Annotated in this window: 43 protein-coding genes, 3 tRNA genes and 9 pseudogenes (1 of these 55 cut by a window edge); 18 read left to right on the top strand and 37 right to left on the bottom strand. The window is 42.4% G+C overall.

Translation table 11 applies throughout. The features are described 5' to 3' along the window. Positions 1 to 123: the final stretch of a DMT family transporter gene (locus GKR74_RS05905; protein WP_154602893.1), read on the top strand. It extends 798 nt beyond the left edge of the window; the window shows 123 of its 921 coding nt (coding positions 799–921); the start codon falls outside the window, past its left edge; the stop codon is at positions 121 to 123. A gap of 175 nt (positions 124 to 298) precedes the next feature. Here GKR74_RS05905 and GKR74_RS05910 read toward each other — a convergent pair whose 3' ends face one another. Both GKR74_RS05910 and tctD read right to left on the bottom strand, forming a co-directional pair. Continuing rightward, positions 299 to 1,735: a sensor histidine kinase gene (locus tag GKR74_RS05910; protein WP_154602894.1), complete on the bottom strand. Its 1,437-nt coding sequence runs from the start codon at positions 1,733 to 1,735 to the stop codon at positions 299 to 301. Further along, positions 1,726 to 2,400, bottom strand: a pseudogene (tctD, locus tag GKR74_RS05915) (transcriptional regulator TctD). The gene GKR74_RS05910 and the pseudogene tctD overlap by 10 nt, the downstream one beginning before the upstream one ends. 342 nt (positions 2,401 to 2,742) lie before the next feature. On the opposite strand from tctD, the gene GKR74_RS05920 reads away from it, so the two are divergent. The 3 genes from GKR74_RS05920 to GKR74_RS05930 are packed head-to-tail and all read left to right on the top strand — an operon-like array spanning position 2,743 to position 5,678. Next, positions 2,743 to 3,717: a Bug family tripartite tricarboxylate transporter substrate binding protein gene (locus GKR74_RS05920; RefSeq protein WP_154602896.1), complete on the top strand. Its 975-nt coding sequence runs from the start codon at positions 2,743 to 2,745 to the stop codon at positions 3,715 to 3,717. A 10-nt stretch (positions 3,718 to 3,727) separates the two neighbouring features. After that, the gene (locus GKR74_RS05925) at positions 3,728 to 4,159 is read left to right on the top strand and encodes a tripartite tricarboxylate transporter TctB family protein (RefSeq protein WP_154602897.1); all 432 of its coding nucleotides are present in this window, start codon (positions 3,728 to 3,730) and stop codon (positions 4,157 to 4,159) included. Between the two features lie 10 nt (positions 4,160 to 4,169). After that, a complete protein-coding gene (locus tag GKR74_RS05930; RefSeq protein ID WP_154602898.1) occupies positions 4,170 to 5,678 on the top strand; it encodes a tripartite tricarboxylate transporter permease in 1,509 nt (502 codons plus the stop codon). 102 nt (positions 5,679 to 5,780) lie between these two features. Here GKR74_RS05930 and GKR74_RS05935 read toward each other — a convergent pair whose 3' ends face one another. Beyond that, complete coding sequence (locus tag GKR74_RS05935) at positions 5,781 to 6,251, bottom strand: DMT family transporter (protein ID WP_154602899.1); 471 nt, start codon at positions 6,249 to 6,251, stop codon at positions 5,781 to 5,783. Between the two features lie 102 nt (positions 6,252 to 6,353). Here GKR74_RS05935 and GKR74_RS05940 point away from each other — a divergent pair, with 102 nt between their 5' ends. Then, entirely contained in the window at positions 6,354 to 7,280 is a 927-nt protein-coding gene (locus tag GKR74_RS05940) for a LysR substrate-binding domain-containing protein (protein ID WP_154602900.1), read from the top strand. Between the two features lie 84 nt (positions 7,281 to 7,364). On the opposite strand, the gene GKR74_RS05945 is transcribed toward GKR74_RS05940, so the two are convergent. The 3 genes from GKR74_RS05945 to fabB form a co-directional block, all read right to left on the bottom strand. Continuing rightward, positions 7,365 to 7,688, bottom strand: a complete 324-nt coding sequence (locus GKR74_RS05945; RefSeq protein ID WP_154602901.1) for a hypothetical protein — start codon at positions 7,686 to 7,688, stop codon at positions 7,365 to 7,367. A gap of 176 nt (positions 7,689 to 7,864) precedes the next feature. Continuing rightward, a complete protein-coding gene (locus tag GKR74_RS05950) occupies positions 7,865 to 8,122 on the bottom strand; it encodes a hypothetical protein (protein ID WP_154602902.1) in 258 nt (85 codons plus the stop codon). A 162-nt stretch (positions 8,123 to 8,284) separates the two neighbouring features. Next, positions 8,285 to 9,496 (bottom strand): beta-ketoacyl-ACP synthase I, encoded by a 1,212-nt coding sequence (gene fabB, locus GKR74_RS05955; protein WP_154602903.1) that lies wholly within the window; start codon positions 9,494 to 9,496, stop codon positions 8,285 to 8,287. A 201-nt stretch (positions 9,497 to 9,697) separates the two neighbouring features. Here fabB and mnmC point away from each other — a divergent pair, with 201 nt between their 5' ends. Beyond that, positions 9,698 to 11,728 carry a bifunctional tRNA (5-methylaminomethyl-2-thiouridine)(34)-methyltransferase MnmD/FAD-dependent 5-carboxymethylaminomethyl-2-thiouridine(34) oxidoreductase MnmC gene (gene mnmC / locus GKR74_RS05960; protein WP_336431304.1) on the top strand — a complete coding sequence of 677 codons (2,031 nt, stop codon included), beginning with the start codon at positions 9,698 to 9,700 and terminating at the stop codon, positions 11,726 to 11,728. 227 nt (positions 11,729 to 11,955) lie between these two features. On the opposite strand, the gene GKR74_RS05965 is transcribed toward mnmC, so the two are convergent. From GKR74_RS05965 to hutI, 11 genes are all read right to left on the bottom strand, one after another. Continuing rightward, the gene (locus tag GKR74_RS05965) at positions 11,956 to 12,489 is read right to left on the bottom strand and encodes a GNAT family N-acetyltransferase (RefSeq protein ID WP_154602905.1); all 534 of its coding nucleotides are present in this window, start codon (positions 12,487 to 12,489) and stop codon (positions 11,956 to 11,958) included. Positions 12,490 to 12,493: 4 nt separating this feature from the next. Further along, positions 12,494 to 12,766 (bottom strand): YfcL family protein, encoded by a 273-nt coding sequence (locus tag GKR74_RS05970; protein ID WP_154602906.1) that lies wholly within the window; start codon positions 12,764 to 12,766, stop codon positions 12,494 to 12,496. 30 nt (positions 12,767 to 12,796) lie between these two features. Further along, complete coding sequence (locus GKR74_RS05975) at positions 12,797 to 13,345, bottom strand: elongation factor P hydroxylase (RefSeq protein WP_154602907.1); 549 nt, start codon at positions 13,343 to 13,345, stop codon at positions 12,797 to 12,799. A 17-nt stretch (positions 13,346 to 13,362) separates the two neighbouring features. Next, positions 13,363 to 14,166: a TSUP family transporter gene (locus tag GKR74_RS05980; RefSeq protein ID WP_154602908.1), complete on the bottom strand. Its 804-nt coding sequence runs from the start codon at positions 14,164 to 14,166 to the stop codon at positions 13,363 to 13,365. Between the two features lie 176 nt (positions 14,167 to 14,342). After that, positions 14,343 to 15,431 (bottom strand): chorismate synthase, encoded by a 1,089-nt coding sequence (aroC, locus tag GKR74_RS05985; protein WP_108478568.1) that lies wholly within the window; start codon positions 15,429 to 15,431, stop codon positions 14,343 to 14,345. 116 nt (positions 15,432 to 15,547) lie between these two features. Beyond that, the gene (gene prmB / locus GKR74_RS05990) at positions 15,548 to 16,480 is read right to left on the bottom strand and encodes a 50S ribosomal protein L3 N(5)-glutamine methyltransferase (protein WP_154602909.1); all 933 of its coding nucleotides are present in this window, start codon (positions 16,478 to 16,480) and stop codon (positions 15,548 to 15,550) included. Positions 16,481 to 16,673: 193 nt separating this feature from the next. Further along, positions 16,674 to 18,062, bottom strand: coding sequence for an amino acid permease (locus GKR74_RS05995; RefSeq protein ID WP_154602910.1), 1,389 nt, complete (start codon positions 18,060 to 18,062; stop codon positions 16,674 to 16,676). A gap of 100 nt (positions 18,063 to 18,162) precedes the next feature. Continuing rightward, positions 18,163 to 19,695 carry a histidine ammonia-lyase gene (gene hutH / locus GKR74_RS06000; RefSeq protein WP_154602911.1) on the bottom strand — a complete coding sequence of 511 codons (1,533 nt, stop codon included), beginning with the start codon at positions 19,693 to 19,695 and terminating at the stop codon, positions 18,163 to 18,165. A 12-nt stretch (positions 19,696 to 19,707) separates the two neighbouring features. Further along, positions 19,708 to 21,387, bottom strand: a complete 1,680-nt coding sequence (hutU, locus tag GKR74_RS06005) for a urocanate hydratase (protein WP_336431305.1) — start codon at positions 21,385 to 21,387, stop codon at positions 19,708 to 19,710. A gap of 327 nt (positions 21,388 to 21,714) precedes the next feature. Next, positions 21,715 to 22,485, bottom strand: coding sequence for a histidine utilization repressor (gene hutC, locus GKR74_RS06010; protein ID WP_230089125.1), 771 nt, complete (start codon positions 22,483 to 22,485; stop codon positions 21,715 to 21,717). A gap of 256 nt (positions 22,486 to 22,741) precedes the next feature. After that, entirely contained in the window at positions 22,742 to 23,977 is a 1,236-nt protein-coding gene (gene hutI, locus GKR74_RS06015) for an imidazolonepropionase (RefSeq protein ID WP_154602912.1), read from the bottom strand. Positions 23,978 to 24,243: 266 nt separating this feature from the next. Between hutI and smrB the strand changes: the two genes are divergently transcribed. Then, positions 24,244 to 24,789: an endonuclease SmrB gene (smrB, locus tag GKR74_RS06020; protein WP_036949350.1), complete on the top strand. Its 546-nt coding sequence runs from the start codon at positions 24,244 to 24,246 to the stop codon at positions 24,787 to 24,789. A 42-nt stretch (positions 24,790 to 24,831) separates the two neighbouring features. Here the strand turns inward: smrB and sixA are convergent, their stop codons facing one another. The 4 genes from sixA to GKR74_RS06040 all read right to left on the bottom strand — a co-directional run bounded on the left by sixA (position 24,832) and on the right by GKR74_RS06040 (position 29,642). Then, positions 24,832 to 25,317, bottom strand: a complete 486-nt coding sequence (gene sixA, locus GKR74_RS06025; protein ID WP_154602913.1) for a phosphohistidine phosphatase SixA — start codon at positions 25,315 to 25,317, stop codon at positions 24,832 to 24,834. Between the two features lie 231 nt (positions 25,318 to 25,548). Continuing rightward, a complete protein-coding gene (fadJ, locus tag GKR74_RS06030; RefSeq protein ID WP_154602914.1) occupies positions 25,549 to 27,762 on the bottom strand; it encodes a fatty acid oxidation complex subunit alpha FadJ in 2,214 nt (737 codons plus the stop codon). Beyond that, positions 27,762 to 29,081 carry an acetyl-CoA C-acyltransferase FadI gene (gene fadI / locus GKR74_RS06035; RefSeq protein WP_154602915.1) on the bottom strand — a complete coding sequence of 440 codons (1,320 nt, stop codon included), beginning with the start codon at positions 29,079 to 29,081 and terminating at the stop codon, positions 27,762 to 27,764. Before fadI ends, fadJ begins: the two co-directional genes overlap by 1 nt. Before the next feature lie 264 nt (positions 29,082 to 29,345). Beyond that, positions 29,346 to 29,642 (bottom strand): YfcZ/YiiS family protein, encoded by a 297-nt coding sequence (locus GKR74_RS06040; protein ID WP_132495504.1) that lies wholly within the window; start codon positions 29,640 to 29,642, stop codon positions 29,346 to 29,348. Positions 29,643 to 29,994: 352 nt separating this feature from the next. On the opposite strand from GKR74_RS06040, the gene fadL reads away from it, so the two are divergent. After that, the gene (gene fadL, locus GKR74_RS06045) at positions 29,995 to 31,278 is read left to right on the top strand and encodes a long-chain fatty acid transporter FadL (protein ID WP_154602916.1); all 1,284 of its coding nucleotides are present in this window, start codon (positions 29,995 to 29,997) and stop codon (positions 31,276 to 31,278) included. A 527-nt stretch (positions 31,279 to 31,805) separates the two neighbouring features. On the opposite strand, the gene mlaA is transcribed toward fadL, so the two are convergent. Then, on the bottom strand, positions 31,806 to 32,555 hold the full coding sequence (gene mlaA / locus GKR74_RS06050; protein WP_154602941.1) for a phospholipid-binding lipoprotein MlaA: 750 nt from the start codon (positions 32,553 to 32,555) through the stop codon (positions 31,806 to 31,808). Between the two features lie 392 nt (positions 32,556 to 32,947). Between mlaA and GKR74_RS06055 the strand changes: the two genes are divergently transcribed. Further along, positions 32,948 to 33,022 (top strand) — tRNA-Arg (locus GKR74_RS06055). A 165-nt stretch (positions 33,023 to 33,187) separates the two neighbouring features. Next, positions 33,188 to 34,345 (top strand): annotated as a pseudogene (locus GKR74_RS06060) (tyrosine-type recombinase/integrase); the annotation flags it as partial. Here the strand turns inward: GKR74_RS06060 and GKR74_RS06065 are convergent. Beyond that, entirely contained in the window at positions 34,330 to 35,697 is a 1,368-nt protein-coding gene (locus tag GKR74_RS06065; RefSeq protein WP_154602918.1) for a hypothetical protein, read from the bottom strand. The pseudogene GKR74_RS06060 and the gene GKR74_RS06065 overlap by 16 nt on opposite strands. A gap of 106 nt (positions 35,698 to 35,803) precedes the next feature. On the opposite strand from GKR74_RS06065, the pseudogene GKR74_RS06070 reads away from it, so the two are divergent. Then, positions 35,804 to 36,364 (top strand): annotated as a pseudogene (locus tag GKR74_RS06070) (baseplate complex protein); the annotation flags it as partial. A 506-nt stretch (positions 36,365 to 36,870) separates the two neighbouring features. On the opposite strand, the pseudogene GKR74_RS06075 reads toward GKR74_RS06070, so the two are convergent. The 8 genes and pseudogenes from GKR74_RS06075 to GKR74_RS06110 all read right to left on the bottom strand — a co-directional run bounded on the left by GKR74_RS06075 (position 36,871) and on the right by GKR74_RS06110 (position 43,569). Further along, positions 36,871 to 37,125 (bottom strand): annotated as a pseudogene (locus GKR74_RS06075) (ogr/Delta-like zinc finger family protein). Between the two features lie 285 nt (positions 37,126 to 37,410). After that, positions 37,411 to 40,131, bottom strand: a complete 2,721-nt coding sequence (locus GKR74_RS06080) for a DUF927 domain-containing protein (protein ID WP_154602920.1) — start codon at positions 40,129 to 40,131, stop codon at positions 37,411 to 37,413. Continuing rightward, entirely contained in the window at positions 40,131 to 40,358 is a 228-nt protein-coding gene (locus tag GKR74_RS06085; RefSeq protein WP_154602921.1) for a hypothetical protein, read from the bottom strand. The genes GKR74_RS06080 and GKR74_RS06085 overlap by 1 nt, the downstream gene beginning before the upstream one ends. A gap of 2 nt (positions 40,359 to 40,360) precedes the next feature. Continuing rightward, complete coding sequence (locus GKR74_RS06090; protein WP_154602922.1) at positions 40,361 to 40,873, bottom strand: host cell division inhibitor Icd-like protein; 513 nt, start codon at positions 40,871 to 40,873, stop codon at positions 40,361 to 40,363. Between the two features lie 69 nt (positions 40,874 to 40,942). Continuing rightward, entirely contained in the window at positions 40,943 to 41,476 is a 534-nt protein-coding gene (locus GKR74_RS06095; RefSeq protein ID WP_154602923.1) for a GPO family capsid scaffolding protein, read from the bottom strand. Continuing rightward, positions 41,449 to 42,492, bottom strand: a pseudogene (locus tag GKR74_RS06100) (P2 family phage major capsid protein). Before GKR74_RS06100 ends, GKR74_RS06095 begins: the two are co-directional and overlap by 28 nt. A gap of 22 nt (positions 42,493 to 42,514) precedes the next feature. Then, positions 42,515 to 43,384 (bottom strand): hypothetical protein, encoded by an 870-nt coding sequence (locus tag GKR74_RS06105; protein WP_230089126.1) that lies wholly within the window; start codon positions 43,382 to 43,384, stop codon positions 42,515 to 42,517. Then, positions 43,282 to 43,569, bottom strand: a pseudogene (locus GKR74_RS06110) (helix-turn-helix transcriptional regulator). The gene GKR74_RS06105 and the pseudogene GKR74_RS06110 overlap by 103 nt, the downstream one beginning before the upstream one ends. Positions 43,570 to 44,100: 531 nt before the next feature. Here GKR74_RS06110 and GKR74_RS06115 point away from each other — a divergent pair. Beyond that, positions 44,101 to 44,472, top strand: coding sequence for a hypothetical protein (locus GKR74_RS06115; RefSeq protein ID WP_154602926.1), 372 nt, complete (start codon positions 44,101 to 44,103; stop codon positions 44,470 to 44,472). A 26-nt stretch (positions 44,473 to 44,498) separates the two neighbouring features. Here GKR74_RS06115 and GKR74_RS06120 read toward each other — a convergent pair whose 3' ends face one another. Further along, the gene (locus GKR74_RS06120) at positions 44,499 to 44,915 is read right to left on the bottom strand and encodes a GNAT family N-acetyltransferase (protein ID WP_154602927.1); all 417 of its coding nucleotides are present in this window, start codon (positions 44,913 to 44,915) and stop codon (positions 44,499 to 44,501) included. Between the two features lie 209 nt (positions 44,916 to 45,124). Here GKR74_RS06120 and GKR74_RS06125 point away from each other — a divergent pair, with 209 nt between their 5' ends. Beyond that, complete coding sequence (locus tag GKR74_RS06125; RefSeq protein WP_154602928.1) at positions 45,125 to 46,360, top strand: SLC13 family permease; 1,236 nt, start codon at positions 45,125 to 45,127, stop codon at positions 46,358 to 46,360. A 40-nt stretch (positions 46,361 to 46,400) separates the two neighbouring features. Here GKR74_RS06125 and GKR74_RS06130 read toward each other — a convergent pair. Beyond that, positions 46,401 to 47,147 (bottom strand): annotated as a pseudogene (locus GKR74_RS06130) (cyclase family protein). A 158-nt stretch (positions 47,148 to 47,305) separates the two neighbouring features. Then, positions 47,306 to 48,148 (bottom strand): MetQ/NlpA family ABC transporter substrate-binding protein, encoded by an 843-nt coding sequence (locus GKR74_RS06135; RefSeq protein ID WP_154602930.1) that lies wholly within the window; start codon positions 48,146 to 48,148, stop codon positions 47,306 to 47,308. 231 nt (positions 48,149 to 48,379) lie between these two features. On the opposite strand from GKR74_RS06135, the gene GKR74_RS06140 reads away from it, so the two are divergent. The 5 genes and pseudogenes from GKR74_RS06140 (at position 48,380) to GKR74_RS06160 (ending at position 54,758) form a co-directional block, all read left to right on the top strand. Then, entirely contained in the window at positions 48,380 to 49,513 is a 1,134-nt protein-coding gene (locus tag GKR74_RS06140) for a CMD domain-containing protein (protein ID WP_154602931.1), read from the top strand. 4 nt (positions 49,514 to 49,517) lie between these two features. Next, a complete protein-coding gene (locus GKR74_RS06145) occupies positions 49,518 to 50,978 on the top strand; it encodes an FAD/NAD(P)-binding protein (protein ID WP_154602932.1) in 1,461 nt (486 codons plus the stop codon). Between the two features lie 3 nt (positions 50,979 to 50,981). Further along, positions 50,982 to 51,983: pseudogene (locus tag GKR74_RS06150) on the top strand (methionine ABC transporter ATP-binding protein); the annotation flags it as partial. Between the two features lie 8 nt (positions 51,984 to 51,991). Next, on the top strand, positions 51,992 to 52,660 hold the full coding sequence (locus tag GKR74_RS06155) for a methionine ABC transporter permease (protein ID WP_154602934.1): 669 nt from the start codon (positions 51,992 to 51,994) through the stop codon (positions 52,658 to 52,660). Between the two features lie 370 nt (positions 52,661 to 53,030). After that, positions 53,031 to 54,758 (top strand): potassium/proton antiporter, encoded by a 1,728-nt coding sequence (locus GKR74_RS06160; RefSeq protein ID WP_154602935.1) that lies wholly within the window; start codon positions 53,031 to 53,033, stop codon positions 54,756 to 54,758. A gap of 238 nt (positions 54,759 to 54,996) precedes the next feature. Here GKR74_RS06160 and GKR74_RS06165 read toward each other — a convergent pair. From GKR74_RS06165 to GKR74_RS06175, 3 genes and pseudogenes are all read right to left on the bottom strand, one after another. Next, positions 54,997 to 55,296, bottom strand: a pseudogene (locus GKR74_RS06165) (helix-turn-helix domain-containing protein). A gap of 1,393 nt (positions 55,297 to 56,689) precedes the next feature. Then, positions 56,690 to 56,765, bottom strand: a tRNA-Val gene (locus GKR74_RS06170). 144 nt (positions 56,766 to 56,909) lie between these two features. Then, a tRNA-Lys gene (locus GKR74_RS06175) sits at positions 56,910 to 56,985 on the bottom strand. Positions 56,986 to 57,086 lie beyond the last annotated feature (101 nt).

A 57,086-nucleotide genomic window follows, 5' to 3' on the forward strand; every position in this document is an offset into this window, starting at 1 on the left:
TACCACTTAATTGGGGGCGGTATCGTGTTACTCGGTGTGATGTTAGCTCAACAGCTACGCACCCCGCTCACTCAAGTATTTTCCCGCAAGAAAAAAGCGTTAGAAGAAGATACTTGCCAGTAAGCCACATTAATAGCTAATAGCTCGGTTGATTAAAAGCCCCATAAATCTACTTCAAGGTTATGGGGCTTTGTTTTATATCCAATTGATTTCGCCTCTAAACTTACAGCACCTAAAAAGGGGCATAAATTGGATAATGACCGTTTTTAGGTGCAACTAGATAATAACAAAGTACCCACTAAGCTTTCTTCGGTGCCCGACTCGCTTTCAAGGTGATCCGCACCAACAACCCGCCGAGATGTTCACTCTTTAGCAACTGCAATTCTGAGCCGTGATAACTGGCGATATCTTTTACAAGCGCCAAGCCCAGCCCTGAACCTTCCAGTCCTTTGGCATTATTCAAGCGCCTAAAGGCTTTTAATGAACGGTGAATATATTTATTTTCGATACCCGGCCCTGAGTCTTCAACTTCCAGTTTAATCATGGAATTGCGACTTTCATCTGCCACGATTCGCACCGTAACAATCCCCTGTTCAGGGGTATATTTAATCGCATTATCAATCAGGTTCGCACACATTTCCGCCAGCAAAATAGCATCCCCTTTGACCCAGCAATGCTCTAATCCTTCATAGCCTAAATCAATCTGTTTACTCTCGGATTGTCCCAAACGGGTAAAACAGACTTGCTGAACAATTTCCACCAAATTAACCGCACGATAAAGTCTGATCGCCTCTTTTTCGTGCTCTTTTAAACGCGCAAGCTGCAATAAGCGGTCAGTTAATACGATAGTGTTATCCAAGGTTTTATTAATCGCCTGCAAACTTTGTTGCTTCTGTTGCTCATCATCGCTATTAAGTGCCACTGAAACTTGCGTTTTTAATACGGCTAGCGGGGTTTTTAGTTGATGGGAAGCATCCGCACTGAAACGTTCTTGACGCTTTAACATCCGTTTTAACCGCTCCACATAGCGGTTCAAGGCATCTACAAGCGGCGAAAGTTCCGACCATGGCAACACATTCGGGATTGGTGTGAGGTCATTCGCAGCGCGACCGAGCATTAAATTAGAGAGTTTTTTCAGTGGCGTTAATAGCTTACGCAACAGTAAATACGCCAATATCAGCGTCACGACCACCACGGTACCTTGGCTCATCAGCGCAGAGATCAGCAGTTGATTGGCGAAATCTTGCCGAGCATACACCGTTTCAGCAACGCGGATCTCCACCATGCCCTGGATACCACCTTCGTTAATCGGCTGGAAAAAGGTCGCCACACGAATGGGCAGCCCCATGTATTCCGCATCATAAAAGTAGACTAAAGCAGTGTAATGTTGAGAGCGCATCCAATAAGGCGGGATTGGCGGTAGGTCATCATAACCAGAAATGGTTTCCCCGTGAGGGGCGATGACTTGGTAAAACAGACGGTCATTATTATTCAGCTCAAAGCTATCGAGCACCACATAAGGAACGTTCACAGAAAGATGTTCATCCACCACCTGTAAGCGTTCCGCCACGGTTCTCGCCGACGCCAGTAATGTTCGGTCATAAGCGAGGTTTGCCGCGTTTTTAGCGCTATAATAGTGGGTATAAACGGAGAAACTTCCCAACAAAATGAGGGGGATACCGAAAAAAAGCAGCAACTGATGAAAGAGAGAGCGTGGATGAGAGACTAATTTCATACACTACACTGCTCTAATCGGTATCCCAATCCGCGTAAAGTATTGATATTGATATCTGAACCTGTGAGTTTTTTACGAACCCGATGCACATACAGTTCAATACTTTGTAAATTGGCTTCATCCGACAGCGAGAATACCTGCTCAAATAATTGTGTTTTTGAAACAGGTCGCCCTCTGCGATGAAAAAGTGTATTCAATACCGCGTATTCTCGCGGCGTTAAACCTAACGGTTCCGCCTTCAGTGAAAAATAACCGTCATCATGAAAACAGAGGTCACCAAAACATTGGTCGCTATTCACATTCCCTTGACTACGGCGTAAGAGCGCGCGCGCTCGAGCCTCTAATTCAGCGATATCAAAGGGTTTAGTCAGGTAATCATCCGCCCCTGCATTCAGCCCTTTCACGCGGTCGGCCACATCTGAGTTCGCCGTTAATAGCAGAACAGGTGTTTCTTGATGACGTTTGCGCATCTGGGCTAATACATCTAAGCCACTCATTCGTGGTAATGAAACATCCAAGACCACCAACGAATAATTTTCGGTTTGTAATAGCTGATCGGCGATGTAACCATCACTGGCGATGTCCACAGCAAATCCCGATGCCGTTAAGGCTTTCTGTAACCACAAAGACAACTCGTCATGATCTTCAACCAATAACATTCTCATTAGTCGCCCACTCATTATGATTATTTATGCGTATAAGTTGGCACTCTCTCGATTGAATGAAAAGTGTTAAACGTGATTTTTACCGAAGCTATCACAACTATCCTTCGTTAACCTGCTACCACAAATAAAAATTAACATTAAATTAACACAACCAAGAAGAGTAAATATAAAACAATCTGATATGTATCACATAAAAATAATTTTATTTGTTAATGAAAGGTAAATGAAAGGTTCTCAATACAATGATGCATAGCGAACCAACATTGTCCAAAGCTATTCATCGACAGCGACATAACCAACAACAACCAAGTAACTTAATTATTGTCTAGTGAGGAATGAAGCATGAAGAATTTCACAATCAATGCCTTAGCAGCAGCAATTTTTTTAGTTGGCGTTAACCAAGCAATGGCGTTACCCGAAAGAACAGAATGTATAGCCCCTGCCAAACCTGGCGGTGGCTTTGATTTAACCTGTAAACTTGTTCAAGTCTCCATGCTGGAAACCAAAGAGATCGAAAAACCGATGCGTGTGACTTATATGCCAGGTGGAATTGGTGCCGTTGCTTACAACGCCATCGTGGCTCAACGCCCAGCAGAGCCGGGCACCATCGTTGCATTCTCTGGTGGCTCCTTACTCAACCTTGCTCAAGGTAAATTTGGTCGTTACAACGAAAATGATGTTCGCTGGCTAGCAAGTGTTGGCAGCGACTATGGCATGATTGCCGTACGTGCCGACTCCCCTTATAAAACTTTAGGCGAACTGATGGACGCCTTCAAAAAAGATCCAAACAGCATTGTCTTTGGTGCGGGTGGCTCTATCGGTAGCCAAGATTGGATGAAAACGGCGCTACTGGCCAAAGCTATCGACTTAGACCCACGTAAAATGCGCTATGTGGCTTTCGAAGGCGGCGGTGAAACACTGACAGCCTTGTTAGGCAACCACATCCAAGTGATCTCCGGCGATATTAGTGAAATGACCCCGTATATCAGCGACGGAAAAATTCGCATCCTAGCGGTGTACGCCGATAAACGCTTACCAGATGCCTTATCCAATATTCCAACTGCTAAAGAGCAAGGCTACGACATTGTTTGGCCAATTATTCGCGGATTCTATATGGGACCAAAAGTGTCCGATGCGGATTACAACCAATGGGTTGAAGCCTTCCAAAAATTACAACAAACCGACGAGTTTAAAAAGCAACGTGAATTACGTGGCTTGTTTGAATACAACCTATCGGGCCCAGAATTGGACGCTTACGTGAAAAAAGAAGTTGAGAACTACCGTGAGCAAGCGCGTTCCTTCGGATTAGCGAAATAACGGAGTCACCATGAGCCAACGCATATTTGCCATAGTCTGGCTAATACTGTGTGGGATCGGGCTGTATATCGGCTGGGGCATCCAAAGTGAGTTTACCTATGAACCACTGGGCCCCCGCCCCTTCCCGATAGCCATACTGTCATTAATGACCCTGTGCGCACTCGCACTCCTGCTGGGTCGCCAAGAAGCGGTTGAATGGCCAAAGCCCTATGTTTTGCGCCGTTTAGTCTTGTTAATCATTGCATTAGTTATTTATGCATGGGCGTTTGAGTGGTTAGGATTCCCATTAGCGACCACCTTATTAACCATCAGCGTTGCCCTGTTATTTGGTGCAACCCCGATAGCCGCTCTGATTTCCGGTCCGATTCTTGGTCTTTCGCTGTTTTACGCCTTCGACAAATTGCTCGATGTGACATTGCCCATCGGCGAACTTTTTAGCTAAGGAGAAAAGTATGGAAACGTGGATGTATTTATCTCAAGGCTTTGAGGTAGCGCTGATCCCGCAAAATATTATGATCGGGCTGATTGGCTGTTTCATCGGCACGATTGTCGGCATGTTACCGGGTTTAGGCCCTATCAACGGCGTAGCGATATTATTACCCTTAGCGTTTGCGCTCAAGCTACCGGCCGAATCCGCACTTATTTTACTGGCTACCGTCTATCTAGGATGCGAGTACGGAGGACGAATTTCCGCCATCCTATTGAACGTTCCCGGTGACGCCGCGGCGATTATGACCACGTTAGATGGTTATCCGATGGCGAAGCAAGGCCAAGGAGGTATCGCGCTCTCGATTTCTGCCGTCAGTTCATTTATCGGTTCCACCATTGCGATTGTTGGGATCATTTTATTTGCACCTTTACTGGCACAATGGTCGCTCGCTTTCGGGCCTGCTGAATATTTCGCGTTGATGGTTTTTGCTATCGCGTGTTTAGGCAGCATGATGAGCCAAAACCCCGTCAAATCGCTGCTCGCAGCATTGATTGGTTTGGCGCTAGCAACCGTCGGTGTCGATGCCAACTCTGGGGAATACCGTTTTACCTTTGACAGCGTTAACCTATCCGATGGCGTCCAGTTTATCGTCGTGGTTATTGGACTGTTCTCTGTGAGTGAAATATTACTCATGCTAGAAGGCACCGCGACCGGACAAGGATTAATCCGCAAAACGGGTCGAATGTTATTTAGCAAGAAAGAGGCCAAAGCCTGTGCAGGTCCAACATTACGATCCTCATTTATTGGCTTTTTTGTGGGGATTTTACCGGGTGCGGGGGCGACTATCGCTAGCGCCATCACCTATATGACCGAGAAAAAAATTGCGGGTGATAAAGGGACATTTGGTGAAGGGGATGTTCGCGGTGTCGCGGCACCTGAAGCCGCCAATAACGCCTCTGCTTGTGGGTCATTTATTCCGATGTTAACTCTCGGTGTTCCGGGTTCGGGGACGACAGCGGTTATGATGGGGGCACTGACCCTGTATAACATCACTCCGGGTCCGGGGATGTTTACTGAACAGCCACATATCGTTTGGGGATTAATTGCCGCGCTGCTTATCGCTAACGTTGTGTTGTTAGTGATGAATATTCCGCTGATTGGTCTATTCACTCGAATGCTCACCGTACCGCTGTGGTTCTTAGTCCCTGCGATTGCTTGTGTCTCTGCAGTGGGTGTTTACGCCGTACATAGCACCACTTTTGACCTGCTGTTAATGATGGGGCTTGGGGTATTCGGCTATATCTTGCGGAAGATGAATTTCCCACTATCTCCGCTAATCCTTGGGTTTGTTTTGGGTGAGATGTTAGAGCAAAACCTGCGCCGCTCATTGTCTATCAGTAATGGGGATTTTAATATTCTGTGGAGCAGTACGATTTCTAAGAGCTTATTAATTCTGGCGGTATTGGTGCTGGTGTTACCACCGATTGTGAAGCTTATTCGTAAACGCCGTCATCAAACTGCGAAAGCATAATTCCAAACTGTACGTTATGACTGAAAGACTTCGCCCCATGAAAATGGGGCAGGTCTACTGATAAATCGCCCTAGTAAAACGCTTTACTTGGGCGCAATACCATTACTTTCGTGAAAATTGAACACATAAAACCCCTAGGATCACTAAACCAATACCCACCACTTTCTCAATCGGAATGGGGTTTCGATTCATGCCGAACCAGCCAAATTGCTCAATAAGCGCAGAAATAATTAATTGCCCCGCAATCACTAATACAAAAAATGTCGTACTGCCAATTTTAGGGACTAAAATCAAAGCCGACGTGAGATAGAGCATCCCTGCGATGCCACCAAACCAAATCCAAATTGGTTGGTTAAATAGTTCAGTACTAAAATGGGGTTTTGGTACTTTAAAAATAATTAAAAGTGGAATTAATACAATTAAACTGATCACCAGCGATGTTGCGCTCGCCCATAATGGGTGACCTAGTTGTCTTGCAAGTATGGCATTACTTGCCGCTTGGATTGGTACAACCGCGCCTGCCAATAATGCAACAAAGGCTAGAATGAGCCCTGTGATTGAAAATGCTGACATCGAAACCTCTTCACTAATATTGACTTAAGTTGAATGATTGCCATAGTAAAGAGAGATAACAGCATTGGAAAATGAACAATTTTATAAGGCACTATTCGTAGGATGAATAACTTAAGAAAATTAGATTTAAATCAGCTAGTGACGTTGTCAGTCTTGTTGCGAGAACGGCATGTAAGCCGAGCGGCGGAAGCTTTACATAAAAGCCAGCCCGCTGTCAGTCATGCATTAAATCAACTGAGAGACATTTTTCAAGACCCCTTATTGGTTCGCCGTGAAGGCCAATATCAACTAACAAGCAAAGCTGAGTCTCTTTATCTCCCATTAAATGAAGCATTAAAGCAATTAGATGATTTGATTGCCCAAAAACAGTTTTCTCCGCTAAGTTGCCAAAGGCGCTTTAATATCGCAATGTCCGACTACGGCGCAACTTTAATTACGATAAAATTAGTTTCTTATTTACGCGAATATGCACCCAATATTGTCCTCAATATCTGGCACTGTAGTCGGGAAGAAATGCAAAATAAATTGCATGAAGGTAGCTTAGACTTAGCATTCGGTATATTTGATACTCTGGATTATTCGTTACGAAATCAAACTGTCTTGACGGACAAATTTGTCAGTCTGGTTGATCATCAGCTTGGTTCGCAAGGCAAAATGGATTTAGCTAACTGGCTATCCTATCCTCATATTTTAGTGAGTATGAAGCCTTTTGATGCGAATGAAATCGACCATCAACTGCAATTAATGAACCAACAGCGCCGTGTAGCCGTGACTGTGCCTTACTGGCAAATTGCACCCCAATTATTAACGGGGACTGACCTGATCCTAACGGTGGCGAAAAAAGCGATACCTCAATCCATGTTAAGCAAATTTACGTTATTTGCTCCTCCATTATCTCTTCCTGATTTAGATTTCCAAATGGTATGGCACCAACGCGGTGATACTGATAAAGCATTAGAGTGGCTTAGAGGCATTATCGCTGAACAATTAAAAGATGACCGAGAGTTTTATGGCGAAAACGAGGATTAAAAAGGGCAGCATTTCTGCTATCTATCAGAATTTATAAAAAAAGCGAAAGCCCTGGCTCTCACTTTTTTTTTCACTTGATCTATCCTAGCTGTCTTGTTTCGGATAGCCCTGCTCACGTAGCCATTCGCGACCTACATCAATGGTTGGCGTTTGTACAATAAAGACAAACAAGGCACCGATCATACCGCCTAACAATGCGCCGCCTAGAAAGCCACCAGAAAAGAAACCAAAGAAAAACAACATAAAGGCTAATACGGCGGAAAGTAAAACCGCGAGTCCGGTGAGCTTCCAATATTTCGCGCCCATGCGTTTTTTACCTTCTTTCAGGCATTGACGAAACAAGCGCCCTTGCTCTTTTCTCTCTAATCCTGCTAATTCAGGAACACTCTTCGCCGTCCAATACGCCATCTTATCTACCTTTCTTTTTAATTAAATTTTGTCTAACGCATTTATACGCAGCTTAGAGGTAAGATACTTGCGGATAACTCTGATAATCGTCGTGAGAACGTCAATATTCAGTGGGCTGGGCGGTTTATCGTGGTCAATAAAATTTGCCCCATAAAGATTTCGGGGCAAATCTTTTATTAATAAAACGGATATTTCGTATAACTCAGCAAGGTAACATTTTTATTACTCGCGTCTTCGCCATAATAAACATGTTTTGATGGTGGTGTGAAAATCTGAACCGCTTCTTTTTGTCGTTTTTCAAAAAGTGGAAACGTGATTTTAGTGTTAAATGCACGCTTAATTTTGGCAGGGAACAGCCCCTTAATACTTTTAATCAATGCATTACCCAAAATTTTTAAATCATTTTTCCAAATCTTACACCGTGTGAAATCCATATTAGCTCCTTATTGATACATTAATGGAGCAAATATCATGGCACTATTTTCATTACGGTAATTTAATAAAATGATGATTATGGTGGCGACAATAATTAAGCCATAAAAAAAGCGAGAGCCTTAGCCCTCGCTTTCTATGCAGTGCATTTCAGTGAATGAAACTTATGCTTTGTATTTGCTCATCACTAACGTTGCGTTGGTACCACCAAAACCGAAGCTGTTAGACATCACTGTATTCAGTGCTTGCTCAGTTGGTTGGGTGATGATATTCAAGCCTTTCGCTTTCTCATCTAAATTTTCAACGTTGATGCTTGGTGCGATAAAGCCATGTTCTAACATCAGCAAGCTATAAATCGCTTCTTGAACGCCCGCTGCACCTAAAGAGTGACCTGTCATCGCTTTGGTTGCAGAAAGTGCAGGGCAATCGTGACCAAACACTTCTTGGATAGCTTCTAACTCTTTAGTATCACCGACTGGCGTTGAAGTGCCGTGTGTGTTGATGTAATCGATTTTATCAACACCCTGCATTGCCATTTGCATACAACGCACTGCGCCTTCGCCCGATGGAGCCACCATATCAGCACCGTCAGACGTTGCGCCGTAGCCAACGACTTCTGCGTAAATGTGTGCGCCACGTGCTAATGCATGCTCTAACTCTTCAACCACGACGATACCGCCGCCGCCCGCAATAACGAAACCATCACGGTCTTGGTCATAAGTTCTTGATGCTTTTGATGGAGTTTCGTTGTACTTAGTTGACAACGCGCCCATTGCATCGAACTCACAGGTCATTTCCCAGCTCAGTTCTTCACCGCCACCAGCAAACACAACATCTTGTTTACCCAGTTGGATCAGTTCAACTGCATGACCGATACAGTGTGCAGACGTTGAACATGCAGAGCTGATTGAGTAGTTAACGCCTTTGATTTTGAACGGGGTTGCTAAGCAAGCAGAAATACCGGAAGCCATTGCACGAGTCACCATATATGGACCCACACCACGCAGACCTTTTGCACGCATACCGTCAGAGCCAGCTACTTGGTTACGTGGGGAACCACCACCAGAGCCAACAACAACACCCGTACGCAGGTTAGACACTTGGTCTTCCGCTAAACCTGAATCTTTAATCGCCTGTTCCATTGACAGGTAAGCATAGACAGAGCAATCACTCATGAAACGGCGGACCTTACGGTCAATCAGACCTTCAGTATCCAGCTTGACATCACCCCAGACATGGCTACGCAGCCCTGCCTCTTTAAATTCTTCTGAGAAAGTGATCCCGGAACGACCTTCCTTCAGAGAAGCCAGTACTTCTTCCTGGTTATTACCAATGCTGGAAACAATACCTAGGCCAGTTATGACTGCACGCTTCATTCGTTACCTCATGTCTATAATTATATGATTACGGGATTACAGGTGTCACTTTAGCTTACACTTGTACGCTGAACAAGTCCGATCAGGGTAAATATTTGTATTTTTTTTATCATGACACAAATAAGGCTTTTATGTGACGGTAGCCTTACAGTGATATCAGCGTTAGAATTTGAATATGATTTTGCAATAACGGGCTTAAACGTGAAAAAGACAGCTGTACAAACCGCTCACCTCAGTTGGAATGAGGAAGGCACACCGATTTCAGAACAGTTTGAAGACATCTATTTTTCTAACCAAAATGGCTTAGAAGAGAGTCGCCATGTGTTTTTGCAGGGAAACCATTTTCCACAGCGATTTCTAACACACCAAGATGAAACTTGTGTGATTGCCGAGACAGGATTTGGTACTGGATTGAATTTTCTCGCTTTATGGCAGGCCTTCAACCAATTCAAAGCCGAAAACCCCAATGCAAAATTACAACGATTACATTTTATTAGCTTCGAAAAATACCCTTTATCAAAAGCCGATTTAATCGCCGCACACCGTTGTTGGCCAGAGTTAGCCGAGCTTTCAGAGCAATTATGCGAACAGTGGCCACCCGCCTTACCCGGTAACCATCGAATTATTTTAGAAAATAGTGCAATCACCCTCGATTTATGGATTGGTGATGTAAATACGCAAGTATCCATACTTAATGACAATTTAAACAATAAGATAGATGCGTGGTTTCTAGATGGTTTTGCCCCTTCCAAAAACCCGCAGATGTGGAGCGAACAGTTGTTCGCTGCAATGGCAAAATTTGCACGTAAAGGTGGAACATTTGCCACCTTTACGGTTGCTGGATTTGTTAAACGTGGATTACAGCAAGCGGGCTTTACGATCATGAAGACCAAAGGATTTGGTCAGAAACGTCAAATGCTAACGGGGGTACTAGAAAATAATCTGACTCGCCCGATGGCACCTTGGTTTGCGCGTCAACCCGCATCTCATACCGATGATATCGCGATTATTGGCGGTGGTATTGCCAGCCTCACCTTAGCCCGTTCACTCAGGAAACGCGGTGTGGATGTCACTATTTACTGTCAAGACCAGCAAGTCGCCCAAAATGCGTCTGGAAACCGCCAAGGCGCAGTCTACCCCCTATTAACCGGAAACGACAATGCCCTAGAGCGCTTTTTTGTCAGTGGCTTCCCGTTTGCCACTCGCTTTTATCAGCAACTGAGCACGCAAGGTATCGAATTTAATGGGCAATGGTGTGGGGTAAGCCAAATGGCGTATAACCCTAAATCCACAAAAAAAATCGACAACATGCTGCAAACCGAATGGCCAGAAGAGTTTGCTGTTGGCAAAGATAGGCAAAAACTCAGTGAACTGAGCGGTGTGGATGTCAATCATCGAGGTATTTATTACCCCTCTGGCGGCTGGCTATGTCCTGCACAATTATGCGAAAGCTTAGCGCAAAAACTCGCTGAAGAAGGCGTTAATTTCCACTTTGGTCTGTCAGTCACCGACTTACAACGTTCAGAAAACGGTTGGGAACTGACATTCGATAACCAGCAAACAGCCCATCATCAAACGGTGGTGATTGCCAATGGCCATTTGCTGAACCAATTTGAGCAGACTCAGAACCTGCCTATCACCCCTGTTCGTGGGCAAGTGAGCCATATTCCGACAACCCCAACATTGCAGCAATTAAAAACCGTGTTGTGCTTCGAAGGTTATATGACGCCGGAAGATACCACAAACCAGCACCACTGCTTGGGGGCGAGTTATCAACGCGATAATTTGAGTCTTGAATACTCTAAGGAAGAGCAGCAAGAAAATCTGCAAAAATTGCTCACCAGCTTACCGGATGTGGATTGGACAGCGCAGGTGGATATCTCTGACCAACAATCTCGCCAAGGGATCCGCTGCGTGATCCGCGACCATATGCCGCTACTCGGCAATGTGCCTGACTTTGATGCTTTAATGCAGCAATATGCGGATTTACCTGACCAACTGCGCCACGAACACGCCGTTGCCCCATCCCCAGCTTATCCTGACCTGTTTGTATTCGGTGCATTAGGGGCTCGAGGACTTTCCACGGCCCCACTGTGTGCAGAAATCCTCGCGGCGCAAATTTTTGATGAACCCATGCCTGCTGACGATGACGTACTTTCCGCATTACATCCAAATCGTTTTTGGGTGAGAAAGTTATTGGCGGGACGCCCAATCACCACGAAAGAAGCGTAAGCGAAAGAAGCAGAAACGAAAAAGGGCTTCCATTTGGAAGCCCTCAGACCATTGACAAACCATCAGGTTTGGAAATGGCTCTTTTGGGTTGTAAAATTAACGAGGAAAATCAATTTATTGATTTTCGCCTGATAACACAAAGAGGGAAAAACCACGCTTTTATCCCTCTTTGTCATCAACCTCAAGGGCTTCCATTTGGAAGCCCTCTGTACGAATCAATATTAAACTTAATTCACGTTCAACTGCATAGCACAGCGATCTATCGCTTGAAACCCTGCATCCACTTCGTGTTGCAAGATATCTTGTAATTCACTCATCAATTGCACCTCTTCCATTATCGAAAAACCAAGGCGCTGATAATACGGTGCATTCCACGGAATATCACGAAACGTGGTCAGTGTAACCTGACCAATCTGTTGCGACTGAGCAAACTCAATAACCTGCTGAATAAGCCGCTTACCTAAGCCCTGCCCCTGCGCTGACTGCTGAACTGAAAGCTCCACAATATGCAGGCTATCACTCAAATGCTCCGCCATAATAAAGCCAACGGGCTGATCATGATGATCCACCGCGAGCCACTCTAAGCCATTCGCAATACACTCAACGTGGTTTTCTTCCGGTTGAACTTCACCTTGGGCAATCCAGCCAAACTTAGGATGTCCGGCAAAAGTTTGCCCCGCAGACGCTTCCACCGCGGGTAAGAATTGGGCATCTTCATGGGTTGCTAATCGAATGGAATACATGCGGTCAATGGAGTCCATAAAACTAACGCACGGTATCTAACAGTGTTTTCCACATACCCAGCACCAGAATTTGGTCTGGTGGGGTCAGTTCGCCGGCTTTAATAGCATTTTGGATACTCAGCTCAACGCGCTGATACAGTGCATCAACACTGGTTTCGTTCTCTTCTTCCAGTTCTGCCACAGCAAGGGTTAAGTGACCACGCAGATAGCCACCAGCAAACAGCTCATCATCGCTGGCGTGTTCAACCATATCATCAATTCTTGTCAGTATGCGTGTTTCAAAATCCGCAAGCATGCTTAATCCTTACTGTAGTGAGAGATTCTATTAGGCGAAAATATCTTCCGGATAAGGGAACAGTTCCGCGCAAAGTGGAGGTGTATTGTAAAACGATTGTAACGCATTAATAAAGCGCAGCGGTCTCTCTGGGATACCTTTTTCGAGGTACTCCATCACTTGGGCATGCACTTTGCGCATAAAAGCGATACGGTCGGGTTCGAAATCCCCTTCTAAATTGTCGCAACTCACATTAAACGGGATGCCCGTTGCCACACAGAAAAACCAATCTAGCGCTTGTGGTTTAATTTCAACCACTTCAAAGTCACACTGGGTTTTCTCATCGCGACCATCTGGGCAGTACCAATAACCGTAATCCACTTGCTGGCGACGTTTTTCCCCAGCAATGCACCAGTGAGAAATTTCATGGAGAGCACTGGTAAAAAAGCCGTGTGCAAACACAATTTGGCTGTATGGCGTGGTGTCATCGGCTGGTAAATAGATAGGCTCGTCGTCCCCTTTTACCAATTTGGTATTGTACTCTTCGCCGAAACACTGTTCGAAAATATCAATAAGTTGCTGATAATGATGTTGAGTCATGGAACGCTTAAATCATCTTAAAATAATGTGAGAAACCAAGCTTTAATCTCGTCACCGTGGCTGTCATTTAACAGCTTAATACTCATTAAGAGTGAAATCACGACGATCATCGGCCTGATAAGTTTTTGTCCTTTGGTTAACACTAAGCGAGCACCAAGTCTCGCACCAACCATTTGGCCGGCAAGCATAACAAACCCGAGCACCCAAAGAACATGACCTCCGATAATAAAAAAGATCAAAGATCCAAAATTGGAGGCGAAATTTAACAATTTTGCATGGGCGGTGGCTTTGGCGAGGTTATACCCTAATAGCAAGACATAAGCGAGCGCTAAAAAAGAGCCAGTTCCTGGGCCAAATGCGCCATCATAAAAACCAATTCCCATCCCCGCAGCAACCCCAAAAATTGGCATACTAACGCGCTGAGGCCTATCTTGCACCCCCAAAGATGGCGTGAGTAAGAAATAAAGCCCGACGCAGATGACCATCACTGGCAGCAACTGCTTTAAAAAAGCGGTATCAATGGATTGGATTAAAATCGCCCCGAGCATTGCCCCAATCATCGTCATGATCACAGGGAAGATTTGCTCTCGCAAATTAATGGCTTTACGCCGTGCAAAATAGAGTGTGGCGGAGAATGAACCACCGATAGCTTGTAATTTATTGGTCGCCAAGGTTTCCACGGGAGTGATCCCCACAGAAAGCAGCGCAGGAATAGTCAGTAAACCACCGCCCCCTGCGATAGAGTCAATAAAACCGGCAAGGAGAGCGACAAAAAACAACAGAGCGTAGACTTCAGGCGCAACGGCGGTAAGCCAATCCATTTTACATTCCAGATAAGTGAACTATCACGATGCAGATTTGTTATCTATTGATTATCTTATTGAAAGCTAAACAATATCACAGCCCGGATGGATTATAATCGAGGTTTCATCCCAACCTTTAACTCACAGTGGATACCCTTGCCAAGCAAGAATATCCACTGAAAAACGTCAATGATTTATTCGAATGGCGCCACTGCTGGCACAACATCCGCACACTGCCCGCGGTGACGCAAGAAGTGATCCATCAGCACAATTGCCATCATCGCTTCCGCGATAGGCACCGCGCGAATACCCACACAAGGGTCATGGCGACCTTTGGTGATCATCTCAACTTCTTCACCATCACGATTCAAGGTTTTCCCTGAAACGGTAATGCTAGAGGTCGGTTTCATGGCGATATGGGCAATAATTGGCTGGCTACTGCTAATGCCCCCTAAAATTCCACCGGCGTGGTTAGACGTAAAACCGTGGCGGGTGATTTCATCGCGGTTCTCACTGCCTTTTAAGCTCACCACACCAAAACCATCGCCAATTTCTACGCCTTTTACCGCATTAATGCTCATCAGCGCATGGGCGATATCCGCATCTAGGCGGTCAAAGACTGGCTCACCTAAACCCGCTGGGACATTTTCAGCTACAACGGTGACTTTCGCACCGATGGAGTCACCCTCTTTTTTCAAGCCACGTAGCAGCTCATCAAGGGCATCCAATTTGCTCGGATCAGGGCAGAAGAATGGGTTTTCTTCGACAATCGACCAATCTTTAATTTCACACTCTACGCTGCCCATTTGGGTCAAACATGCGCGAATTTGAATCCCGAATTTCTCTTGCAGGTATTTCTTGGCAATGGCACCCGCAGCAACACGCATCGCTGTTTCACGGGCGGATGAACGCCCGCCACCGCGATAATCGCGCAGGCCATATTTCTGTTCATACGTGTAATCGGCGTGCCCTGGACGGAACACGTCTTTAATCGCACCATAGTCTTGGGAACGCTGATCGGTATTTTCAATTAATAGACCGATACTGGTGCCTGTCGTCACTCCGTTGAAAACTCCCGATAGAATTTTCACTTGGTCGGGTTCACGACGCGCCGTAGTATAGCGCGATGTGCCCGGACGACGGCGATCTAAGTCGATTTGTAAATCTGCTTCTGTCAGTGCGAGTCCCGGCGGAACACCGTCAACAATGCAGCCTAATGCTAGCCCGTGTGACTCTCCAAAGGTGGTCACACGAAACAGTTGCCCAATTGAATTTCCAGCCATTCCCTGTTTCCTATTTGCTTGCGATTCTTATACTTGTTAAGAAATATGATGTTATGCGTAATTATTATGTTTTATTTGATTATGCCGAGTAACGCAACTCTTTATTAATTAATATATTAATCAATATAAAGAGCAAAGTGCTCGTGATGTTCAACCAACTGTTCGCGGGTTAACATAAACACACCATCACCACCAAATTCGAAATCTAACCAGATAAATGGAATATCTGGATATTGCTCAATCAGATGCACCATGCTGTTACCCACTTCGCACACTAAAATTCCCTCTTCGGTTAAGAAGCGTGGAGCATTAGCGAGAATGCGGCGAACCAGTTTCAGACCATCGCTACCGGCTGCCAGCGCCAGCTCAGGCTCGACACGGAACTCTTGCGGCAGATCGTCCATATCTTCTGCATCCACATACGGTGGATTGGTAACGATCAGGTCATATTTAACGTCTGGCATATCACGGAATAGGTCAGAACGAATTGGGATCACGCGGTGCTCTAAACCGTGATTCGCAATGTTTTGCTCCGTCACAGCCAAGACATCCGTAGAGATATCAACTGCATCGACTTCCGCTTCAGGGAATTCATGGGCGCAGGCAATCGCAATGCAGCCACTTCCCGTGCACAGGTCGAGGATGGTTTGTGGTTCATCAGATAATAAGCCCACAAAATGGTTGTTAATCAGCTCACCAATTGGCGAGCGTGGAATCAACACGCGCTCATCCACATAGAATTCATGTCCACAGAACCACGAGCTGTTGGTCAGATAGGCAACTGGAATGCGGTCATTGATACGACGTAATACACGCTCAATAATGCGGTGACGCTCCGTTGGAGTCAGACGCGAAGTTAGTAGCTCATCCGGTAAATCCAGCGGTAAATACAGGCTTGGCAAAACTAACTGTAAAGCTTCATCCCATGGGTTATCGGTGCCGTGACCATAATAGATATTGGCAGCATTAAAGCGGCTCATGGTCCAACGTAAAATGTCTTGAATGGTATGAAGTTCTGCGACGGCTTCATCAACGAAGATCTTTTCCAAGAAGGGATTCTCCTGCCTGTGGATTAAAAGGGAAAATTTGAATGGCTAAAGTTTGCCACGAAGTGAAAGACAAATCAGCAGATTAATGTAAGAAAATACGCAGATAAGCACTTGTTTGCGCATTTTGGCGCTAAAAATAACCGCGCCCCGGATTTTCATCAAGGGCGCAGTGTCTATCATGATATTAAAAACGTTACGCTAATTCTTCGACTTCTTTCTCGGTTTCTTCCGGTTTTTTTACCCATACCGCATAAGCAATGGTGAGTAACAACAACCAACCGATACCCACATACAGTGCAATTCGGGTACTTTCGAAATAACCTAATACACCGAAAATAAATACCATAAAGGCAATTGCAAGGATAGGCGCAACTGGCCACATCGGCACTGGGAATTTCAATTGCTGAACTTGCTCTGGCGTCATCTTACGGCGCATAGCAAATTGCGCCAGTAAAATCATTAACCAGACCCAAATCGTGGCAAACGTAGCAATTGAGGCGATCACTAAGAACACATCTTCGGGGATCACATAGTTCAGTACCACACCAATAAACAGCACCAGCACCATGACTAAGACGGTCATCCATGGCACCCCATTTTTGGTTAACTTAGTGAATGATTTAGGCGCCTGCCCTTCATGAGCCATGCCATACATCATGCGACCTGCACCAAAAATGTCACTGTTAATTGCCGAAATGGCGGCGGTGATCACCACCACGTTCAAGATATTCGCCGCAGCTGAAATGCCTAAACTATCAAAAATCTGTACAAACGGGCTGCCATTTTGGCCAATTTGGTTCCATGGGTAGATGCACATCAGTACAAACAGCGTTAATACGTAGAACAGTAAGATACGTACAGGCACCGCATTAATGGCTTTTGGAATAGTCACTTCTGGGTTTTTGGCTTCGCTCGCCGTGATCCCGATGACTTCAATTCCACCAAAGGCAAACATCACTACCGCAAATGACGCGATCACCCCTCCTATGCCATTTGGCATAAACCCGCCATGGTCAAATAGGTTTGATACCCCAACCGCATGTTCAGCAGCTTGACCGAAACCAAACATCATAATGGCCGCACCGCCGACGATCATAGCGACAATCGCCCCCACTTTCACTATCGACAACCAAAATTCCATTTCGCCGAATGTTTTTACGTGGCACAGGTTAATGGCACCGATAAAGCAGATAATACTGAGCACCCAAATCCACTGAGCCACATCAGGGAACCATAATTTCATATAGACCCCAAATGCCGTGACATCAGCCAAGCAGACAATTAGCATTTCAAAAACATATGTCCAGCCGGTGAAAAAACCCGCTCGCGGACCTAAATAGTGGCTAGCATATTGGGAGAATGACCCTGCCAATGGGCTGCGAACCGCCATTTCACCGAGCGCGCGCATCACCATAAAAACAGCGGCGCCCCCAATAATATAAGCCAGTAAAACGGCCGGGCCGGCAGTCTCAATAGCTTTGGCTGAACCATAGAATAACCCCGTTCCTATTGCTGAACCGAGGGCCATAAATCGGATGTGGCGCGCAGAAAGCCCACGCGCAAGTTGTGATGTGCTTTGCATGTTGTGTCCTTCGTATTTTTATCAGTCGTTTCGAAGAGAATTCGCAGCCGATACATAGTCGGCTGCTTCTAAAACACTTACTTATAGGAACTGCTGGTTTTTATGAATGAAAAACCGAGTTTGCTGCAAACAACGTGGCAAGTTTATGTTGATCAATCAGCGAGATAGCCGCCTCGATATCCGGTGCGAAATAACGGTCTTTATCGTAATACGCCACTTTATCACGCAGGGTTTTACGGGCTTTTTCCAGTTTTTCGCTCGATTTCAAACCATCGCGGAAATCCATTCCCTGACACGCAGATAACCACTCAATGGCTAAAATGCCTGTCACGTTTTTCGCCATTTCCCATAAACGGCGACCTGCTGCTGGTGCCATGGAAACGTGGTCTTCTTGGTTGGCGGATGTTGGTAAGCTATCCACACTAGATGGATGCGCTAATGCTTTGTTTTCACTGGCTAATGCGGCTGCCGTCACCTGTGCAATCATAAAGCCGGAGTTTACGCCACCATTGTTAACTAAGAATGGCGGTAATTGGGACATGTGCGTATCCATCAACATCGCAATACGGCGCTCTGATAATGCACCAATTTCGGCTAATGCCAGCGCGATATTGTCCGACGCCATGGCAACTGGCTCCGCATGGAAGTTACCGCCAGAAATAATGTCGCCATTATCAGTAAACACCAGCGGGTTATCGGATACCGCATTAGATTCAATTAAAATCACTTCTGCCGCTTGACGGATTTGCGTTAAGCAGGCACCCATCACTTGAGGCTGGCAGCGTAATGAATATGGGTCTTGAACTTTCGAGCAATTTGCGTGAGATTGGGACAATTCGCTGCTTGGTGATAATACATCACGGAATAACGCCGCCACATCGATTTGGCCTTTTTGACCGCGAACTTCTTGGACTCGCGCATCAAATGGCTTGCGTGAACCTAATGTCGCTTCCACGCTTAACGCCCCACACACAATGCCAGATAACAGCAGATTTTCCGCCGCAAACAAGCCTTTTAACGCAAACGCGGTCGAGGTTTGAGTGCCATTCAGGAGTGCTAAACCTTCTTTAGCTTCCAACGTTAATGGTTTCAAGCCCGCTTTTTCTAACGCTTTTTTCGCAGGTAGCCATTGGCCTTCAAAGCGCGCTTGCCCTTCACCAATCAAAATCAAGCTCATATGCGCTAGCGGTGCTAGGTCGCCAGATGCGCCCACTGACCCTTTTGCAGGAATGAATGGGTAAACTTGTGCGTTAACCAGTGCAATCAGTGCTTCAATTACTTCCAAGCGAATACCTGAAAAACCGCGCGCAAGGCTGTTGATTTTTAATACCATAATCAAGCGAACCAGATCATCGTCCAATGGCTCACCAACACCAGCCGCATGGGACATCACAATCGAGCGCTGTAAAGATTGCAGATCTTTGCTAGCAATACGGGTGTTAGCGAGTAAACCAAACCCAGTATTGATCCCATATGCGGTTTTATCTTCCGCAATGATTTGATTTACGGTCGCAACGCTTTTTTCGATAACACTGTGGGCATGTTTATCTAACGCAACAGTCACTGGCTTTTGGAAGACAACGCGTAATTCGTCGAGTGTCATTTTCCCTGGATGGATAGTTAATTTAGTCATCAATGGCACTCCTTAACGTGTTTTTAGCATAGGTAAGTTTAAGTTTTTCTCTTTGGCGCATTCGATAGCAATGTCATAGCCCGCATCCGCGTGGCGCATCACGCCTGTCGCTGGGTCATTGTGCAGTACACGGGCAATACGTTCTGCTGCCGCATCCGTACCATCACAGACAATCACCACACCTGAATGTTGGGAGAAACCCATTCCAACACCGCCACCATGATGCAATGATACCCACGTTGCCCCACTCGCCGTATTTAATAGCGCGTTGAGTAACGGCCAATCAGACACCGCATCCGAGCCATCTTTCATCGCTTCAGTTTCACGGTTTGGACTCGCTACCGAGCCTGAATCTAAATGGTCACGACCAATCACAATCGGTGCAGAAACTTCGCCACTTCTGACCATTTCATTGAACGCTAAACCTAATTTGGCGCGATCTCCCAAACCAACCCAGCAAATACGTGCTGGTAAGCCTTGGAAACTAATACGTTCATGCGCCATGTCTAGCCAACGATGCAGATGCTTATCGTCTGGCAGTAATTCTTTCACTTTGGCATCCGTTTTATAGATATCTTCAGGATCCCCAGATAACGCCACCCAACGGAATGGGCCAACACCGCGGCAAAATAGTGGGCGAATATAGGCTGGAACAAACCCAGGGAAGTCAAACGCATGTTCAACGCCCATTTCCAATGCCATTTGACGAATGTTGTTACCGTAATCGAATGTTGGAATACCTTGGGCTTGGAAAGCCAGCATTGCTTTCACATGTTCTGCCATGGATTTTTTCGCTGCCAACGCAGTGCCTTGTGGGTCTTTCACGCTTTTTTCGCGGTACTCATCCCAACTCATACCAATCGGCAGATAGCCATTGAGCGGGTCATGAGCGCTGGTTTGGTCGGTAACCATGTCTGGTTTAATGCCACGACGAACCATTTCAGGTAACACTTCAGCCGCGTTAGCGCACAATGCGATAGAAACAGCTTTGCCTTCTGAGGTGTACTTTTTGATGCGCGCTAATGCGTCATCCAGATCGGTGGCTTGTTCATCCACATAACGGGTTCTTAAACGGAAATCGATGCGGCTTTGCTGGCACTCAATATTTAATGAACAAGCGCCCGCTAACGTTGCTGCTAATGGCTGTGCGCCCCCCATTCCACCTAGACCGGCGGTTAATACCCAACGCCCAGTGAGGTCGCCATTGTAATGTTGACGACCCGCTTCAACGAAAGTTTCATAGGTGCCTTGAACAATCCCTTGGCTACCGATGTAAATCCAGCTTCCTGCCGTCATTTGACCGTACATAGCTAAGCCTTTAGCATCCAATTCGTTGAAATGCTCCCAATTCGCCCAATGTGGCACAAGGTTGGAGTTAGCGATTAATACGCGGGGCGCGTTTTCGTGGGTTTTGAATACACCGACAGGTTTTCCTGATTGCACCAGCAGGGTTTCGTCGCTATCTAGCTGTTTCAAGGATTCAACAATTTGGTCATAACATTGCCAGTTACGGGCTGCGCGACCAATGCCACCATAAACCACAAGTTCATGGGGATTTTCTGCTACGTCAGGGTCGAGGTTGTTCATCAACATGCGCAGTGGCGCTTCTGTCAGCCAACTTTTAGCTGTTAAGGTCGTTCCACGAGGTGCTCGAATTTCAATATTACGATATTTGTTATTTAACTTTGTCACGAATATACCCTCACTTAGATGCGTTTTTGACTTATTGCGTCTCCTTATAGATATAGTTGTATATACATGTACAATCAATTTATTTTTTAACAATTGTGATGACTAAAATAGACTCTAGCAATAAATATTATTTATTAAAAACAATATGATAAAAAAACACCCTTTGATTTTACTGGTGTTTTTTTATTCTAAATATGCCTACCAGATCACATTTAATTCACAGTTATTTTACATTTGATATTAACAAGAATGGTAATGAGCACAGCCAACAGCCCTGCGCTCAGATGAGAATAAGTGTGAGAATGAAATATCGTTAATTGAAAAACGCTATGAGGAAAAACTGCCTTTGAGTTTATATCGATGACCGGGAAACAATAACTTAGTACTGGTCACGATATGGCTTTGTGACCATGTTCGGCGGGTAATTTGCAGGCACGATGCGCCCACATGCACTTGCAAAAGCCGGGCACTGCGGTCATCCGCTTCTACCGCTTCAACAATATGCTCGCCCTGAGTCAGCGGCGCAACACGGGATAAATAATCGTGGGGAGTGATGGTCAGAAAGTCTTGTTCCAGATAATCCGGTGCTGCCAGCGCATTCACAAAACGGTCTTCAATTTGTACTGGAATATCATTCTCCAAATGGACAATCACGGAATGATAAACCGGCGTTTCTGGGGAAATATTTAACTCTTTTGCCAGTGTCACTGATGCACTGACTTGTTCTAACTTGTTAATTTTGCAGCTGTATTGGTGATTTCTGGCGAGGATCTCATCTTCAATGCTGTGGATTTCAAACAAGGCAGATTGCCCTTTAGGCTCGGCAACAAAGGTGCCAACCCCTTGAAGACGCACCAATAACCCTTCAGCGGTCAGTTCCCGCAAGGCTCGGTTCGCCGTCATTCGGCTACAATCAAACTGCACTACCAACTCGGCTTCTGAAGGCACACGATCGTTGGCTTGCCACTCTCCTGATTGTATTTTTTCAATAATTGACTGCTTAACTTGCAAATACAATGGAACAGGAGTTTTCAGCTTCGGTTTTTTTCGGCTGTCACGTTTATTTCCAAATAAGTAATGTGTGTGAGTCGTCAACATTGAAAATTAATCAAAATAATTACTGCCTATAGTGGAGATAAGATCCCTAGGCAGCAATCAGAACTTTATGAATAAATAGTATTATACTCGTCATACTTCAAATTTCAGCGTTATTGACTACGCTCATTCGCACTAGTTACATACTTATGTATGCTCCTAGCGACTCATTGACTTGTCGCCTAGCTGCACCTCGAATTATTTAGAGTATATAACCTGAAAATCAGAAACGCTTTTCTATTTTAACTCAAATAAACCATTAATTTTTGTGGGTGACTTTTCCTTGGTAAACACGCTGATTTAATGGATTACTGCCCTGTTCATAAATCATTTCTACCGGATCCTTGGCATTCCAGACCACAAAGTTGGCTTGATAGCCGACGCGTAGTTGCCCAAGGCTGTGTTCTCGCCCTAATGCTTTCGCCGCGTGGCGAGTCACCCCAGCCCAAATTTCTTCAGGGGTTAGTCTAAATAATACCGCCGCCATATTCATCACCATACGCAGTGAGGCAAATGGGCTAGTGCCTGGGTTAAAGTCTGTGGAGATGGCCATGGGTACTTGGTTTTCGCGTAATAGTTCAATTGGCGGTAATTTGGTTTCACGTAAAAAATAGAACGCACCGGGTAATAATACCGCCACGGTTCCACTGCGTTTGAGAGCTTGAATACCTTGGAGATCTAAGTATTCAATATGGTCGACTGATAACCCGTTAAACTCGGCCACCAGCTCGCTTCCCCCTAAATTAGAGAGTTGCTCCACATGCCCTTTTACTGGAATTCCTAATTTTTTCGCTGCTAAGAATAATTTCTCGCTTTGTTCAAGAGAAAAGCCAACACTTTCACAGAATACGTCTACCGCATCAAATAGCCCTTTCTTCCATAGCTGCGGCATAATTTCATCGCAAATAAGGTCAATGTAATCGTCAGCTTTACCTTTATATTCTGGTGGAACCGTATGCGCGGAAAGTAATGTCGAACTCACGTCGATCGGATAAGCTGCAAATAATCGTTTTGCCACTGACAGTTGTTTTTCTTCGTTGGCAAGATCTAAACCATAGCCCGATTTCATTTCAACGGTGGTGACGCCTTCACGGATCAACGCTTCTAAACGCGGTTTCGACACCTCAAATAACTCATCTTCACTCATGGCTCGCGTGGAGCGAACGGTAGAGTTGATCCCGCCACCTTGTGCACTAATCGTTTCATAGGAGACGCCATTCATACGCTGTTCCCACTCTGCGGCTCGGTTACCGCCAAACACTAAGTGGGTATGGCAATCAATCAATCCCGGCGTGATTAAGCGCCCTTCGACATCAACAATGTGGCAACCGTTAGCATCAACTTGGTCGCTGGGATGAATGGCAATGATCTGCTCACCACGAATGATTAAATCGTAATTTTCCAGTAACCCGTATGCCGTTCCAAGTTCAGTATTCATTGTGGCGATCCGCCCGTTACGCCAGATCACATCATTTGCGTGTGCTTTAAATAACATAAATCATCCCATGGCAGCAGAAACCCGATTCGGCTTCACATATGAAAGGTACAAATAAAAACGTATAGATATGTATATACAATTAGACTACTTATCGGTCTGTTGTCAATGTCTACTCTCGTAAAAGTTATAAATTTGTTACGTAGCGCTAAAAATATTCTATGATAACCGTTCATGGGAAAAATGGGTTACACTACAATCCATTTTGTGGGTCCTGTTTTGCCCATCCAAGAAAGCATCATTTATTAACAATTGATTTATAAACAATGACTAAAAATAAATTCGCCTTAGAAGATGGCGACATCAATCTCTTTAAAGACGCTATTCAAGGTGCTAAGAAAATTCACCAAGACCAAATAGTGCATGCCCCTATTCGTGCGAAAGTCACTCAACCATCCAGTAAGAAAGTTCAGCAAGAACAAGTGGATGCTTCGTTTTATTTTTCTGATGAATTTCAACCACAGCTCGATAATGAAGGTCCTACTCGCTATTTAAGACCGGATGCTAACCCGTATGAGTTGAAAAAATTACGTCGTGGGGACTATGTGCCGGAGTTATTTCTGGATCTCCATGGGTTGACCCAAATGGAAGCGAAACAAGAAATTGGTGCGTTAATTGCGGCCTGTAAGCGGGAAAATGTCCATTGTGCCTGCATCATGCATGGGCACGGTAAGCATATTTTGAAGCAGCAAACGCCTCTATGGCTTGCCCAACATCCTGATATCGTTGCTTTTCACCAAGCCCCTAAAGAGTGGGGTGGCAATGCTTCGCTGCTGTTATTAATTGAAACGACTGAGAGTGCTCGCCGTTAAGCACTCACTTCGTTCAGCTTTCATCACCTAGGATGCTCAAACTTAAGATTGAGTCAACGAAATCTGCGATGGGCTAAGCATCCATTCTAAGTGGCATTTCATCTGATCAGTATCCACTTCAACACATGCAATCGTCGATGTTGTAAACATTGGCGGTGCTTCGTGGGGACATAATTCTGAGACCAAATAGCCAACTAGTGGCAGGTGCGAAACCACCAAAACGGCCTTGGCACCACTAAATGCATAATCTCGAATTTGAGAGGCAATCCAATCCGCATTTCCTCCAGGGGTTAACCCTTCCATGATTTGCGCTTGCGCTGGTAGTGATAATGCATCACGCATCACTTGCAATGTCTGTTCTGCGCGTAAATAGGGGCTCACTAATACCGTATCAATCTGAGGTTGACGGGCTTGTAACCATTTCGCCATCAGTACCGAATCATCTTTTCCCTTTTGGGTTAATGGTCTTGCTGAATCACTCGCCGCCTGAATCGCCGCATCGCCGTGACGCATAATATAAACTTGCATAATCCACCATCTGTGCCGCAGTCCCACAAGAGAACACGGGTCTTTTTGTTAAGATAATTATTGTTAAAGATAACCATCAGTTGGGGTGAGGAGAGATTCTGCAACAAACCCGTTGCAAATAAAATGATTTACATTGTTTTTTACTGACATTTTTCGTTATTCAGCCATAAAAAAACCTGATAACCACAGCATTTAACTGCGGCATCAGGTTGATTAAACAGCGATTATCGCTTAGTGAATATCGCTATTTTCTTCCGTTGAAGATGCATTTTTTTCATGATCATTCACCGGATAAAACGTGTGATTAGACTGTGCCATTTCAATCAATAAATCACACGGCGCAAACTTATCACCATGTTTTTCCGCTAAGTGTTGCAACGTTTCCACGGTTTTACTGATACCAAGGCTATCCATATAACGGAAAGGCCCCCCGAAAAATGGCGGGAAACCAATACCAAATACCGCACCAATATCCCCATCTCGCGCACTACGAATAATCTTCTCATCTAAACAGCGTGCAGCTTCATTGAGCATTAACATGACACAGCGTTGAGCAATATCCGTGTGGCTCGTTGACGTTGAGGGGTGAATGTTAATCAGTGAATAAATACCCTGGTCAACTTGACGTTTTGTGGGTTTTTTCCAGAAAGCCAGCTTACTTTTTGGCTGCCCGTAAACATAAAAACCACGGCCGTTTTTCTTCCCTTTACGGTCATCGTTGACTACTTTGTCGAGCGCATCAGGGGCTTTAAAGCGGTTACCAAAACGCTCAACCAAAATGGGTAGAATTTTGGTTCCAACATCAATACCCACTTCATCAAGTAGATGGAACGGCCCAACCGGGAAACCAAACTTCACTAATGCCTTATCAATATGGTCAATCGCCTCGCCTTCCACAAGACATTGCGCCGCTTCACACAAATACGGTGCCAGAATACGGTTCACATAGAAGCCTGCATCATCACCAACGACGATGGCGGTTTTACCTTGGCGCTTAGCAAAGGCAACCGTGGTTGCGATGGTAGTGGCATCCGTTTGCTGATGTGGGATCACTTCCACCAGCGGCATTTTATCCACGGGACTAAAATAGTGCAGCCCAATCACTTTCTCAGGATGAGGGCTACCTTCCGCAATACGATGGATGGGTAATGAAGAGGTATTTGAGGCAAAAATCGCTTTGCCATCTGACATTTTTGCGGTTTCTTGCACCATTTTACGTTTCAGTGCCAGATCTTCAAACACCGCTTCCACCACAATGTCTGCTGACTCTAATCCTTGATAGGTCAATGTCCCCGAGATCCGAGACATAATTGCATCCCGCTCCCGAGGCTGTAAACGCCTTTTACTCACTCGCTGGGAAAGCAGATCCCAGCTATAACGCAGAGCTTGAGCGATACCTTTGTCCGAGATATCTTTAATGCGTACCGGATATTTACCCAATACCGCACTCACATAAGCGATGCCACCGCCCATCAATCCACCACCAAGCACACCCACTTGTTTGATGATTTGCGGTTTAGCGTCCGCCCCAGTTTCATTTTTCAATGCAGTAGAGGCAAAAAATAAACTACGTAATGCGGCAGATTCTGGCGTCATCGCCAGTTCACCAAACGCTTTGGCTTCTTCAGCGAATCCCGTTTTTAGCCCGCTATTCATACCCGCTTTCACCACCTGAATAATTTTTTCTGGTGCCGGATAGTGTCCTTGGGTTTTACTTAATGTTTTCTCTTTTGCGCTGGAAAACACTTTATTACGCAATAACTTGCTACTGAGTAAACGTTGTTGCCAAGGGAGAGGTTTACGTTTCACGCCTCCTTTCTGGGCCAGTTCAACCGCCGTATCCAATAGAATCGAAACCGGAACCACGTCATCCACCAGTCGCATTTTTAACGCTTGTTTGCCTTTTAATTGGCGTCCTGTCAGCATCATATCTAAAGCATTTGGGATCCCAATTAAACGTGGTAAACGCTGAGTTCCGCCGGATCCTGGCAGTAACCCTAACTGCACTTCAGGTAAGCCCAGTTTGGTTTTATCGTCATCTGAACAAATGCGCGCATGACAAGCGAGCGCTAACTCCAAGCCACCACCAAGGCACGCGCCGTGGATAGCCGCTATAATCGGGAGTGGGTAATTTTCAATCTTATCGAACAGAGTGTGCCCCTGCTTAGATAGCTCACTCGCCTGCTCTTTGCTCGTGCAGTTAGCGATCATGCTAATATCAGCACCTGCGATAAAACTGTCTTTTTTACCCGAAGTGATCACCAAGCCTTTCAGGCCTGATGTCGATTGTGCTTGCTGTAAAATGGCATGAAATTGCTGTGCAAACTCCGCCTTTAGGGTGTTCACTTTTTCATTAGGAACATCAATGTAAATCACACCAACATTGCCATTTACTATCTTTAATATGAATGCAGGTTCCGTGATGACTGCTGAATATTGCGTCATTATTCCGCCTCCAAAATCATTGCCACACCAAGCCCACCCGCCGCACACGCTGTGGTCAACCCAAATCCGCCACCGCGTCTACGTAGCTCATTCAATGTTTGGGTCACCATTCTCGCCCCAGTCGCGGCAAAAGGATGACCATAAGCAATAGAACCGCCCAGCACATTAAATTTGTCCATATCAATTTCCCCAATCGCCTTCGACAAGCCAAGTTTTTCTTGAGCAAATTTTTGACTGGCAAACATTTGAATATTGGAGAGTGTTTGAGCGGCGAATGCTTCATGCATATCAATCAAAGTCAAATCTTGCAGAGAAAGCCCCGCTCTTTGTAATGCAATCGGTGTGGCGTAGGAAGGTCCCAGTAGCATATCTTCCCACACATCGATTGCCGAGAAAGCATAACTTTTGATGTACCCTAACGGGGTATAACCCAATGCTTTTGCTCGAGATTCAGTCATCATCAACACAGCAGCCGCCCCATCAGTTAATGGTGTGCTGTTGGCTGCTGTCACGCTACCGTGTTTTCTATCAAACGCAGGTCTGAGTTTCGCATAGGAAGCGAGCACGGAATTTTCACGCACATTGTTATCCTGCGAGAATGCTTCCTTGTAAGGTGGCATATACGCGGTCATCACCTCTTGCTCTAACACACCGCTTTTCCACGCTTTGGCGGCCAACAAATGAGAGCGATGAGCTAATTCATCTTGTTGTTCACGGCTAATATGGTAACTTTTCGCCATCTGCTCGGCGGTGTCTCCCATACGTAATCCCGTCGAGTATTCCGCAACACCCGGCGCAACGGGCGCTAGATCTTTCAGGCGTAATTTACTGATAAGCGATAATTTTTGCCCAAAGGATTTGGCCTTACTCAATGCCAATAGTGTGGCAGCGAGCTTTTTCGATACACCGATAGGCAGCACAGAGGATGAATCTGCTCCACCCGCGACACCCACGGAGATATCCCCCACCATCATGCTTTGCGCCACATTCACAATCGCTTGAAAGCTAGTGGCACAGGCGCGAGAAACACTGTAAGCATCCGTCGAGACACTCATGCCAGTACCCAGCACAATTTCTCTCGCAATATTAGGCGCTTCCGGCATTTGAACCACTTGCCCGAAAACCAATTGTTCAATAATCGACGGGTCAATATCACTACGATGCAGTAGTTCTGCAACGACGGTTTTGCCTAAATCTACCGCTGGCGTGTTTTGGTAGGCTGTGGATTGTTTAGCAAAAGGCAAACGTAATCCACTAACAATGGCAATCCTTTCTTTTGTGGCATGTTTATTATCGCCATGGTGGGAGAGTTGATTCATGGTCGCTCCTGCTAAAAGAAAAATAAGTAGAATTGTTGTGATTAAACTGAGAGGTCTGACCTGTATCGATTGTTAACATATTCTTCACATTTATCAATCAGCGTCGATAAAAAATGCGAGCTCACACACAAGTTACAATTAATTGGCAATAAAGAGGGGAAATTAGGTTAGTTTTAAGCAATAAAAAACCCATTCACTTCTAAAAATGACGCATCCGCGAAATAATAGAGTTAATGGGCTTTAAAAAGGAATTCAAACGTTTGATTAACGTAAGCCTAATTGGAAAATCAGACTTTCTGCTTCACAGCTAAATGTAAAGTTAGCCGATAACTCTACACCACCCGCAACAGGGTTGATTGAGTGAGCAATTTCACACGGTTCTGACTCAACAGATTTGGCTTTTTCTGTGAGTGTTTTCAGCATCGCTTCAGCTTCTTGCTGAGTCGCAAAAACATGCTGATACGATGCGGTGCAATCTTTATTTTCCAGAACTGTACCTACATCTACACAGCAGCACGCAGCTGTTTCATCCGCACTACAACGTTTAATCGCATCAGTCATTTTATTCTCCCAATGAACAAACTGTTAAGTAAGTATCATAACGCTGAAAAAGTGCCAAACACTAGTGATATCAAATTTAGTTGCTAATAATTCAATATAAGTTTGATCTAGCTCCTTATATGAGCACTTATTACTCGTTAAGCTCATGCGAATGTTGCCATTTTGTTAATTGCATCGCATTTTCGAAAAGAAAAATCGCACAAAAACAAAACAACCTTGCAACATACCCAGTGGTCAGACCTATACTCATTGAACTGGTCTGATTTGTCGTAGAGGCAAGCGACCCTACAATTCAGCGCTTCTTGCGATAGAAGTCGCTTATTTAAATAAAACATACAAGAGGGTTTTGGTCATGAACCAGAAAAACCTATTTGCTCGATCAGCTTTAGCAATCGCAGTGGCTGTTATTTCTTCCAATGCAAGCGCAGCTGGTTTTTTGCTGAATGAATATTCAACCTCAGCCTTAGGACGTGCATTTTCAGGCGCAGGAGCCGTCGGCGACAACGCAAGTGAAGGCAGCCGCAACCCAGCTGCAATGATGTTATTTGATCGACCAACCATGTCGGTTGGTGCTGTCTATATCGACCCTACCGTTGACATTAAAGGCCGTACTAACGATGCATTTACTGCCAACAACATCGCTCCTAACGCAGTTGTACCTAACGCTCACTTTATCTTCCCAATTAATGATAAATGGGCTGTAGGTACCTCAATGACCACTAACTTTGGTCTCTCTACTGATTTCAATAAAGATTACGCTGCTGGCCCTATCGGCGGAAAAACAGATTTAAAAACGGTTAACTTAAATTTAAGTGGTGCTTATCGTATCAATGATAATTTTAGTTTTGGTGTGGGTGCTAACGCGGTTTATGCCGATGCTGAAATTACCCGCCATATGGGTATGGGTGCAGGAGCTGTTCCACCAATGTTTGGTGTTACCCCAAGTACAACCGCAGCATCATTGAAAGGTGATGATTGGGGCTATGGTTGGAATGCTGGCTTACTATATGAAATCAACCAAGATAACCGCTTAAGCTTTACTTACCGCTCAAAAGTGAAAGTGAAATTTGAAGACGGTAAATATTCTAATGACTTGCCTAAGCAAATTGGTGGTTTAGGCGGTACTACCGTTAAAGGGACTTTAGACCTTAACTTACCGGATATCTGGGAGTTCTCTGGTTACCATAAAGTCGATCCTAAGTGGGCACTGCATTACAGCGTTTCTTATACTGGCTGGAGCACCTTTAAAGACCTAACAGCTTACCAGAAGAGTAATGGTAAGGAACTGTTCCACAAACCAGAAAACTTTGATGATGCATGGCGCTTAGCATTAGGTACTACCTACTACTATGATGATAATTGGACCTTCCGTACGGGTATTGCATACGATGAAAGCCCAGTGCCATCTAAATACCGTTCAATCTCAATTCCAGACCAAGACCGCTACTGGCTGACCGCAGGTACCACTTATGCATTTAACAAAGATGCCTCTGTGGACTTAGGTATTGCTTATATGCACGGTAAAAAAGTGAATATTAACGAAAAACTGGCAGAAACACCTAGCTCCCCTGTGATTGCTTTCAAATCTGAAGGCTCTGCATGGTTATACGGCGTTAACTTTAACTATACATTCTAATCAGTTATATCTTATCGGGGGAGTTCCCTCCCCTGATATCTCCCTCTTCTATTTCTTCCTCTGCTTCACTTTCTTTTTATGCTCTTCGCAGAAAAATCATCCTCAAGCCAAATTTTTCCTTGACTTTTTTTTGTACAGATTTATATATTAATTATAGCTCGATGTTATTTTATTGTTAAAAACATTCCCGCGGCTTATTCATGTACTGATCCCAGTCATAAGTATCCACCCAACCATTTTTAAATCGATTTTTAACTACGATGCTGCCCTTCATCTTTTTGACATGAAGACGCAGTAAAGTTGCTCACTTAGCGCTCATTTGAGGAAAACCATGGAAAAAACATAGGAGGGCATTATGGGAACATTATTCACTATCAGCTTTGTTAGCGTGTTAGTCGTCAGTGCCGTGATTGACACAGTCATCCAACGAGGAAAACAGGACAATGACTAGCAGTTTATTTATCACTCTCTGATGTCCAAAAAAACATAGAGAGTGATAAACCCCACCAAATCAATCGATCAACCAATTAGTCAATCGAATCCAACTCTCCTTCAATGACCGCCGCATTTGGGTTATCTGCCGGTTGCAGCACTCCCCCTCTTGATAAGAAATCATTACGTTGGAAGTAAGCTTCGCGGAACATCAAGTAAGGGTCGGAAGAGCTTTTCAGCAATCCATCAGAATCAAGTAATCTTGCCCGAGTCTCAATCCCTTCCAGTGCCCATTTACCCGCTGACATCCAGAACGTTAAATAACTCAGCATTGGGTAGAGATCGTCTGCTAGGTTGCCGCCTTGCTCACGCAATGTTGCGCTGCCATAACCCGGTAAAACCACATATGGACCGTAACCCACATCATAGTAGCCTAACGTATTTCCGAAACGCTTCGGTTCTTCTTTGACTAACTGAGGGTTTGCCATGCCAGCAACATCAATTAAGCCACCGATACCAAACACCGAGTTCAAGAAGAAGCGGTTAAAGTGCTTAAAGCCTTGCTCCACTTCCCCACGGAAAAAGCTGTTTAACATACTGGCTGGTTCTTCAAGGTTGCCGAGAAAATTACTGAGTCCGTTTCGAGCAGGCATAGGCACGTAATCATTCCAAGCAACGGCTACAGGTCTTAAGACATATGGGTCTAAGACATTATAGTTAAAGTTAAACATTGCTCGGTTAAAGCCTTCTAACGGGTCTGAACGCTGCTGCGTTTCTGGGTCAACGCTCGCGCATCCAGCCATTAAAACTCCCGCGAGAAGAACGCTACTTATGCGAAACTTCATCATTCTCTCCATCCTTTATTCCACCTTGCCATGGTGTTTTTATCATTATTGCTAATCGCTTTATCATAAAAGCAAATACAAAAACTTGTTAAGCGTTTTGAGTGGTTTAATTGCCATATTGATATAATTATAACCCATTTAACTATCAACTTATCATAAGAAATACATTCGAATTACCCCAAACGCTAGAGTAGCTTCAGTAAATGCTATTAATTAGTGAATTAACATGGAGATAGACTTATCTAAAATTATTTTAGACTAAACCGTCAGATGCTTAAAAACCCAACAAAGAAAAGAATAAAAAAGATAAAAGCAGAGAATTTGGGTGTAACAGCTTGATTCGATGGAGGGTGGACAGTAAAATGCCAAGCGCTATTTATCAGCATCTCAATGTCCCCTTAGTTAAATGGATATAACGAGCCCCTCCTAAGGGCTAGTTGCAGGTTCGATTCCTGCAGGGGACACCAGCACCAATTCTAAAAATATCTCATAATATCTAATTTTCACACTAAAACCAGTAACTTAAACATATTTATTGTCTAGTATTGTCTTGTATTGTTTACTGGAATCTAAGTGCTAATGTGTATATTATTGCGTATAGGTCTAGGTTCAATGGGAAAACTATACACATTATGCTGCTAACTGACATTCAAATTCGCAAAGCCAAACCTAAAGATAAGGCGTACTCCTTAAATGATGGTAAAGGCTTGTCACTGCTTGTTGAACCTAATGGTTCTAAAGGTTGGCGTTTTCGTTATCGGTTTGCTGGCAAGCCTAAAATGATCTCTTTAGGTGTTTACGACCAAGTATCTTTAGCTGATGCCAGAAGAAAAAGAGACGAAGCAAAAAAACAACTATCAGAAAACATCAATCCTAGTGATGCACGTAAATCAGAAAAAATAACCCTCAAATACGCCACTGAGAATACATTTCAAGCTGTTGCAATAGAATGGCACACATCCAAATGTTCTACTTGGACAAAAGGCTATGCAAGTGAAATATTGCGTTGCTTTGAAAATGACGTTTTTCCTTATATTGGAAGTAGACCTATAGACCAAATAGCGCCATTAGAATTACTTGCCGTTCTTCAGAAGATAGAAAAGCGTGGCGCACTTGAACAAGCAAGCAAGATTCGTCGCCGTTGTGGTGAAGTATTTAGATATGCAGTCATTACAGGAAGAGTAAAATATAATCCTGCTCCCGATTTAGCCGGAGCTATGAACAAGCCAGAAACTAAACACTTTCCGTTCCTACGTGAAAATGAAATTCCTGGATTTGTCAAAGCGCTGAATAACTACCAAGGCAGCAAAGTAACTAAATATGCTACCCAGCTATTAATGCTTACTGGTGTTAGAACTGTAGAATTGAGGCTCGCTGAATGGTCAGAATTTGATTTTGAAAATGCACTTTGGGAAATACCTAAAGAGCGCATGAAAAAGCGTCGACCTCACTTAGTGCCTCTGTCACCACAAGCTATAGAGATCCTTGGCAAGCTACAAGTGATTACGGGTAACTATCCAATACTTTTTCCAGGTCGGAATGATGCTAGAAAGCCTATTAGCGAAGCTAGCATAAATAAGGTTATCGCTAAAATTGGCTACAAAGGTAGACTAACAGGTCATGGGTTTAGGCATATGATGAGCACAATTTTGCATGAGAAAGGCTTTAATAGTGCATGGATTGAATTACAGCTTGCTCATGTTGATAAAAATTCCATCCGTGGAATTTATAATCACGCTTTGTACTTAGAAGGTAGAATTAAAATGATGAATAATTACTCGGATATAGTGTTCAAACCATCATCAGTCATTAATTGATCAATTTTGGTTGTGTTAGCTCCTTTTTCTTCAAGTTCACCTCTGAACTTTATCCAAATACTTGAGTGATTAGAAACATTACTATTCTTTGTTTTGTTATATAAATTAGATAATATATCATCTATTCCTGCTGCCCATATTATTTGGTTAATACCAGCAAAAGCTGAATTATCAAGCGCCCCATTTAAAGTTTTATTTAGAAGTTCATCTGTAAAGTATTGGCTATATTCTAATAAAATTAGACCGTTATTAAATGCCTCATTAAAGCTGCTTGATTCTATAAAGAAATCAACAACATTTAAAGCCAATGCTTTGCAGGGAAGAGCTTTATAAATAAGTTTTTTGTTATTAAAATCAAGTCTATTTATATTATATAAAAACGAACTAGTCATATCTGAAGTTAAATCAACAATAGCATTAACTTTATTTTCTAATAAGCTATTTACATTCATATTTTTTAATAATTGTTCAAGCCTATTTTTTATCGCGTCATCTGCTAATTGCCATAGTTCTGGTTTGTAGTAAAGGACTCGGAATAATCTTTCAAAGTTATCATCCACAGCATCTGCAATTAATGGAATGAATTTTTCCGTACTGACCTCTTTATAAATATTATGATTTAACCTTTCTATTGTAGAAATGGCATACATCATGTTTCTCATTAAAGCTTCTGATACGACCTTATCATCTCTAAATATTCTTTTAAAAATCATTATAAATAAATTTCTGAATACAGAACTCTTAACTCTGCCTAAGTATCTTTCTGAATTAAGTGTATTAAATGCTTTATTTTCATCATCAGGAAAAGAATTACTATTTATAAATGTATAAATAATATCTAATATAGCCTTACCGTTAACTGGACTTACACATAAAAGATAATTACCTGCCATTACTATATAGGCCCGAACTAGTTCAGACTTCGGCACAAACTGAACTCCATCAGGTGAAAATGTTGGATGGGCGCATATGTTCCTATCAAATTGAATTCGTTCAAGTTGAGTACGTTCAATCAAAGAAATTATTTCCAAATCTTCTTGAGCTACTTTTAGTATATCTTTTTCAAAACTCAACATTCCTGCAACATTATTTGAATTAATATTATCTAGTTGGCTTTTTAGCTTTATAGCTTCAGGATCTCCTGTATTAGCAAGTTCTAGTATTTTTTGTATAACATCAACACAAATAGCAATCCATGTTGACGTTACAGCTGCTCTATATGCGCCTGCTCTGTAAGAAACGATTGCCTCTTTCAAATATCCCTTAGAGTGTAAATTTTTCACTCCAGATAATAATTCATCTAAATCTGTTAATTTATATTCCATTGTTTTACCCAAATTTAAAATACTAAGATATTAGTGTGTTTTTTCTGGTTTCATGATATTAACACAGCTCGCGGGATACGAAATATCACTATTAAAGGAATAAATCATGATGCAACAAAACCAACCCGTTACACAAAATCCAACCATAACACTCTCTCTTGATGGTGAAGCTATTCCACTGAAAAACATCAAAGTAAACCTATCCATTCAATTCCAAGATAAAGACCAATCAGGGCAAACATCCAGTACGGCTGTCGCCGAACAAGGTATTAAGCCAAAAGAATTGCGTATCACTGGTGTCATTAATTTCACTGATGGGACTACCTTAGCCCGATTATTTACACTCGCTGAAGCAAAAGAGAACGGCAAACTTAAACGCTATCGAGTAGCGAATCATACCGCTAAATCCGTAAATTTTCGTATTGGTACATTTACGGGAAATATCGATGCGTCTGAAATTGATGGGCAAATGGCATGGCAGGTTTCTTTTACGCTAAGAGAACATTTATCTGTTTCTGAGAAAAAAGAGATTAGAGCCGTGAGTAAAGTTAAAGCTAAAGTACAAACGGGGAACCCGAAAGCCCCATCTGCGCCAACCGAAGAAGATAAAATTGAATTGGATGCATGGGAGCGAGTTTTACAGAAAGTTGATAGAGATTGGATAGGTCCTGCATGACACCTGTAATTTGCCATTATCCGCCACTGTAAGCCCTCTAATTATCAAGATATACCTCCCCAATCAATAAAATGAGCCGTACTCACTGTGACTGACTAGCGAGTCACAGTGGGCACGAAAGAAAAGATTTCACCACGTAAAACGCACTACACCGCACCCGCCTGCACAATTTGGATCATAAAATTATTTCAGTTTTAAAATTCTACAAAACATATCGCCAAGCCGTGCCAATACTAGGGCGTTGCCGAAAATCTCAAACTGAAATGTGTGAAAAGATTTTCAGTAAATTTCAGTTTTCATATGCGGTGCTCTGAGTGGGTGATAGTACAATTATTTGAAATAAAATTATTTTTCTATTTTACGTGAGATTTTTACTTGAGCGTATGCACCGCATAAAAACTGAAAAGCCAGTGTTTATGCGGGTTGCGGAGAGTTGAAAAACTGAAATCGAATGAAATTTATTTTGCCAAATGACACTTTACGTTTAAGTGACCACTTTAAAAAATTACTGAATGATAGCCACGTAAAATACAAATCAATCATAACGGTAAAATAGGCTGGTTACTGGCTGGCTTTAAATTACTTGGCTGTATTGTGTGTGAAAAAGTCAGAGTTAACATGTAAGTATGACCACATTCAAAGTCATTACAGGAACAATAAATATGAGGAATGTTATCAACGCCCTCCATTTGAATTTTTCGAATTGTTGCCTGTTCACCACAAACAGGGCAGTACACTTTCATGACTCGCATAATTAATCACCTTTGCCTTAATGCCTTCCAGAATAAAGCCAATTAAATACATACCTTGCTATTTTAAAGGGTAACAGGTGTAACAAGGGTTACAGCGTTGAATAATAAGAACTTATTTTGTTACCCTTTCAAAAAATCAAGGTGTAACAGGTGTAACAATCGCTAACGTGTTACACCTTGTTACCCATTTAAAAACAAAAGGTGTAACAGATAAAATCCTTTTAAATCATATCCGTAACCCTTGTTACACCTGTTACACTAAAAATATAAGATGGTCAGTTTTTATTAGAGAATATCCGCTGAACCGAGGACTTCACTGTTAAAGACGTACACCCGTTTCACCCCTATTTCTGGTAGGCGTATACTGGTTTGGGCTTTCCCATCTTTCCCTGTTTCAAGCCAGCCTTTCTCAATACACAAACGCACCACCTTTCGAGCGTCAAAACCTTTGCAAATTTCTTTCCATGCCGTCGGTAATACGTAAAATTGGATAGTTGGCTCTTGATTGCAACCCCCCTTTTCGACACGACGAAAGCCCATCATGTTCATCGGGCGGCTGTTTTCGTCATACCAATCGGCAAAGCGGCTGAATTGATTACGCGAAATAAAATCGGTGATTTGTTCTAACGCGGTCATGTCTTCCTGATTAGCCGTATGACCTCGCTCATTCATCCATGCATCTAAACAGGTTTTTGCCGCTGTAAAGGCTTCACCTTCTTTCCAGCCTGTAATCCCCGCTAACGTGGCAATTTCCCCCGCCATCGCCACAAGCGCAAAACGCGTGATAGCGCGACCAACTTGATTCCCTGCATTTTCAGGCGTCAATTTAGCGGTGTACTCTTTTAATAACGCTTTAGCCGTACTGGAAATAAACGTTAAATCATTGGTGAGATATTTCAGCCAATCACGGAACGGAGAGCCATGATATTTCGTGACGGCTTGCTCAAGGTGCTCCGCTAAGGCTTTACCACTCGCAAACTGGTGCAAATCCTCAAATACACCATGTTTACCCGAATCACTGGGGATTTGTATCATACGAACTTCAACCCCTGCATAGGTGCGTTCGCCCGCATTGGCGGCATGTTCAACCAATGACAGTTCGCCTGTTGAGAGAAACAGTAAGTTCCAGCGATTTGTTTCTCTGACGCTGCCGTCTGTTTTTGCGCGGGCTTTACCTTGACCGTTTGCCAGCATGTAAGCAATATTACCCGCTTCACGTCCGTCCACTTCGCGGATTTCATCCAGCATTAACGTAGCGTCATTACGACGGCAAGCCGTTCCCTCAAGCGCGTTACCTGTTGCCCGCCATGTGTACCAGTAATCCGTACCACCACAAACCGAAGCCGCCACTTTCATTGTGGTGGTCTTACCGTCTGTTGATTCGCCTTTTAAATGGTAGCCACCGCCCCCCACGCCGACTAATTTTAATAATGACGATGCAAAGGCAAGACTCACGGAAAACGCCAGCCTAGCGTTTCCTACGCAATATTTGCCAATGTGCTCCCGCCATTCGTCGCTAGTACCTGCCACCCGAAAATCTTTACCTTGAACACTGGAGGTTTGTAAAATAACGGAATCCGCCCCTGTTCCAACAACCTCATCCTGCAAGACATACACGTTGCCATGCCAGCCCGTTTTATTTACGCAAGTGACTTTTTTCTCTGGTCGGCACAATGAAATGTATTCCATTAAATGCGCGCGAGCCTGCCCCGAAATATTGATATAGGAAAGTCCGTTCACCAAAAGGACACGACGTAATTCTTCACCGCTGCCGCTTAACATTTCCATTGGCATTGCCCATTTACGGCAATTCCCGTAGGTATCATTCCACTCCAATAAGCGCCCGTAATTACTGCCGTCTGCATCACAGGTGATTGCGGTGACTTTTATCGGGCTACTGATTTTGATGTTTCTAACCTCGGTGTCACCATCCGATTTATTCACCAGTTTGTCATACCACAAATATTCTTGGGTCAGCCTAAAGCCTTGTGGCAAATAGGCTTTATCCTTACCGCAATAAGTCATTTCCTCAAAAAAGGCTTCTTTGACTTTAACGGCGCTGTTTTCCTGTCGGTAATCATCCCAATCCGCTTTGTAATGGGTGGGTGGTAAGGTGATCCAACCGTCAACCGCTTTAGCCGCTTTTTCTGCCCACAGCTTGCCTGTATTTTCTTTCCCATCAATATAATCGTTATCACCGGCAATAATGATTTTTACCAATGGATAACGTTCCCGCAACTGCTGGGCCACTTTCACAAGGTTAGTCGCAGCAACCGCTGCCACAATAAATGAATCAATCACTTTTGATAGACTTAACCCGGTGGCGAAACCCTCGGTAATGACAATTTGTTCAAGCGGTTCTTGCTTATTACCTGCCACGATAATAAAGGAACCGGATAATGCAGAGCCCGATAAAAGGCTTTTTTCACCCGTAGGGCTAATGAGCTGTCCACCTTTAATCAAAAACTGGTTATCCACCAATGGTAATAACATTGAACCTATTGGGAAATTCAGCTCACCTTGTGTATACTGTTGCTGGATAATTAAGCATTGGTGATTGGTTAAGCCTTTATTTGTTAGGTACTGGCTTTCTCCTGAAAGAGACATGGCTTTCAGTTTTTGAAATGACTCAATGCCCCGAGTAGCGCTAACCTTTTTTGTCTGGGTTGGCGCTATTTTTTTGAATTCAGGTAAAAGGAGTATTTTATTAATTTCTAAACAGGCGGTTTTAACATCTTGCCCTGTCACTAATTTGAGTAAATCCAGCCCGTCACCACTACCACAGTTATTGCAAAACCATGTCCCTTTCCCGTTCTTATCATCGAAACGAAAACGGTCTTTTCCACCACACTTTGGGCAAGCCCCGTGTTTATTATTGTCAGGAACGGTAACGCCTAAGTTATTTAAAATATATCCCCAACGACCATTCGCGGATTTAACAATGTCGCTCACTGATGGAGTCCGTGTTTGTGCCGTTGACGAATTTGGATGAGTTTGATTGTTCATTATGTAATGTCCTTATTCATCAAGCTACTTTCTGCAATCACCTGCTCAACTTGCTCCGCTAAACATTCCATAACTGCCGCCATCCCCTCACTGGATACATGGTGAGATCCACTAATCACATTGGCTTCGAGTAAATCAGAAAGAAAAGAGGCTATTTGTGCTGCTCTTAACAGTTGTTTCTCACCTGCGGGGGAAATGACCGTATTTCTTAGAGGATTGTTTTTCATGATTATTCCCCTTTAATTGATTGCACAGGTAAACGACCTGCGAATAAGAGGATAAAATCACGAACAAGTAGACTTCTTGCTCTTTGTTCAGTCGGTGCTATAGCTGAAAGACGGCACGGTTTTGCAGTGATGTCTGAACGTTTTACACACAAGAAAAGAAATTTAAATTGAGTTTGGGTAGGGATAGCCATCATAACGATGATCTCCTTGAAGTTTTTTAAGGAGTCACCACCAGAGGTTCCAATCTCTAAAGGGGTGGTGACGTTGAGAGGGTTGGAACTACTGGACTTCAAGGAAACCAGCCAGCCAAAAGGCTGCCCTAACAACGCCACCATTGAATTCGAATAGGCGCAATTCGCCATAAGGTAGGCATTATTTACGACATAAAAAAAGACGCATTGGGCGTCTACTGTCGCCTCGAAGTATTTCAGGGTTCCAATCCTGACGTTAGATTTTGCTAACGCACAAGAACTATAGCCCAACCCTTTAGATAGATGCAACTTTTTTATTTTCATGATTGAAGCCAGCTTGATGTACTGTTGATAAAGAGAGGCAATAGCCCAGCGGGAAACTGGGCTGATTTCTTAACCTGCTGAAATGGCAGAGAACCACCGATTTTTAGTGCCTTTTAATCCATCTGATAAATTAAAGGCTGTTGGCGAACTGAGTGATACACGACTCTTTTTACGTGAAAAATGAGAACGGTTAATACTGAACTCTAAACGGTTCGTTCCCACACTGGATGGGCTATCCGTAACTGCCAGCCCACCAAGATAAAAAATGCCTTTTTGCCCACGAAAATCTTCTTCCACTTCGATAGAACAAAACAACTTTTGCCCTTTTTTGTTGTACTCCACCAACTTCAAATTGGGTCTTAAACGTGCATAGAGCTTGGTTTCTCCGTTACTCTCTTCCGCTTTAACGGCTAACACTTCGCCTAAATTATCGAGTTTTCGATTATGTTCTTCCCAAATTAGCGCCGTGTAATACTCAGGGTCATAATTGTCAGCAATATCCAATAACCATTCAGGTTTAATATGTCGCCCGTCTAGGGTTTGCCCTGATGTGGCGACACAAATCCAAACTGTCGTTAATTGAGGTTCAATCCTTTCACTCATAATGAAAATACCCCCTCTTCAATTTGGATGGCATTTTCATCAATGGCGGCATAAAGATTTGCATCACCTAAACCGTAGCCCTCATTGCGTAGATAGCTATGCTCATACACTTTTCTATCGTCCACAAATTCAGCTCGAAAACGACGTGTATGTTTTTGAGTGTAGATATGTAAATTATCAAGCGTTGTAACCACCAAACGACGACCAGGCATAAACGGTGGAATAATGGCAAAACGCCCTGCAACGGTACTTAATGCCATTTGGCTTGCTTGAATATCTGCGGGTTTATCGGATGCAGCAAACAGCTTCTCACGGTATAGCCCCGCTAATTCTGCTCCCACTAACACCACTAAACGTGGGTCTTCACGATATTCCTCGGGAATCTTTTTCATAATGAGATAGTTCGCCATTGCATCTAAATTCGGGAAAGCTCCGTCTTTTCCTAATACAATTTTATCGGTCACTATTTGTGAACCTTCGTTAAATTCACCTGCAATTACGTGCCAGCCTTTATTCACATCCTGACCGCGTTTATAAACATCGGGTTTAGTGGGATAACCGCAAAACTCACCATTAAAACCGACACGTATCATGTCCAGCGAAACGGCTTTAGAAAATAAATCAGACATCACTTTAGTAAAATGTTCATCATCCCCACTGCCGCTATTGGCAATCATGGACATCTGCTCAAACGAAATCGCGGCACAGGTATCTGTTTCCTCTAAAGCATAAGGCATACCTTCAAAGCCAATGCTCTTATGGAATCGCGCTGCGATAGAACGCCCTGTATGGAGTGAGTTATCGCCAAGGTTAATGGTATTACCGCGTTCTTCGCTAACATCTGTCAGCGTTAATTGATTCATAAACCAGCTGGCATCTGAAATAGCGACACGTAATAAATTTTCAGAAGGTTCAGAAATAGAAAACATCTGGCTATTTTCAGATAAATAATTAGCCCCACGGGTAAAATTGGCGTGAAAAGTTCTTGCCACATCTGGAATAGTGGTTACGTACATAATATTTCCCTTATATTTTAAATTATAGATATTTTAATTTTTGCTGTAGTCTGCGTTCAGCATTAACCATTGATTCAGCGAATTCTTTTGCTGTTAATATTTCTTTTAAATGAGGCTCTTTGTTACCATAATAATGTTTATAGTATTCAATTCGGTATGTTGGTGTATTTCTTAATACATATGGATCTTTTGATGGAGTACAATTGCTTATAACACTATCAATACATTGTTCAAACTCATTCATTTCATCCAATATAAATTTACATGATTGCTCATGTCCCCAATTCATATCTAATAGTAATGAATTTAAATGGCACTGTTGGTTTGGTAATGCATTTAATAAATCAGATTTAATTCCTTTAACTTTTTCTGATATCATCCACTCAATAACAGGTTTTAATAAACCGTAAAGTCCATTAATTTTATTGAGTTTATCATTTTCATTCTTAACATGGCTTTGTTGCCGCTCTACCGCCCGATAAGCATCCTCAGCCCATGTTTTTGCGCTTGGTTGGTGGGCGGGCTTCTTGAGCTTTCCATTCTCTAGATTTGACATGTACTCAGTTAAACTATTTAATTCTGCTGTTTGCTTTTCAGATAGTTTTGAATAATTAGAGACAATACCATCACCTTGTTTAATCAATAATTTAATCTCTTCAAAACTAGGAATTAAATTATCAAAATAAAAATTAGTTAATTCGCTAAACTTTTTTAGTTTATCTTTCATTTGAGAAAATCGATATAACTCAATTGCTCTTACAATAAATCCTGTATCTTTACTATTATCACTTACAGGAATGAACTGATAATTAAATAGATACGATAAGTTTTCATCTTTATAATAAGATATGTTTTTCATAATGTCCTTTTCCTTAAATTGTTGTTTATCCATTCATGCACTTCTGATTCTAACCAAGCAACAGAACGTGATCCTATTTGTACTTGGCTAGGAAATTCTTTATGTTTAATTTTAAAATAAATAGTAGAACGAGGTAGCCCAGTTAATGAAATTACGTCTGGCATTCTTAACAGCCGACTTTTTTCGGAGTTAAGATTACCCGTAGGTAATAAACTCATATTTATTCCTTTAAGATTAATTTAGACTTTGTTGTATCTCGTGAGATGCAATTATATTTGCATAGAATACTGATACCGTAAAGCTGTTGAAAATATCGAATTAACTCTGCTATTGAATAGAATAAACACTCGAACTGCAAATAAAAACAAATAGCACCAAATAACACCAACCATCGGTTACTATCGGTTATATTCGTTAATTTAAATGAATAAATATTCAGTTAAGATAATTTGTAACCAAATGTTTCACGCTGGTTAGTAGGGATTGCAATAAAAAAGCTAAACTCAGCTAACTAATTGAGTTTCTTAAATCCTGTTATAAACATCATCACGAAATGTATACCAAGCTGTATAGAAAATATTAATTAAAAATAAAAACAATTAAAATTCATATCATTAGAATTTCATTTCGATTCCTGCAGGGGACAGATCCCGCACCAAGAACTTTCCCAATCTTTCTTCGTCCTATTTCGCTTTTACTTCTTCCCCTATATTATTTTGTCCATATTCCTATTTGATGGGCTGACCACAATGCGAACACTTTTTGCCTTATTGATTGGTATTCTTCTGATGGGTTGTACGATGGAGAAGTCGCCTTCCGTGGTTATGGTGGGGATGACAACAAACCAAGTGATGCAAATCGAAGGAACGCCGGATGAGCAAGCGAATCAGGATGGTTACCAGTTAATGATTTATCATGATAAACCACAACCAGAGGCCACAGCTAAAATAACAGACCGCTGGTTTATTTTTAAGAATGAGTATCTGTTAGAATATTCTACGAAATATTTAAATTCATCTAACGTGACAAATACGCCATTGAGATTAACTGCAAAACAAATATTATCTCAATGGATAGATAGCCAATCCTTGCCAACAAATCCATCTGCTCGCATGAATTAAAAGATAAAAAGCTGACATAAAGACTGTTATATCTCTTTAGAAAGATAATGCCGCTGCATGCCTAATTCAGGGAAATTAGGGAGTGACATTTGTTTCACATAACCCAGTTTTTCATAAAATGGCAAAGCTTGGAAACTAAAGGTATCCACCAATGCATTGTGGCAGCCGAGTTTTTTACTCTCTTCTTCTGCAACGTGCATTAATTGGCTACCTAATCCATTCTTACGCATTGACTCATCCACCCACAGATAATCAATACATAACCATCGACCTTTAATTGATGCGAGAAGCCCCCCCTGCATGATCCCATTATCATCTTTGCTATACACACCAAGTTGTCCAAAATAGCTATTTTGTAAAAAAGATCGGTTGTAGCTTCTTAGCCCAGTAAATAATTCTTCTTTATCTTCAGGGGTAATCTCATGTGTAACTGTAATTTTCATAACAACCTCATTTTATTTATCAGTATTTTTTATTATGCAGAAAAGATCCCACCAACAAATTAATTATCGCTTACTGCCCGCATAAACATCGTATTACGAACATCCTAGTTAGACACCATTTACTTAACTAAAAACTAAACATTTTTTATCTTGCCTGTAATTTTATTCACCGTAAAATCCCCTAATCTTTCAGAAAAAATGTGAATAATATGACGCTTACCATTATTATTTTTGTCTTGGTCTATATCGCCATGGCATTTGGCAAACTGCCCGGCTTTAAAGTTGATAGAACGGGCGCTGCCGTCATCGGTGCGTTAGCCATGATGGCCATCGACAGCATTACGCCACCTCATGCCTGGAATGCTATTGATTACCGCACTATTGGCATGCTATTTGGTTTGATGGTGGTATCGGCTTCGTTTGTGGTTTCGGGCTTTTATAGCTGGACCGCAGATCGCGTGGCGATGCTCAAAGTCAGTGCGCCTACGCTGCTTGCCGTACTAATCGCCGTTGGCGGATTACTTTCCGCACTGTTAACCAACGACGTGGTTGTCGTCGCGATGACGCCGTTATTGGTCTCCATCACGCTATCTCGCGGGCTTAATCCCATCCCGTTTCTGCTTGGATTCTGTTTTGCCGCCAACAACGGCGCAACAGGCTCGCTGATTGGTAGCCCGCAAAATATGATTGCGGCACAGGGGCTAGATATCTCCTTCGTGGGCTTGCTTCAATCTTCAGCAATACCCGCACTATTATCCTTACCACTTACATGGCTGGTACTGGTTTGGCTATATCGCAATCGTTGGTACTTAGCTAAAGAGCCGAGTAATACGCCAAAAACGGTCTCTCCTCCAACGCCGCTCGATACTTGGGAAACCGCTAAAGCCGGTGTGATCACACTCGCGGTGATTGTGGCTTTTGTGGTGAGTGATATACCAAAAGAGTTAATCGCATTAACGGCTGCGGGTTTCCTATTATTGAACCGATCTATTGCTTCTAGCGATATGCTCAAGTTAGTGGATGGGAATTTATTACTATTAATCATGGGATTATTTGTCGTCAATGCGGCCTTTGCGGGAACAGGATTACCACAGCAAATGCTGAACGATTTACGTGCCCATGGTGTTGAGCTCAATAACCCTTTCATTCTGTTTTTAGTGACGGGCGTCCTTAGTACTATTGTCGGAAATAACCCCTCCGTCATGCTACTAGTTCCTTTTTTAACACCTGATGGTAATGCCGATGCATTAGGTGCCGCATTAGTGCTTGGCTCCGGCTTTTCCAGTAACTTATTTGTGTTTGGTAGTTTGGCGGGCATTATTGTGGTGGAACAGGCCGCTGCTTATGGTGTGAAAATTACATTCTCAGAATTTGCTAAATCAGGGGGAATTGTCGCGGTGCTCTGTATGTTATTAGCCACCGCTTGGATTCTGTTTGCGTTATAAAACTGACGCCTTTCTCAGCTTATTTAACTGAGAAAGGCGTTTAAGATTTTCAGGGAAGAATAGCAAATGAGCGAACAGGAAACCCACTCGCATTATTAGGTTTAGCGACAATATTAAAAATCACGGCGCCACGAGCTGGTAATTGATCTAAATTCGCCATCAACTCTATTTGGTAAGTATCTTGTTCTAAGACGTAATATTCGCCTAATAGCGCATTATTTTGGCGAAAATCTTTTGCTGCATCAGTATCAAATGTCTCATGCCCAATGGCTTTAATGCCACGCTCTTCAAATAAAAATTTGAGCGCATCCATACCCCACCCCGGAATTTGGTTATTACCTTCAGCGTCTTTATTATCCATCGCTTCCTGAGAAGGCCAACGTTTATGCCAGTCTGTACGTAGCGCCACAAAGCTATCGGGTTCGATTCGCCCATACTCGCGCTCAAAGGCTAAAACATCATCGCGAGAAAAAGCAAAATTAGGGTCTTGTGCAGCCCGCTCAGATTGGTCGATAACAATCAGCGGTAAGACCAATTCTTGCAGTTCCAATTCATGTAAAAAGCGCTTTCCTTCAACAAAATGGCAAGGTGCGTCAATATGCGTACCGTATTGCCCAGGAAAGGTAAATTGCTGAGCAAAAAAACCGTCAGAGTAGCCAAATAATGTTTTAAATTCTGCAGAATCAAACATAAAGAAATGAGGAGAATCTTTATCAAAGCTGTGCGTTAAATCCACCCATTTTTTGGATTTTAAGACCTTTAGTGCATTTAAAATCTCGTTAGCCATCATTTTCCCCTATCTGTTTTTGGTCTTTATCAAGACAATTTTATTTTGCTATTTTTATTTATTCTGAATAGGTAATAACCAACTCTATGGCGTTTGTCTATCTTTCTAAACGATCTGTTGCCAATTTTTTCACCAAATTGGCAACGAAGATTCGACTATTATTTAGAATAATTTGCCCACGCAGCAGGTTCAATAAAACCATCATAAATACGCTGAGAGCGAATATAATCTGCATACTCTTTTGATTCAAAAGCCTCTTTTAAATCTTTAGCCCATTGAGTATCGAGATCTTTTTGTAGCACAGAAACCACAACGCGATGTTCAAGTGGTGAATTTTCAACAACCAAACCATCCGCAATACGCTGCCCTGCACTCGCTACATAGTTACCATTCACTACCACAAAATCCACATCATCCAATAGACGTAAACCTTGCGCGGCATCTGTTTCACGGATATCGAGCTTATATTTTGCAGGTTCAATGTCATTGACGCTAAAGCTGAGCGTACTGACATTCGGCTTGATTTTAATCCAACCCAGTTGCTCTAAAATTCGAGCACCACGTTCCGCGTTTACAGGGTCATTTGACAGCGCGACAATCATGCCATCTTGCACGTCATCCAGCGTTTTGTGTTTATTCGAACGTAAGCTCTGCGGTGCGCTTGGTGAATCGGCCAATGCGACCATATTAATGTTATTTTTTTGGTTATACGCTTCCATATACGCGCGACTTTGGTTTACTGATGCGTCAATTGCCCCTTCTTCAAATGCAGGGTTAATTTGCCTATTCTGTGAAAATTGACGTAAGGTCACTTGGTAACCTTTTTTCTCTAAAATAGGCACAATGCCTTTATCGACCTGATCAATATAATTCCCGACACCGAAGCCAATCGTAATTTGCTTTTTATCTGAACTGTCTTTTTCTTTATTATCACCACATCCTGCCAATACAATGATTGCGGTTGCCACTAAAGATAAATTTATTATTTTTTGTTTGAACATTTGCTATTCCCTATGGTGATTACTTTCAATTTTTAATATTGCCAATCGACCGGAGTATAAACAGGATTTATTTAACGTCTTAGATCCGTTCGTTATAACTTAAATAGAAATGAATATAAAAATTAACCAAACTAAAATGGTTATAACCATATAACAAAATGGTAGTTCGAATAATGATGTGATTGATATGTAATGAAGGAGATAAAAAAATTTAAATAAAGTGAGTTATTTATGACAGTAAAATTTGATTTAATTAACAATATTCTTAACCTGACACCAGACTCAGAATTAGCGAAAACCCGCGCAGAAAGACCGGTTGCAACAGAGAATACTCAAGCCGCTTTTGAGGCCATTTTTTCTGTACCCTCTCAAATACTGCCTCTAAATGTGAAATATTATTTTGCGCTTTCCGTGGCAAAAATTACTGGTTCAGTATTACTCGCAAAATATTATGCTGAATTATTATCATCACAATCTATCGTCGAAATAACACCTGACATTACGCTTGCTGAGAAATATCTTCGAGTATTAACCAGTAATCCAAATCAAGCGGATTACGCTTTAACGCAACAATTTATTCAACAAGGATGGTCCGAGTCCGATATTATTTTATTGGCTCAGTTAATTACATTTGTCACTTATCAATCCCGCTTAGTTGCTGGATTGGAATTATTAGTTGGACAGAATCCGAATTCAGATAATAAAGCAGTTCAACACTTTCCAATTACAGCAGGAAATTGGAATCACGCAACGACAACACAATTGGGACAACCATCACCAACCGCTTTTACACAACTGCAATTAGGTTGGGAATCTTGGTTATCTGCACGAGATGTCAATTCGTTAAGTGACGATGAAACTCAAACGCTGAAAAAACATGGACAATTAAATTCTGAGTATTTCCTTCTGTTAGCTCATCAAAGCGAAATTTTAGCGCTACGTACACAGATAGACCGCGGTATTTTTTATACCTCAGGTGGATTACCTCGTTGGGAGAGAGAGTTTGCCGCCGCTGCAGTCAGTAAAGTGAATGGCTGCATTTATTGCGCCTCAGTTCATGCGCGCAAAGCTAGCCAGTATGCAAAAGAACATCTCGTTGATGTCGAGAAACTATTAGCAACACCCGCCGGAAGCGTACTTGCTGAAGGCTATGAACCAAGGCTTTTAGCTACCGTTTCTCTTGTCGCTTCGCTCTCAGCTACGCCTATTCAAGCCTCTGTTGAACAAATCGAACAATTACGTTCATTAGGATTAACGGAGCTAGAATTACTCGACTTAATTCAATCCAGTGCTTTTTTCTCATGGGCTAATCGCTTAATGCTGACATTGGGAGAACCGTTTGAACTCCCTGAAAATAAGGAGTAATACCATGGATAAGGTTATTGGATTAGCCGCTCTAGAGGCGCAAATAAATCAGGATTTGCAGTATCTTAATTTGCCGATTGGTTCATGGTCGCTATCAGATGAAGATCTTGATAAACAACAGATTAATGTTGCCATTATCGGTGCGGGCATGTCGGGAATTACTGCGGCTTTTGCCTTGAAATTACGGGGAATTAACGCCATCGTTTTTGACCAAGCAGCCTCAGGCAAAGAAGGCCCTTGGCAAACGCCAGCTTTGATGGAAACCTTGCGGTCACCTAAACAGGTTGTCGGTCCTGCTCTCGCCTCTCCCTCTTTAACATTCCAAGCCTGGTTTAAAGCTCAATTTGGCGATGGTGCGTGGGAAAATCTCGATAAAATTCCACGTTTACAATGGGGTGAGTACCTACAATGGTTTAAAACCATGACGGCACCCACACTGCTGAATCAGCACCAATTAGTCGATGTTAAATTAATCCCTCAAGGTCGTGAATTAACGTTTGACACTCCCAATGGACAGGTCTCTTTTATCGCGCAGCATGTTGTGATTGCAACGGGTATGGAGTCATTTAGCGAGCCTAACATCCCAGAATTTATGGATAAAATTCCAACCCAATACTGGGAACATTCATATGCAGGTAGCAACTATCAGCGATTTAACGGACTCAATATTGGCGTTGTAGGCTACAGTGCGGGGGCGATGGACAGTTCAGCCACTGCATTAGAACATGGTGCTAAGTCTGTTGAGTTATTGATCCGAGCAAAAGAGATGCCGCGAGTAAACCGAGGAAAGGTCGCCGGAAGTGCCGGTTTTACCAATGCCTATGGATATTTTACCGATGCGCAAAAATGGCATTATGCCGACTATGTTTTGAAAGCGAAAACCCCAGCCCCTCATGGCAGCACACTGCGTGTTTCTCGCCATACTCATGCATATTTTAACTTCGATACGCAAGTCAATGATGTCACCGTCAAAGAGAATAAATTGCACGTTGCCACCACTCAGGGGGACTTCTCTTTTGATTACCTCATTTTAGCGACAGGCTATCGACTGAATTGGCAGAAACACAGCGCATTTCATCGCTTAGCACCGTTTATTAAAACATGGAAAGATGTTTATACCCCACCTAAAGGTGAAGAAAATGATGAACTTGCCGCACATCCCTATCTTGGTGAACACTTTGAATTACAAGCAAAATCGGGTTACGAGTTTCCGTTTATCGACCATTTTTATTGCTTCAATTTAAGTGCCTCACTCAGCATGGGTCCCGTAATTGGTCTGATCCCAGGTACCAATACCGGAGCTGAGCGTTTAGCGGATCATATTGCAGCTAAATTGTATCTGGCCCATCGGCTGCAGTACCTTGAGTTGGTTAAAACCAGTACAGAAAATGAGTTATTAGGTGATGAATGGCAGCCTGCCTTACCTCCCGCTCAGCGCGTACAACTGATTGAAAATGTGGAGTAAAGGATGATTGAATTTAACAATGTCCAAAAGATCTATGAAAAAAATGGGCAATCCTTAGTCGCTCTACAAGATATTAATTTGCATATCAATAAAGGTGATATTTTTGGTTTTATTGGTTATAGCGGTGCAGGTAAAAGCTCCCTGATCCGCTTAGTCAATCAATTAGAAAAGCCAACCGGTGGCTCCATCAAGGTCGATCAGCACAATTTAGCGGAGCATACCCCATCGCAAATACGGGCTCATAAAAAAAGCATCGGAATGATTTTCCAACATTTCAATTTGTTGGAAACCAAGACCGTTGAACAGAATGTTGCAATGCCTCTGGTTTTACTCGGCATTGATAAGCACGAAATTGCCCGTCGTGTAGATAACATTCTCGAATACGTTGAATTGAGCGATAAGAAACACCAATACCCTAACCAGCTTTCTGGTGGGCAAAAACAGCGTGTTGGAATAGCAAGAGCGTTAATTAATAATCCGCAAATCTTGCTGTGTGATGAGGCAACCTCTGCCTTGGATCCACAAACTACCGCCTCCATTTTGGCATTACTGCAAAAAATCAATCGTGAGCAGAAAATTACCATTCTATTGGTCACTCATGAAATGGAAGTCATTGAGCAGATTTGTCATCGTGTCGCCGTTATGGAATCCGGTCGCATTGTTGAAGAAGGCACAGTACTTGATATTTTTGCCAATCCTCAACATTCGACCACGCAAAAATTTGTGGGTACGGTACTCAATGAAAAAATTCCGGAGCGTGTACTCCATCAGCTTGAACATCAAGAAGATGTGTATCGATTAGAGTTTTTAGGCAAATCGGCTCAAGAGCCTGTAGTGAATGAACTTATCATAAAAAATATTATTAAAATCAATATCCTGTTTGCCAACATGAAAGAGATCAATGGCGTCGTTTTAGGCAGTATGTTTGTGCAAATGTTAGGAGATAAACAACATATTGATGAAGCCATAACCTATTTACGCCATCGTGGCGTTGCAGTGAATAAGGGGACAGTATGAATGAGTTTTTTGAAACAGCACTGACAAGTAAACAATTTTTATTGGCCATGTCAGAAACATTCACTATGGTGAGTATTGCACTTGTCCTAGGTTCACTATTCGGGATCTTATTGGGAATTTTATTAGTTATTACACGACCAGAAGGGATTTGGGAAAATAAACGTATTTATCGCGTGATTAACCCTATAATTAATATATTCCGTTCACTACCTTTTATTATTTTATTAGTGGCAATAATCCCATTAACGCGCTTTGTGGTAGGAACATCTATTGGCACCACCGCAGCCATTGTGCCATTAGTCATTTATATTGCGCCTTATACGGCAAGATTGGTCGAGAATTCATTACTCAGTGTCCATTCAGGCATTATTGAAGCCGCCGATGCAATGGGGGCGACCAACTGGCAAATTGTGTGGCACTTTATTTTACCAGAAGCAAAGTCATCATTAATTTTAAGTTTAACCGCTGCCAGTATAACGTTAGTTGGAGCAACCGCGATGGCTGGAGCTGTTGGCGGCGGCGGTGTTGGTGACCTTGCGCTAAATTATGGTTATCAACGCTTTGATAATGTTGCTATGGCAATTACGGTTGTGACCTTGGTGATTATAGTGCAAGGAATACAGTTTATTGGTGACACTTTGGCAAGAAAGGCGCGTTTTCACTAGTTAATATAAAGTCGATGAAATATCTTCATCGACTTTTATTGATTTCTCATACAATTACCCATCTTCCCTCCCCCTTTTCAATTCAACCTCAAAAAATATTTACACATAAAAAAGTCACTATTAACACGAATTTAATAAAAAAATAGGCTATTTCTAAAAATTAAATTTAAAAAAATGCAGTAAAATACCAATATATTTCAAATGATTCATATATAATCATAATAGTATACATCATAATGTTTATTTGGCCTCTTGGGACTAAAAACACCATTAAATGTATATTTTAGTCACTTTGATAACATCTTTAGCTACCTCGCGCGCTTTACGATGCATCGTCAGCGTTTTATTCACCTCTAACTGAAAACTGATTATGCCGACTATCGAACAACTTATATTGCTTTCATCCATATTGATTTTACTCGGTATTTTTTCGAGCAAACTGTCTGCAAGACTGGGTTTGCCTATGCTGGTTATGTTTCTCTTTATTGGCATGCTGGCAGGTGAGGATGGCTTAGGGAAAATTACCTTTGATAACGTCAATGTTTCTTATGCTGTTGGCTCTCTCGCCCTTGCTCTGATTCTTTTCGATGGTGGACTACAAACCTCAGTAAAATCAATTAAGCTAGTCTGGAAACCTGCATTCACCTTAGCGACCGTTGGGGTTTTGATTACTGCGGGTATCACTGGGTTAGCCGCTGCCTACATTTTAGGTATTCCACTTCTTGAAGGGTTACTTTTAGGTGCCATTGTTGGCTCAACGGATGCCGCTGCCGTATTTTCACTGCTACGCAATGCAGGCATTTACCTAAACGAGCGTTTACAGGCGACTTTAGAGATAGAGAGTGCAACCAACGACCCGATGGCCATATTTTTAACCGTTGGTCTGCTGCAACTTCTAATGAACCCACAAGCTTCCGGCAGTGAATTGGCGTTATTATTTGTTAGTCAAATGGGTATCGGTGCTGCTGTAGGGATTGGGGTTGGTTGGATTTCAATAAAGATCATCAACAAAATTAAGTTACTCGCCGCAGGTCTTTATCCTGTTTTAGTGGCTGCCTGTGGTTTATTTTCATTCGGTGTCGCCAGTAATTTAGATGGCAGTGGCTTCTTATCTATTTTTGTCACGGGTGTGGTTATTGGTAATCACTCGTTTGTTTTTCAACGCAATACCTTTTTATTCCATGATGGGCTGGCATGGTTAAGCCAAATCATCATGTTCGTGATGTTAGGCTTACTGGTTAACCCTAGCTCGTTAATTGAGGTATGGCAGGAAGGGTTGCTCATTGCGCTAGTATTAACCTTTGTAGCAAGACCACTCGCAGTTGTCCCAGTACTCAAACTATTTCGCTTCACACGAAATGAGATAGCACTTATCTCCTGGGTGGGGCTAAGAGGCTCTGTCCCGATTATTTTGGCTATTTTCCCCTTTATTTTTGGATTACCGGGTGCCAACCTTATTTTTGATGTTGTCTTCTTCGTGGTTCTAATTTCTGCAACATTACAAGGTTCCACACTGCCTTACTTTGCCCGCAAGTTAAATCTTATGCAGCCACCACCGCTTATACCCGCTGCGACATTAGATATTACCGCTGTCGACCAGATTGATGCTGACTTAGTCGAATATACTCTGGGCGAGGACTGCTCTGCTGTGGGGCGCCGATTATCTCAATTAGCACTACCGGACCAAACCGTGATTGCGATGATCACCCGAGAAAAAAGCGTGTTACCACCTCGCGGGTCAACAATCTTAATGGCGAATGATCATTTGTTTGTCGTCCTAAAACCACAAAATCGCTTATTCCTAGAAAGACTATTCTCTGGCCAAACGTCTTCGGAGCCAACCATTATGGAGTTACCTGAGTCTGGTTTAAGCTTAAAAGGTACAACGCGATTAAATGAAATTTATGAGTCGTATGGAATTTTGATTGAAGTTGATTCCGATAAAACACTCAATCAATTTATTCACGTTAATACTGATAATGAACCCTCTCAAGGGGATGTGATTAAGCTAGATAACATACAAATAAAAATTGATGAAATGATCGGTCCACGTATCGTTACCGTTATTTTAGAGCCAGTAAAAATCCAGCAGGAATAATATGGTAAAAATAGTGATAATCCATTTCCATTTTTCCACGCTTATTTTCTAATTTGTATGTATAAAAAATAAAAGCCCCAAAGGGGCTTTTATTTTTGCAAGTACTCTATATAAGAGGGCGATTAATATATTCAATGACTTTTACTAATTAACTTGGGTTAATTAATTTCACCGTTCTCATTTGAAACAATTTAATTACTGAACTTAATTTGTTTCATTATGAAACATGCGCAAAGAATTAATGTCATACGAGAGAATAAAGCGAGTCGTTAAACCCTTTAGATTCTCTTTCCTCAGATGCATTGATATCATCCTGGAGAACTTCACTGAAGAACTCTCCCATATTTACGCCTAATACCTTTAATACGCGAACTAAACAATCGATATCAATACGATTCACACCTCGTTCATAACGAAATAGTTGTTGTTCACTAATGTCGATCTCTTTAGCTAATTGGAAAACTGTATAGCCTTGAGCTTTTCTTAAAGATTTAATTTTTTGTCCAACTGCACAAGCGACAGGATATTTTGTATTCATAAACATTCTCGCTTCAATCTATATTAATTGAATAAAAATCAGCAGGTATTTTCTGCCATTTTCATTGTTATTTTATATGTACTATGTAGTTCATTGATAAAAACACGGTGATACATCCAACATCACTAAGAGAATGATATACTAGCCTTCTAATTAGTTTCAACTAGTCCAAAAATGACATTGCAACTATGTAACAAAATATTTTTCTCTATACAAACAAGACGAGTTAGTAAATTAGTTATTTATTATCAATGGCTTATACAAATTAATAGCCAGTGAATATCACCTAGTAAACTCAGGTGAAATAGCACATAGCAAGACAATTCACTAAAAACCAATCACTTTCCCGCCAATAAATCCAAAAATAAAGGAAATAAACAGAATAATTTAACACTGTAACAAAGTTAATCGTTTCACGATAACATTGGTGTTTTTTTGAGTCAAAAACCACATTAAGTGAGCATTTTCTGTAAAAGAAAGTAAAAAATATATGTTTTACATATATAACTATTTCGCAACATAAAACATCAATAACTTACATTTTTTGAACTGTATGCTACAAATTAATTAAACGCTATATTTTTAAAGTAACCTAGTGAATTTAATGCACCTACACATTCAACATAACAAAACATTAACGTTAAGGAAGTCGAACATTCACTTTACTTGATGAATATCACAAAAATATGAACATTACTGATTATCGATAATCTTATTTTAATATTATGAATACATAGACACTCGAAAATTATTGAACTTTAAGATTATCAAAACGAGAATAACTAGAATTATTCACCAATATACTACTTTACAGATGTTCTTTTGTTGTAATATCAATGAAAGTTTTATTTGCTGTTTTTTAAATATCAACTAAGAATATTCTCAATAGTCTATTTAATCCAAACCAACATAAGGCTGTTCATGTGGTATGGCATAATTTAATTTCTAGCATAATTTCATTGCCATCATAGTTTTTAATAAAAATTCATTTTAGATAAAACTATAAATGGATTAATCCTTTAACATTATCATTTAAGTGATTTTACTTATGGCATTGATATGCTTTATTTTTATTAACTAAATTTTGGTTTCAAAAAAAACTAAGAGCACTACAATACAAGGAAAAGTCTCGTTATCGTTTCATTCACTATTTTGATTCATTAAAAATTCAAAAGTTTATATTAACAATATAATGGCCAATATAACGATATGTGCAATCTCAATAGGAATAATACTTTATACGTAATATGAATATTTAAGCAAAATAAACGAAGAATGGCTGAGAGAGGGATAGTAAAATCTTACTGGGCACAGCTATGCATAAACCAATTAAAATCAGTAGGTTAAGTTTTGTTTTTGGGGATTTATGACGTGATTTTTGATAAAAATGAAGTGGTGGGCGATAGCGGGCTCGAACCACTGACCCCCTCCTTGTAAGGGAGGTGCTCTACCAACTGAGCTAATCGCCCACTTCATGACGCTATTTTTGATGGTGGGTCGTGCAGGATTTCTCGGCCTTTGGCCTCACCCTACGGGTCGAACCTGCAACCATCTTGTTAGTCGCTAATGTTCACACCGAATAACCCAAACATCTTTCAAGTTACAGATTTTAATGGTGGGTCGTGCAGGATTCGAACCTGCGACCAATTGATTAAAAGTCAACTGCTCTACCAACTGAGCTAACGACCCATATTCAAGTATCTGTACTGCTTGAATGATTTACTTCATTTAGATGGTGGGTCGTGCAGGATTCGAACCTGCGACCAATTGATTAAAAGTCAACTGCTCTA

Source organism: Providencia sp. wls1914 (assembly GCF_009706645.1).
GTDB lineage: Bacteria > Pseudomonadota > Gammaproteobacteria > Enterobacterales > Enterobacteriaceae > Providencia > Providencia zhijiangensis.

Excerpts from the sequence above, each read along its gene's own strand:
- aroC (WP_108478568.1), bottom strand. The coding sequence starts at position 15,431 with ATGGCTGGAAATTCAATTGGGCAACTGTTTCGTGTGACCACCTTTGGA.
- GKR74_RS05995 (WP_154602910.1), bottom strand. The coding sequence starts at position 18,062 with ATGCAAAGCACATCACAACTTGCGCGTGGGCTTTCTGCGCGCCACATC.
- GKR74_RS06080 (WP_154602920.1), bottom strand. The coding sequence starts at position 40,131 with ATGAACAATCAAACTCATCCAAATTCGTCAACGGCACAAACACGGACT.
- GKR74_RS05965 (WP_154602905.1), bottom strand. The coding sequence starts at position 12,489 with ATGGACTCCATTGACCGCATGTATTCCATTCGATTAGCAACCCATGAA.
- GKR74_RS05940 (WP_154602900.1), top strand. The coding sequence starts at position 6,354 with ATGAATAACTTAAGAAAATTAGATTTAAATCAGCTAGTGACGTTGTCA.
- GKR74_RS06105 (WP_230089126.1), bottom strand. The coding sequence starts at position 43,384 with ATGGATAAACAACAATTTAAGGAAAAGGACATTATGAAAAACATATCT.
- GKR74_RS05930 (WP_154602898.1), top strand. The coding sequence starts at position 4,170 with ATGGAAACGTGGATGTATTTATCTCAAGGCTTTGAGGTAGCGCTGATC.
- GKR74_RS05945 (WP_154602901.1), bottom strand. The coding sequence starts at position 7,688 with ATGGCGTATTGGACGGCGAAGAGTGTTCCTGAATTAGCAGGATTAGAG.
- GKR74_RS05970 (WP_154602906.1), bottom strand. The coding sequence starts at position 12,766 with ATGCTTGCGGATTTTGAAACACGCATACTGACAAGAATTGATGATATG.
- GKR74_RS06160 (WP_154602935.1), top strand. The coding sequence starts at position 53,031 with ATGCCGACTATCGAACAACTTATATTGCTTTCATCCATATTGATTTTA.
- fabB (WP_154602903.1), bottom strand. The coding sequence starts at position 9,496 with ATGAAGCGTGCAGTCATAACTGGCCTAGGTATTGTTTCCAGCATTGGT.
- GKR74_RS06125 (WP_154602928.1), top strand. The coding sequence starts at position 45,125 with ATGACGCTTACCATTATTATTTTTGTCTTGGTCTATATCGCCATGGCA.
- fadI (WP_154602915.1), bottom strand. The coding sequence starts at position 29,081 with ATGAATCAACTCTCCCACCATGGCGATAATAAACATGCCACAAAAGAA.
- fadL (WP_154602916.1), top strand. The coding sequence starts at position 29,995 with ATGAACCAGAAAAACCTATTTGCTCGATCAGCTTTAGCAATCGCAGTG.
- GKR74_RS06065 (WP_154602918.1), bottom strand. The coding sequence starts at position 35,697 with ATGGAATATAAATTAACAGATTTAGATGAATTATTATCTGGAGTGAAA.
- GKR74_RS05975 (WP_154602907.1), bottom strand. The coding sequence starts at position 13,345 with ATGACTCAACATCATTATCAGCAACTTATTGATATTTTCGAACAGTGT.
- fadJ (WP_154602914.1), bottom strand. The coding sequence starts at position 27,762 with ATGACGCAATATTCAGCAGTCATCACGGAACCTGCATTCATATTAAAG.
- GKR74_RS06040 (WP_132495504.1), bottom strand. The coding sequence starts at position 29,642 with ATGACTGATGCGATTAAACGTTGTAGTGCGGATGAAACAGCTGCGTGC.
- GKR74_RS06145 (WP_154602932.1), top strand. The coding sequence starts at position 49,518 with ATGGATAAGGTTATTGGATTAGCCGCTCTAGAGGCGCAAATAAATCAG.
- GKR74_RS06120 (WP_154602927.1), bottom strand. The coding sequence starts at position 44,915 with ATGAAAATTACAGTTACACATGAGATTACCCCTGAAGATAAAGAAGAA.
- GKR74_RS06155 (WP_154602934.1), top strand. The coding sequence starts at position 51,992 with ATGAATGAGTTTTTTGAAACAGCACTGACAAGTAAACAATTTTTATTG.
- GKR74_RS06085 (WP_154602921.1), bottom strand. The coding sequence starts at position 40,358 with ATGAAAAACAATCCTCTAAGAAATACGGTCATTTCCCCCGCAGGTGAG.
- sixA (WP_154602913.1), bottom strand. The coding sequence starts at position 25,317 with ATGCAAGTTTATATTATGCGTCACGGCGATGCGGCGATTCAGGCGGCG.
- mlaA (WP_154602941.1), bottom strand. The coding sequence starts at position 32,555 with ATGAAGTTTCGCATAAGTAGCGTTCTTCTCGCGGGAGTTTTAATGGCT.
- smrB (WP_036949350.1), top strand. The coding sequence starts at position 24,244 with ATGACTAAAAATAAATTCGCCTTAGAAGATGGCGACATCAATCTCTTT.
- GKR74_RS06090 (WP_154602922.1), bottom strand. The coding sequence starts at position 40,873 with ATGAAAATAAAAAAGTTGCATCTATCTAAAGGGTTGGGCTATAGTTCT.
- GKR74_RS06135 (WP_154602930.1), bottom strand. The coding sequence starts at position 48,148 with ATGTTCAAACAAAAAATAATAAATTTATCTTTAGTGGCAACCGCAATC.
- hutI (WP_154602912.1), bottom strand. The coding sequence starts at position 23,977 with ATGTTATTTAAAGCACACGCAAATGATGTGATCTGGCGTAACGGGCGG.
- GKR74_RS06140 (WP_154602931.1), top strand. The coding sequence starts at position 48,380 with ATGACAGTAAAATTTGATTTAATTAACAATATTCTTAACCTGACACCA.
- GKR74_RS05925 (WP_154602897.1), top strand. The coding sequence starts at position 3,728 with ATGAGCCAACGCATATTTGCCATAGTCTGGCTAATACTGTGTGGGATC.
- hutC (WP_230089125.1), bottom strand. The coding sequence starts at position 22,485 with ATGTTGACGACTCACACACATTACTTATTTGGAAATAAACGTGACAGC.
- GKR74_RS05920 (WP_154602896.1), top strand. The coding sequence starts at position 2,743 with ATGAAGAATTTCACAATCAATGCCTTAGCAGCAGCAATTTTTTTAGTT.
- GKR74_RS05910 (WP_154602894.1), bottom strand. The coding sequence starts at position 1,735 with ATGAAATTAGTCTCTCATCCACGCTCTCTCTTTCATCAGTTGCTGCTT.
- hutH (WP_154602911.1), bottom strand. The coding sequence starts at position 19,695 with ATGACTAAATTAACTATCCATCCAGGGAAAATGACACTCGACGAATTA.
- GKR74_RS05935 (WP_154602899.1), bottom strand. The coding sequence starts at position 6,251 with ATGTCAGCATTTTCAATCACAGGGCTCATTCTAGCCTTTGTTGCATTA.
- GKR74_RS05980 (WP_154602908.1), bottom strand. The coding sequence starts at position 14,166 with ATGGATTGGCTTACCGCCGTTGCGCCTGAAGTCTACGCTCTGTTGTTT.
- GKR74_RS05950 (WP_154602902.1), bottom strand. The coding sequence starts at position 8,122 with ATGGATTTCACACGGTGTAAGATTTGGAAAAATGATTTAAAAATTTTG.
- GKR74_RS06095 (WP_154602923.1), bottom strand. The coding sequence starts at position 41,476 with ATGAGTGAAAGGATTGAACCTCAATTAACGACAGTTTGGATTTGTGTC.
- GKR74_RS06115 (WP_154602926.1), top strand. The coding sequence starts at position 44,101 with ATGCGAACACTTTTTGCCTTATTGATTGGTATTCTTCTGATGGGTTGT.